Genomic DNA, 57,671 nt, shown 5'->3' on the forward strand with positions numbered 1-57,671 from the left:
ACCCACCGGCACCAGCAAGGATGCGGACAAGGACTCTGGCAAGAGTGGTGGGGATCTTCCCAAGGCCGAGGGCCCGGTCGCCAAGGGCAGCGAGGGAGTCACGGTCAAACGAGGCGGCGGGGACGACAAGCTGACCTTCGTGCTCAAAGAGGTTACCCGCCGCGGCAAGTACCTCGTCGGTGAGGTCAAGGCCACCGGCGGCCCCGGAGGCACCAAGACCGGCCCCGCCGACTGGCTGCAACCGACCCAGCTGGCCGGAAGCGCCCGTGGTGAGGAGGACACCAAGCTGCTGGGCGCGGTCACAGGGCTGAGCCTGCTGACCGCCCAGACGCGCTACTACCCGGTCGACTACACCACCGCCCAAGGGGCCCACCACCCCCTGAGCGAGATCACCGCCGACAACAAGCTCGGAGACGGCGACGCCACCACCCTGACAGTGGTGTGGCCCGACACCGGGCAGGACACCGTCACCCTCGATCTCGAACCCTCCAAACGCCCCACCCGCCCCAACAACCCCTTCCGCCTCACCGACATCCCCATCAAAGGATGAGTGAAGGCCACCGTCGATCGACTGCGGTACGTGCTCTCAACGGCTGGGACGCGGCGTTCCAGCCGGTTGCCGGATCTGGGACGGGCGGGCTGCCACGACACCTGACCAGCGCGTTCCTTCCGGATCCGGCAGCTCGACGCGCTCATCCGAGCATTGACATCAAGGCAGCTTGATATAAAATCAATTGTATGCGAAAGGTCGCAACGCCACCGGAGGCCCCCCTCGGGGACGACTCCGCCGTGGTGCAGCTGTTCAAGGCTCTCGCACACCCGATGAGAGCGAGCATCGTCCATCGCCTTATCAGCTCACCGGCGGATGTCACCGAACTGGTGACCTTCCTCGGCGTGTCACAACCACTGGTCTCCCATCATCTGCGGGTTCTGCGCAACGCCCATCTGGTCGAGTCGGTCCGCGATGGGCGCAGGCAGAGCTATTCCCTGATTGATGACCACGTCGCATCGATCTTCATCGACACCCTCGAGCACACGAAGGAACATGATCATGACTGCCACCACTGAGCACCGCCCCGCTGAAGCCCACCACCACACTCATGGCCCGGACTGCGGCCACCTTGCCGTTATCCACGGCGACCACGTGGACTACATCCACAACGGTCACGCCCACCACGAGGACAACGGCCACTACGACGAGTGCGACACCTGCTCGTGCGAGCACTGCTCGGACCCCTGCGCCGTGTGCGAGTGCACCGACTGCTCCTGCCCCACCTGCAACCACAACACCTGCTCGTGCGAGCACTGCTCGGACTCCTGCTCCTCGTGCTCCTGCGAGGACTGCTCCTGCCCCACCTGCACGCACGCCGCCTGAGCGCGCTAGCAGGACCACGAAAGGCCCGGAACCCACAGCGGGGTTCCGGGCCTTCAACGCTCGAGTTCTCACAACGACGGCGTGTCAGTCCTCATCAGTCGTCTGCGGACTGCGGGACAGCGTCGACCCCGGTCTCCTTGCGCTGCTCGGGCGTGATCGGGGCGGGTGCCTCGGTCAGCGGGTCGAAGCCACCGCCAGACTTGGGGAAGGCGATGACGTCACGGATGGAGTCGGCCCGGGTTAGCAGGGAGACGATGCGGTCCCAGCCGAAGGCGATGCCGCCGTGCGGCGGGGCGCCGAACTTGAAGGCGTCCAACAGGAAACCGAACTTCTCCTGAGCCTCCTGCTCGCCGATGCCCATGACGTTGAAGACGCGCTCCTGGACGTCGCTGCGGTGGATACGGATGGAGCCGCCACCGATCTCGTTACCGTTGCACACGATGTCGTAGGCGTAGGCCAGGGCGTTTCCCGGGTCGGTGTCGAAGGTGTCCAGGCACTCAGGCTTGGGCGAGGTGAAGGCGTGGTGGACTGCGGTCCAGGCGGACTTGCCCAGAGCAACATCGCCGTCGGCGCGCGCCTCAGCGGAGGGCTTGAACAGGGGAGCGTCCACCACCCAGACAAAGGACCATTCGTCGTCATCGATGAGCCCGCAGCGCTTGCCGATCTCCAGGCGGGCGGCACCCAGCAGGGCACGCGAGGAGTCCACGGGGCCGGCGGCGAAGAAGATGCAGTCGCCGGGATCGGCACCGGTAGCCTGGGCGAGTCCGGCCCGCTCGGTGTCGGTGATGTTCTTGGCGACGGGGCCGCCGAGGGTCCCGTCCTCGCCGACGGTGACGTAGGCCAGGCCCTTGGCGCCGCGCTGCTTGGCCCACTCCTGCCAGGCGTCGAAAGTCCGCCGCGACTGGGAGGCTCCGCCGGGCATGACGACGGCGCCCACGTAGGGGTTCTGGAAGACCCGGAAGGTGGTGTCCTTGAAGTGGTCGGTCAGGTCCACCAGCTCGCAGCCGAAGCGCAGGTCGGGCTTGTCCGATCCGTACCTCTCCATGGCGTCGCGGTAGGTCATGCGAGGAATGGGGGTCGGTAGGTCGTAGCCGATGAGCGCCCATACCTCGCGCAGCACGTCCTCGGCGACGGCAATGACATCGTCCTGCTCGACGAAGCTCATCTCCACGTCGAGCTGGGTGAACTCGGGCTGGCGGTCGGCGCGGAAGTCCTCGTCCCGGTAGCAGCGGGCGATCTGGTAGTAGCGCTCCATGCCGGCGACCATGAGGAGCTGCTTGAACAGCTGCGGGCTCTGCGGCAGGGCGTACCAGGAGCCCGGTGTCAGGCGGGCGGGGACGAGGAAGTCGCGAGCTCCCTCCGGGGTGGAGCGGGTCAGGGTCGGGGTCTCGATCTCCACGAAGTCGTGGGAGTCCAGGACCCTGCGGGCGGCCTGGCTGACCTTGGAGCGCAGGCGGATGGCGTACTGCATGGAGCTGCGTCGCAGGTCGAGGTAGCGGTAGCGCAGCCGCGCCTCCTCACCGACCTGCCCGGAGTCCTCGGCGTGGTCGGAGACCTGGAAGGGCAACGGGGCTGAGGCGTTGAGGATCTCGACGTCGGAGACGACGACCTCGATCTCGCCGGTGGGCAGGTTCGGGTTGGCGTTGCCCTCGGGACGGGCGCTCACCTCACCGGTGATGGCCAGGACGTACTCGGCGCGCAGATCGTGGGCGATCTCCTCACGGATAACGACCTGGGCGATGCCCGAGGCATCCCGCAGATCGATGAAGGCCACGCCTCCGTGGTCACGACGCCGATCCACCCATCCGGTGAGGGTGACGACCTGGCCGATGTCTGAGGCGCGCAGGGAGCCTGCGGTGCGAGTTCGCAGCACGGTGCTGGGTTCCTTCCGTGTGGGGCACTGAACCGGTACCCGTCGGGGCGCACCACGAGACGGGTGGGCGCCGGCGGCAGTTTACAAGGAGCTCGGCGCTCGGGCGTCAGGCGCAGTCTCGGTCGTGCCGCGGCCGTCGTATCCCACCATCAAACCATGGCTCGACGGCGCTGATAGGTCGCCATCCTGCGACGGTTGACCGCCACGAGTACCGACAGCACGACCAGGATCATGCTGAGCATGAGGATGGAGGTTCCGATGATCGGAAAGCCGGTCGGTTCTGCACCTGGACCGGCCGCCTGAATGCCCGAGGCTCCAGAACCATGCGATCCACCCGTTGCGGCAACCTGGTGGGGTGGCGGCGTCGGTGCCGGCGGGACAGTGGGAGGGGCGGCTCCTCCAATGACTGTGACCCCTGAGACCGTGAAGTAGGGGCTCTTGTTGGTGTAGCCCGTCGCGATGCTCTCCTGGGAGGCCGCCCCCTGCGTTCCCGAGCCCCTGAATCGCAGCCAGTGATTGCCCTGCTCGACGTACTCCGGCAGCTCGAAGGAGCCGGAGGCGGTGCCGTCCTGCTCGATCGTGATGGAAGTGACCACCTCGGGCTCGGAGGAGCGAGAGGCGACCAGCGCGCCGTCATCGATGAGGACCTGCACCGTCACACCAGCGGGAAACCCTGAGACCGTGTACATGATCGTTCCCCCGACGGCGACCGTTGACGGGCTGATGGTCGAGGCGGTTCCCGTGGTGGAGGGATCGGTCCTGGTATCGGCTCTGACTGTGGGGCTCGTGGAGACCAGTACCACCAGGGAGGCGAGTAGGACGGAGCAGACGACGATGAGCATGTGCGGCGTCCCCGCGAGGCGGTGGCCACCGATCCGACGCAGAACCGCCGGCACACGACGATCACGCCGGGCGGGCTGAGTCCGGGTCATCTGCCCCTCACCTCCTTTCGGCAGCTGCATGTCCTGGCTCCTTGACGATGTCATTGACGATCTCCTGATGCGTCCCGTCAGCGCCTGCGTGGCATTCGCGGTCGCCGCGGAACTCGCGGAGCGCGAAGCGGCATCCCTGAGTACGCAGCCACCAGCAGGCTGCCGGCGCCGACGACCAGCAGTCCCCCGGCACCTCCCAGAAGCATGTCGTTGACGCTGAGTCCCCTGGAGGTCTGCGCCTCCTTGTCGTCCGGGAGCGTCAGAAGCTGGGCCTGTGCCGGGTTCCGGGGGTCGAAGGACGCTGAGGTGATCTCCAACTTCGCCCAGCCCAGAAGGCTGTTGTCACGATCGGCCACCGCGAGCTCGTAGGACCCGGACTCCAGCGTCGAGATGTCGATGGAGACGCTGTTGGTGTCGTCAACCTGCACCCAGCCCTTGGTGGTGGCTCCGGGGAAGACGAACACCGATACCCACTCCCCCGCTGAGACCTTGGCCTTGGGGAGCACGAGGTTGACGATGTTGCCCTGCCGTGACCCCGACAGGGAGCCGGCGTTCTCCGCGCTCAGCTGCGCCGAGCTGGTCACCGGAGGAACCGGGTTCCGGTCAGGACGGACAGTCCGGTCCTCGGAGGCGGTTGTCTCATCTGAGGGCTGCGTTGAAGGCACGGACTCCTCCGAGTCAGAGGCCGTGCTGGCATTGCCCCGGCCACTGTCCTGAACCCGTTCCCGATCGGTGCCGGGCTCAGCCGGGACATCCGCAGCCGGCGAGCCGGCTCCCGATCTGCTGGAGCCCGAGGCTCCCTGGGATCCGCTGTTGGAGGCGGTATTTCCACCGGAACCGCTGCTGGTGCCATCAGGGCCGGGCGAGAGGGGGGAGCCCCAGTCGGCACCATTCCCGCGTGGACCGGCCATGATGGAGGGACCTGAGGTCGACGCCGGGCCGACGGGCTGCGCGGGCCTGGCGGCGGGAGCGTGCGAGGGCTCGACAGCCGGGACAGACGACGGCTCTGGCGTCGGCTCGATTGAAGGAGCTGGGGACGGATCTGGCGCCGGGCCGGTCGACGGCGTCGGAGACGATGTGGGCGCAGCGGTCGGTCCAGCGGTCGGAGCCGGATCATGAGCCGGGACCTCGTAGCTGAACACGTTGGTCGGCCTGGTCGGCCCCGTCCCGATGGGCGAGATCCGAAGGTAGTAGTCACTCGTCTCCAGATCGGCTCCCGCAAAGAGAGAGGAAAGGATGACCCGGGCGTCGAAAGATCCCCTGGTGAACGAGACGGGCACCGAGGCCGTTTGTGGGATGACATAGCCGCCGTAGGTGACCAGCTGAATCTCGATCGGCTTGTCGCCCTCCAGCATCGCGCCATTGTCGCACCAGTTGCTGCCGGAGAGCCTGATGCTGCTCTCAGGCTTGTAGACCGGGCGGGCGCCCCTGGGGGCCGAGCCATCGGGATTGAGGACGGTGACGGTCGGCTCCGCCTTGCAGGTTGCGTTCGTCGGAGTCGATACGGGGTCCGGCGCAACCGTTGGCGTCGGCTGCGCAGAGGGCATCACTGTCGGCGATGGGCTCGGAGCCTGCGTCGGCTCTGGAGCTGGTTCCGTGGTCGGCTCCGGCTCGGGGCCGGCAGTCGGATCTGGCGTCGGCTGCGCGGTCGGCGCAGTGGTTGGTTCGACGCTCGGTTCCTCCGACGGCTCAGCCGTGGGCTCCGGAGAAGGAGGACTGATGACGTCAGGGCTCTGCTTGACGAAGGAGAACATGCCCGTCGTAGCGCTGACCGTTCCGCTGGTGTAGGTGAGGCTGAAGAGCTTGGAACCGACGTCCCAGCTCTGGTCACCCGTTACTTCGCGCAGTCCTTTGACAAGATAGTCGGTGGGGAGGAAGGCACTCTGCTCACCACTCCCGAGCTCTGGATCGAGCTCGACCTTGAGCCCGGGAATGAGGTAGGAGGATACTGTACCCCCGTCAATGACATTCACAGTGACACTCGGGTCCGACAGGAGCCGACCACCGTCATGGCACCAGCCGGTCAGGACGGCATCGATTCCGACCCCGAAACCCGTCTCGTAAACCGGGACCACATACTCCGGCTTGGACTGCCCTTCAGGGTAGTTCACGAATGCTGCGGGGTGGCATTCGTTTGCCGCGCCGGCATCACTGACGACCTCGCTCTCTGTCAGAAGAGGCATGGCCGCAACACCCGCGGTGCTGGTCAGAACACCGCAGGCCGTCATGAAGCCAAGAATTGCGCGTGCACCGAGCCTGGTGGAGGGGCGGGCAACAAGCAGGCGCTGAGCGTAGTGCATCAAGTGGTCTCGTTCATGGGCAGGGACAGGTGGACGTACTCGTACGGCGCGCGGATAGTTTCCGTGGACGACGAGGAAAGGAACGCACCAGTCGGAGGGCACGACCGCCTTTCGCAGACGATGATAGACGGACTACTCCCCTCTAAGAATCCACTATCTCCAGAGAACATCGCCTGCGGCGTCGATTCCTGATTAAGTATACACAGCGGTAACCCGACAATCGGTCGGGTTGAGACCATTCGGAGCCGGGATCCTTGGGGAAACTCGAGCATCGGTAACGATAAGTCGGGGTACGTGACCCTTTTGTAGTCAAGATTTCTTTTAAGTCTCGGTTTTATTGTGCAGTATGTCGGGGCCGTGCAGCGCATCCGCTGCGCTGCACGGCCCCGACATACTGACGGTCCGAGCGGATTGCGGTCAATGACCGCTCCCCTCTCAGGCGCAATGTCGGACGCGCATGAGGAGGGCACCTCCGAGCAGAAGACCGGCAGCCACCACCCCCACACCGATCGAGGTACCGGTACGTGCCAGGCTTGAGCCGCGCTGATCGACTTCGGGCACACTGTTGGCCGCAGCCGCAACCGTGGCGCCCCCTGGAGCTGCTGCACCGAAGGTCACCGCAACGGGGGCACTGCTCGAGCCGTTGCTGAGGCTGCTACTCGTTGGATCGGCAGCCGCACCACTGGGATCAGTGAAGCCAGACGTGGGCGCACTGGAGCTGTCCGGGGCGGCGCCGGGCGATGCCCCGGCAACGAGAGAGAAGCGCTGGACATAGTCGTTCTTGGTGTTGCCATCGCGGCTGCCGCCCTTGTTGACGGCGTAGACGTTCCCCCGTCCGTCGAACTCGACGTGATTAGGGTTGCGTCCGGCGTCGATGGTCTGCCTGACGGCACCGTCAAGGTCGTGCACGGTTATGGTGCCGGCGTTGCGGTTGGTGACGTAGACCAACGAGTTGACCGAGTCGAGTGCCACGTTGAGTGCTCCGGAGGAGACGTCCTTGCCTTCGGCGTCCTTTACGCCTGTGGCGGTGACGACCTGGTTGACCACCGTGCCGTCCTTCTCGACGACGACGAGGTCGCCAGAGCCCTGGCTGGCGATATAGATCCGCCCGGTTGCCGGGTTGTAGGCGACTCCGGAGGCACGTGCGACACCGGCGGGCAGGGGCACCTCGGTGGCACTGCCGGAAGCGACATCGATGATGGCGGCCTTGGCGCTGGAAGCCGATACCGTCACAAGCGTCCCAGAGGCCTCATCGAAGGACAGGGACATGGCGCTGAAGTCGTCTGCGTCCTGCCCCACCGTGATATCGGCCAGCTGAGTGTTGGTCGACGTGTCGAACACGGCGATCTTGTTGGAGCGTGCACTGCTGACGTAGGCACGGTCGCGCGCCGCGTCGATGACGACGTCACGGCTGTGGGGGACGATGTCCTTGTCGAACTGCTTGATGAGCTTGAGCGTGTCAGCGTCGTAGACGGCCACGGTGTTCTGACGGGTGTTGGTCACCCATACGGTGCCGCGCTCGTCATCGACGGCCACCCCGTAGACGGCGTAGCGGGCCCCCTCGAGCGGCTTGCCCTCACGGTCGATGGCGGTGGGGTCGATCTCCGGGACCGCGTGGTTCTGGTAGGCCAGTGTGTCGGCGTCGAGCTTGATCAGCGACGACTGGCTCACAGGAGGCCGACCGACGGCGGAGGTGACATAGAGGGAGTTGCGGCTCGGTGAGTAGGCGGTCTGATAGAGACCGGGGGCGACAGACGACTCGATCCCGGAGATGCTTCCGGGCTCATTGACGGTCCCCGGCACGGCGGTGACAGCGGCATTCCTGTCAATCCCCGAAGGATCGGAGGCCGCGTCAACCACCGTGGCGGCAGGAGCGGGAGCCGGAGTCTCCTCGACGGCGTGGGCCGCCGAGGCGGCCATCCCGGCAGTGCTCAGTGCCAGAACGGACGTCAGCGCTCCTGCCCTGGCCAGAAGACCCCGGCGCGAGCGGATCGTGGACGGATTCGTGGACTCGGGTGACAGAACCTGAGTCGAGCGAGGGATCATGGCAACCTCCGTGAAAAAACCGGCGCTCAGTCCGGGATGTTCGGGGACGAGCCCGCTGAGCAGCGGGGCCGATTACCTAGGACACCAGACCGACATGAACTCAGGTACACCTAAGTAACATACGGCACGTTATCATTTCTTTTTTGTCGATCAGTGAGATGCCCGTCACCCTAGCTTGATCGGAGAGGACGTAAGGAACGCCCCGCCGCTCGGTTCTCAGCGTTGTCAGCCTCCCGCGCCTCTCTTAGAGACGGCAGCCGCGAGCGGGAGTGCCCTCAGGTAGCCCGGCCGCTAAGCCCCAGGTCCTGCTCATGAGCATCAAGCCCCCACGACAGGCCGTGACGCCACCAGGCGTAGTCGTGCCCGCCACGCTCCTCACGATACTCGAGCAGTGCCCCTTCGGCCGCGAGAAGCTCCGAGACCGCGCGAGCCCCCTGACGCAGGCCGCCCTCATGCACGCCGCACTGAACCACCAGTCGCGCCTCCAGCCCATCACCACCCTGTGAAGGCCGGCTTTTCTTCGGACGCTGCAGGCCCCGGGCCTCGGAGCGGTGGCGCAACCAGCTCACCAACTCCCCCTCACCCTCTCCTCGGCGCTCCGAGCCAAGCCAGAAGGAGCCGGACTGGACAATGGCACGGGCGGCCAGCTCGGGATGATGCAGAACGAGGTCGGCTGCGGCAACCCCTCCCAAGGACTGCCCGGCCACCACGATCCGATCCGGGCGCCACATGCAATCACCACCGTCCTCAGACGAGGCGGCAATCATGCGGCCCTGACCGCAGACCGCCCGTCGTGCCGCCTGCAGGCAACTGCGGAGCAGGTCTCTGCTGCGTCGCGGGTCCGCCAGGTCGCGTGTGCGCATCGCCAGGCTGCCGGAGTCGATGAGGAGCAGATCCCAGTGACAGGACCTGGGAGCCAGGTGGTCGACGGCGTCGTTACCGCGCCAGATGTTGCCGTCGAGCAGGATCAGCAGACCGCGCTCACACCGCCTGCCGGAGGATCCCGGGACACGATCCCCGCACCACAGCGTGACTCGGCGCCCGGCATCGCCTGGCGCATCAAAACCTCTGAGAGCCTCATCCTCCAGGTCGAACCGGATGCCGTACCCGTGCTCACCACGGCTACGTATCGATATCGGGCCTGCCAGGGTCTCCGGAGCCGTCATCCAGTCCGGGTGCAGCACGGCCCTGGGGCCCTGCCACATCGAGGAGACGAGGCCGAAGCCGTCGTGCAGACGGTCGGAGTTGAAGGGATCCGCCCGCCCCTGGGCGTGAACGCGCCTCCAGCACTCGCGCCGGGCGCCGGCGTCGTCAGGGAGCGGGTCACGGGTCACGACGGTCCGGTAGCCCAGGAGAGCATCCTGGGGCAGCAGGACGTGAAGCGCCCACCAGCTGGTTCCGGGAACCCGGGCGGCGAGCGCCGGAGCGATGTGGGTGCGATGGTTGTCCGTCAGGGTGTTGAGATGGATGAGAACGCTGGGACTGGCGCCGTGCTGCTGGTCATCGCGCCACAGGAAGGTCGCCTCCACCATGTCGACCCCATCGACGACGTACGTGTCTCCTAGGACAGGCGTACCAGAGGCTGCAACGGCCGCCAGGTCGGTATCGTCGGGAGCAGGCGGCCACCACGCCGGGGTGGTGCGAAGCGGGCCACCGTCCTGGGTCACAGGAGTTGGAACCAGCTGTCTCCACCGTGCCTGTGGCGCAGGCAGCTCGTCGCCACGCACCTCACTCACGCCGCCGACTCTACAGCGGCCCAGTATCGATTCCACAGTGATCCGGCGATGGGACGATCCCACCATGAGACGACTGGCAGGCTTGCATTGTTCCGGGGAGGGTGGCGTAGGGTAGCCGTCATGACGCACATCGTTTTTACGACCACGACCGCTCCCGGCGCACAGGCGCTCGCGGTCATGTGTGGTGCGCGGATGTGTTGTTGTCGAGCCTGTTGATTCCTTCCCCTCACCCGGTACTGGACCGGCCCGGGAGACGCGACGACGCCTCAAAACAGCTCTGACAACGGCCGAGAATAACGATCGGCCACATGACTTCCTGGGTTCCCGTGTCGCCACATTTCATTCGTCAGAGCACGGGGGCGCCTTTCTGCAAGCCCTGATGGACTGAGGTTGTTTCCTCACCTGCCCAACTCGCTCCGCTCGGGCTTCTCGTGCTCCTCCTCCACCGTTTTCAAAGGGATGCTTCAGCATCTTGCGCATCGAGGCTCGTTCCCACCACCACAGGAGAAACCATGTCCACGTCCTCGTCCTCTCAGCCGTCCCAGTCCTCAGACTCCTCGACCTCCGCTCCGTCAGATGCCGAGATCGTGGAGTCTCAGGAGGTCACGGCTGAGAACGCCGCCGCGATTCTGGCAGCCGATGACGGCATCGATGACCTTGATGCCAATGAGACGGACCGGTCGCATCGTGGCAAGCCGTCACGGCGCACGCTGCTCACGATTGGGGGGCTCGCAGCCGCTGCCGTGGTCGGTACCGGTGCGTACCTGACGATCCGGCGCGCCAACCAGGGAGTGATCGGGGCCCACGAGGCGCTCCCCCTGGTGATCGGCGGCGACATCTGCGCCGCACCGCTGTACGCCGCCTACCACCAGGGCTTTTTCGACGACGCGGGACTGAAGGTCACGCTCGCGCGCACCCAGCAGACCGAGGACACCAAGGACGGCGTGGGCGCTGGTAAGTACATTGGTGCTCCTGGAATCTTCTTCTCCTGGCTGGAGCCGATCTACAACGGCCTCAACGCCAGGCTCACCGCGGGGCTCCACGCCGGCTGCCTGCGCCTGGTGGTGGGCAAGGACTCTCCGTATCAGAGCCTGGCTGACCTGAAAGGCGCCACCATCGGCGTGCCGTCACTGTCATCATCCGCCTTCGCCTACTTCGCGATCGGACTGTCCGAGGCCGGCATCAACGTCAATCCGGATAGAGGTGACATCACGTGGCGCACAGTCGATGCGGACTCCTTGGGGACCGCTCTGGCTGACGGTCAGGTGGACGCCGTCATGGGTTCTGACCCCGGACCGCTGCTTCCCGTCTTCAACGGAACGGCCCGTGAGCTGGCCAACAACGACGCTGAGGAGTTCTGCTGTTCGGTGGCACTCAACGGGGACTTCGTACGTAAGCAGCCCAAGGAGGCGAAGGCTCTGACCGAGGCATGGTTGAAGGGCTCGGCCTACGTGCCGGACCACATCGAGGAGATCGCCAAGATCGAGGTCGACAACGACTACGTTGCCGCGGACCAGGACGTCGTCGTCCGGGTGCTCAAAACATACGGGTTCAAGGCCTCGGCCTCCAGGTTCCGGGCCGCGATCGAGCCCGGCATCGAGAAGTTCAAGGGAACCGGTTTCATCACATCGGACGTCTCCGCCCGGAAGCTGACCGACACAGTCGTCGCCGACCTCGGCATCAAGGACTGATTGACGATGCCCACCGAGGTGAGACCCACGACCACATCGACCACATCCGCCAAGCCCATCGACGACAGGCATCCGCAACCGCCCTCCTCCACAGTCAGGCAGAGTGCACCAAGCGATCGCCGTCCCGACGCAGGCTCTCTTCTGAGCACCACGGCACTGTTCCTGTGGCTGGCCTACCTGGTCATCGTCATTGCCCTGCCGGAGGCAGACCTTCTCCGCAAGGGGTCAACCACTCCGGTCACAGTCCTCGCCGGTACATGGCTGATCGCCCTGATCGCGTGGACACTCACGGCACGGGTCCGACCGGCATCCTCGGCAGCGAGGTCACTGACTCACTTCCTGCCCTGGATCAATGCCGCCGGCGTATGGTTCATCGTCTGGCAGCTGACGACATCCAAGCTCGGACTGCTCACGCCCCCGTACTTCGCCGCCCCGGAAGTACTCATCGCCTCCTTCCTGGGTGATTGGAGGCTGCTGCTCAGCTGCCTGGGCGCCTCGGCGCTGCTCTTCATCATCGGGTACACGGCTGGATCGGTGCTGGGGTTCTTCACAGGCCTGCTCATGGGCTGGTCGAGGCGCGCCGACTACTGGTTCCATCCGCTCCTTCAGACCATCGGCCCGGTTCCTGCGGCCTCGCTCCTTCCACTGGCGCTGCTGCTGATCCCGACGACGTACGCCTCAGCGGCCTTCATCGTCGGCTTCGGCGCCTGGTTCCCCATGGCGACCATGACCCGCGCGGGCGTACGCTCCGTACGCCGCGACTACATCGATATGGCCCGCACGCTGGGAGCCGATGAGCTCTTCCTCATCAGACGGGTGGCCGTGCCGTCGGCGCTACCGGACATGCTCACCGGCCTGTTCACGGGGCTGGGCACCTCGCTCGCCGCCCTCATGACCGCCGAGCTGACCGGAGTCGACAAGGGCCTGGCCTGGTACATCAACTGGGTCAAGGGCTGGGCGGACTACCCCAGGATGTACGTGGGCCTCATCACTCTGGTGACCTTCTGCCGCACGCTCATGGTCCTCCTGTTCAAGATCCGCTCCTCGCTGCTGGCATGGCAGCAGAACCTTGTGAGGTGGTGAACCGATGTCTGCCGGTTCCACGACGGCTGCTGCCACGCCGCGGGTCTCGCCCCCATCCGTCCCCCGCGGCGCACAGGTCGATCTGACTGGTGTCTCCCACAGCTACCCCTTGTCCCATGACCTGGAGCACGGATGGTTCCATCTGCTGCTGCGCCAGGTCTCCCCCGCTGCGAGGGCTCGCTATGAGGCAGAGACTGCCAAGCCGGATCAGCTCCCCGTGCTCAATGACATCGACCTGACGGTCGCCCCTGGCGAGTTCGTCTCGCTGGTGGGGCCGTCCGGGTGCGGCAAGTCAACGATCCTGAGACTGCTGGCCGGGCTGGAGCAGCCTGTCGAGGGCAGCGTCACCGTCGATTCCAAGCAGGTGACCGGGCCCTCGCCTCTGCGTGCGCTTGCGTTCCAGGACGCCACGCTGCTGCCGTGGAGGACCGTGCGGGACAATGTCGCCCTGGGCCCTGAGGCCAGAGACCGTATGGAGCGCGACCAGCGCCGGGTGGAGGCCGCCCTGCAGATCGTGGGGCTGCGAGACTTCGCCGACGCCTACCCCGCCACGCTCTCAGGCGGTATGGCTCAGCGGGCCTCGCTGGCCCGGGCCCTGGTCAACCGGCCCCGGCTCTTCCTCCTGGACGAGCCCCTGGGCAAGCTCGACGCCCTGACACGCCTCCAGCTCCAGGACGAGATCATCAAGCTGTGGGAGTCCCAGCGCTTCACGGCCGTCCTGGTCACCCACGACGTCGACGAGGCCCTGCGCCTGTCCCACCGAGTGGTCGTCCTGTCCGAGCGCCCCGCGCGCATCGTCGCCGACATCGAGGTGCCCGAGCACGACGAGTCGAGTGACGAGGTCCGTGAGCTGCGTCGAAAGATCCTCGGCCTGCTGGGCCGGTGAGTGGGACACGAGACGGACCTCACCTGTGATCCGGCTCGTGGAGGCGCAGAATACTGCCATTCTCCCGTAGCCTGGGATGCAGGAGCGATCCGTGCCCTGTTGACCCCGTTCGGGTCCTGCCACACCTGGTGTGCGGCAAGAGTGTCCCGTGAGTCTGTGCGTATTAGCCCATGAGCCATCCGGTCATGTCCGGGTGCGGGGCGAGTGTGGTGGGCCAGGTACGGCAAAGAGCGGAGGACAAAAGGTCCTCCCCCACACTCCGCCGCAGTCCCCGACCACGTCAAGGGGACAGATATGGGAAAACTTCATGACTACCTCCAGCAGCAGTGTGCCCGGCGCCTCCGACGACGCTCAGAGCACCGAGGGCAGCGGCCCCCTGAGCCTCGATGCGCTCTTCTCCGCCGAGCTCTCCGGCGGCCGACCGGCTGCCCCCGCCGACACAGACAGCGACGACGGCGCCGACCGTGCTGATGACGTCGTCGCACCGCACCACTCCGACGGCTTCTCCTCACCCGAGGACTTCGCCACTCCCGCCTCCTCCGACTCCCCGGAGGACCCAGCGGACGTCGGTCACGAGGACGAGGCGGACGACGTCGACCAAGACCGCCCAGAGGCCGACCCGGAGGACGGGGCCGACGACTCCGAGGAGGACGACGGCGTCGACATCGATGAGGACGAGGTCGACGGGCACACCCCCTTCATCGACACCGACACTGATTCCGGCGAGCGCCAGCAGGACGACGAGATCACCTTCGCGGACCTGGGCCTTCCCAGTGACCTGCTCAAGGCCGTCACCGACATGGGCTTTGTGAGCCCGACCGCCATCCAGAAGGAGGCGATCCCGGTCCTGCTGTCCGGCCGTGACGTCGTCGGTGTCGCCCAGACCGGAACCGGGAAGACGGCGGCCTTCGGGCTGCCGCTCCTGGACGCCGTCGACTCCCGTGACAGCGTGGTCCAGGCCCTCGTCCTGGCACCCACCCGCGAGCTCGCCCTCCAGAGCGCCGAGGCCATCACCGATATGGCCGCCCGCTCCCGCGGGCTGGACGTGGTCGCCGTGTACGGCGGCGCCCCCTACGGCCCCCAGATTGGCGCGCTCAAGGGTGGTGCCCAGGTCGTCGTCGGCACGCCCGGACGCGTCATCGACCTCATCGACAAGGGAGCTCTCCAGCTCGACGACGTGCGCTACTTCGTCCTGGACGAGGCCGACGAGATGCTGCGCATGGGCTTCGCCGAGGACGTTGAGACGATCGCGGAGTCGCTCCCCACCGAGCGGCGCACCGCACTGTTCTCCGCAACGATGCCTCCGGCCATCCAGGCCGTGGCGCGCCAGCACCTTCACGAGCCCGTTCAGGTTGAGGTCTCGCGGCCGGCCTCCACGGTCGCCACCGTGCACCAGACCTACGCAGTGGTGCCCTTCCGCCACAAGATCGGCGCTGTCTCCCGGGTCCTGGCCGTCACCGACGCCGAGGCTGCCATCGTGTTCGTGCGTACCAAGTCCACGGCCGAGGACGTCGCCATCGAGCTGGCTGGCCGGGGCATCCAGGCCGCTGCGATCTCCGGCGATGTTCCCCAGCGTGAGCGTGAGCGTCTGGTGGAGCGTCTGCGCGCCGGAACCCTCGACGTGCTCGTGGCCACCGACGTGGCCGCCCGAGGACTGGACGTGGACCGTATCGGACTGGTCGTCAACTTCGACGTGCCCCGTGAGGCAGAGGCCTACGTGCACCGCATCGGTCGCACTGGTCGCGCCGGCCGCCATGGTGAGGCCGTCACCTTCCTGACCCCCAAGGAGAAGGGCAAGCTCCGCCAGATCGAGCGCCTCACCGGCAGCCGCCTGGAGGAGATCACCCTTCCCTCCCCCGCCGACGTCTCCGAGCATCGGGCCCGAAAGCTGTTGTCGAAGGCCGCCGCCCGCCACGAGCGCGGCCGTCTGGACATGTACCTGCCGCTGGTGACCAGCTCTGCCCGGGATCTGGACATCGACGTCGAGGAGCTGGCGGCCACGCTGCTGGCTCTCGCCGTCGGAGACGAGGGGCCGCGTAGGCGCGAGGACCGTGACCGCGGCGAACGCCCCCATCGCGCGCGCCGGGAGGAGAACCTCGACTCCGAGGGGACCTTCCTGTCGGCCTCCTTCGAGGGCGGGCGGGAGAAGAACCGCCGCGGGGACCGGGGTGACCGCGGTGAGGGACACCGTTCGGCCATACGTTCAGGGCGCCGCGAGCACGAGGGCCCTGGGACCGTCTACCGCGTTGAGGTGGGCCACCGCGACCGGGTTCTTCCCGGCGCGATCGTGGGTGCCCTGGCCAACGAGGGCGGCATTGAAGGCTCTGACATCGGAAAGATCGACATCCTCCAGTCCTTCTCACTGGTTACCATCTACGCCGATCTCAGCCCCGAGCAGCTGAGCGTCATGGGCCGGGCCACCTTCGCCGGTCGCGAGCTGCGGATCCGTCCTGATGAGGGTCCGGGGCACGGCTGGTCCGGTCCCAACGGCGGGGAGCGTCGTCCCAAGCGACGCGACTGGGACGACCGCGGTGATCGCAGTGAGCGCGGGGATCGGTCGGACCGAGGATTCCGTCCGCGCCGTGACGACGGTGATCGTGGCTGGAAGGACCGTGACGGGCGCGGTGGTCGGGGCGGTTACGACCGCGGGGACCGCCGTGACAACCGCCGGTGGGAAGACCGTCGCGGAGACCGGGACGGCTTCCGGGGACGGCGTGACGACCGGGGTGGACGCGGCTACGACCGCGACGGCCGCCGGAATGATCGTGGCAATGGCCGTGGTTATGGCGACCGCAACCAGAACCGCTTCGGCGGCGGCCGCGGGGACCACCGAGGCGGTTTCCGCGGAGGGCGCGGCGATCGCTGAGCACCCGCTGAGTACCTGAGAGCTGACTGACACGGGCTGGGACGACGGCATGAGTTGTCGTCCCAGCCCGTGCTGCCGACGGTGATCGTCGCGCTGACGGCCGATCAGGCTCGACGGACCCGGACGGTCCCCATCTGGGCGCGAGCCCGCAGCTCGAGACGTCGTTCAAGCGACTCGGGATCGCTCTGACGAGGCAGGTCAGTGGTCACCCGGCCGAACTCGGAATGGCAGTCGGCCAGGACCGCAGTCCCCTCGGGCACTCCCACCGACACAGTCCCCAGCTGGCTGGACAGGTCCAGGAATCCTTCATACGCCTCAAGGACCTTGACGGAGCCGGCCTCCGTGTGGGCCGACACCGTGCCGGTCGTGGAGCGGATGCGCACCGAGCCGGCCTGGGCCCTCACACTTCCATCATGGAGCGTGCCGATGACGATGGAGCCGGCGTCGGCGTGCACCTGGGCACTCACGCAGTCACCCAGCCGGATCGACCCTGCCGAGGTACGCACCTGCACCTGCTCCCACCGGTGCTCCGCACTGATCGATCCGGCATCAATACTGGCGTCAAGGCGCGTGTTGTCGGGCACCGTCACACGCACACGAGATGCCTCCGGGCCCCATGGCCAGATACCAGCGAAACGCTCACGCCCCACGAGCGCGGTCTGACGGATGATCACCATGGCGCCGTCAGCAGTGACATCCAGAAGCGGTTCCAGAAGCTCATCAGCCTCGACAGTGACTGTGCACCCCACCCCCGGAGCGGTCACCACGCTCAGGGAGGACAGGTCCAGGATGAGGTTCGGCTGGGCGTCATCGGGAAGGTCGAAGGTCCAAATCGGCATAGGAGTTCTCCTCGGGTTCCGGGTATCTGCGCGCTCCGCCGCAAGAGGATCGGGCAGCGGACAAGTTGGGGAGATTGGGGGTGCGTAGGTCAGTGGCAGACGATGCGGCGGTACGGGTCAGCCGAACCACCCAGTGAGCGTCACCCCCGAGGTCTGCCGTTCTGTCGGTCCAGCGGGCCAGCCGGAGCGGCTTCCGGCGCCGTCGAACTCACTGGCACCATGAGCGGCCCCAGTGCCAGCAGTCCAGGTGCCCGCTGAGCTCCATGAGCCTGACGGCGACTCATGTCCTACCAGCGCGCTGCGAGCCGCCTCGACGAGCCAGGCGTTGACCGAGCGCCCCTGGGCCCGGGCTGCAGCGTCGATCTGCTGCTTGAGGGACTCGGGCAGGCGCAGTGTGGTGCGAACCTCGTTACCTTCCTGGGTCATAGGTTCCTGAGACGCTTGGCGAGTGTTCCGCACCGGCACACCGACGGATTCTGCGTCCTGGTTCAGCGGCGCAGCCTGATTGATCAGGAGATGAGGGGTCGAGCCGTCCATCACAACGGCGACGTGTACGCCGTCGAGCTCGCTGTTGATCTCATCGGCGGTATCCGTGAGCATCTGCAGAGTGACGAGTCGTAGAGCCGGATCGAGCGCAGCCGTCAGGGAGTGGGCCACTTCCTGAGTCCGCTCGTCGCCCAGGGACGAGGTCTCCATGAGAGTCCGGCGCAATGTCTCGGTGTAGGCATCCAAACGCATGACATCATATTGACATCATTAATCGCGTCTGTCCAGAGACTATGACGTCATGATGACATCATTCAGTGCGAGCCAATGGTGTCATTCGAGATGATTCGATCCAGAGTCCGCGCGAGCTCCGCCCAACGTTTTGTCTCCGTCATCAGTGGCTCAATGAGCTCGGTATCAACGACCTCATCGGTGGCCAGACGTAGGCGACGAGCGACCCGCCTGCCGTGGCGCCTGGCCTGGAAGCGGGCCAGGAACGTGCCCATACCGGCCAGGACCAGCCCGATCAGCAGACCGCCGATCAGCAGGACGGCAGGCCAGGGAACTCTCCCCCATCGAGGAACGTCGATGGTGATCAGAAGGAGGTAATCCTCCAGGACACGGATCGCCACCAGCCACACCCAACCGACCAGCGCGGTCAGCGCGGTCACCCACTGCAGCACGTTCGCCGCCCCCCACCAGGCCGGGCGTTTCCAGGACCCGTAATCCGCTGCGGAAACAGCCCGGTCCAGCGGTGCAGCGAGGTTCTCGGCGCGCTCATCACTGCGGAGGACGGCCTGCGTCGCCAAGTCATCAGGTAGTCCCGAACTGGCCTCCATGGCGTAGACGTGAGCGGTGCTGCGCAGCCTGCCCGTTGCCGCCGGTCCGGCGGGAGGCAGGGAGCTGAGGTCAACCACGCCCGGTCCCAGCCCACCATCGGAGTGCTGAGCATCCTCGAGCCCTGGAGAGGACAGACGTCCAGTCCCCAGGTGGAGCGCTCGCAGCGGGTCACGTCGTAGACGCTCGATCCACCGCAGCCAGAACCAGCCAACCCGGGTGCGGGCTCGGTGCCGGTCAGATGCCTCCACGGCCCGCGTGACGACATCGACCCCGGCGACGCCGGCAGCCGCCTGCCTGAGCGCGGTCAGGGACTGCTGGAGCTGCTGAGCCTGAGTGACTTCCACCCGATGTTCACTGGTGCTTGTGAGAACCGGAGCGATGAGTCCGGTCCGATCGCCCAGATCCTTGGCGGCGCGACGAGCGTGAGCGGCAAGGCTGCGGGCGCTGGCCAGGCGTTCGGAGGCCACCGAGGCCACGGTGCGGACCAAGGTCTCGACACCGTCACCGGTGTGGGCGCTGACGGACACCACCGAGGTACGTCCCAGCCCTTCGCGCTCCAGGATCCGCTTGAGGTCCGAGACCACGGCGTCACGGCTCTCAGGAGTGAGGCGATCCACCTGATTGAGGGCGACGACCATGACCTCGGCGTGAGCCGCCATGGGAATAAGGAAGTCTCGATGAACGACGCCGTCGGCGTACTTCTCCGGGTCAAGGACCCACACCAGGACGTCGACCTTGCCGGCCATGCGCTCGGCGATGGCCCGGTGCCCCGGTTCGTCGGAGTCGATGTCGGGCAGGTCGACGAGCACCGTGGCCTCACCCAGCGTCCAGGTTCGATCGACGCGCACCCGTCGGCTGATGTCGAGCCAGTCCAGCAACGCGGTGGCCTCGGCCGCGGTGTCCGGGACGACGGCGAGGGGCTGGGTGGTGGTGGGACGGGTGCGAGCGGTGCGGGAGACCTCGGAACCGGTCAGCGCGTTGGTGAGGCTGGACTTACCCGATCCGGTCGCGCCCAGGAGAGCGACCACCGTGGTCCCCGGCGCCAGCCGCCTGCGCTGAGAGGCCTGTGCGAGGACGTCCCGTGCCGGGGCGATCCCGTCCTGCACGCCGAGCTGCCCAGCCAGATCGACGGCATGTTCCAGGTCTTCGAGAACGGGGGCGAGGCCGGTGGCATCGTTGTGGTCAGCTGTCACCGGACCCTCCTACCAGCCGGCCGACGGCTTCGGGAGGACGTGGTGCGCAGCACGGTTGCCGCCTCCTGACAGGCCTGGAGCTGCTCTCGCAGCGTGCCTGCGCTGGGGGCCGGAGTCGGAAGAGCATCGGTGAAGCACTTGGACTGGTTGGCGAACAGGGCGGTAGCGCGCTTGGTGAGGTCCTCGCGGGCTCTCTTCGTCATTCCCCGCATGGCCTGGTCACCGAAGACCGCTTCCAGGACCCTCTGGGCCAGGATGGCGGTTCCTCCCGCGATACCCACCTCTCCCCCGGTCAGGCCACCGGTGTGGGCGAAGACGAGGATCATGAGGACGACACCGGCACCGTTGACCCCCAGGGACAGCAAACGAGCGGTGAGCCGTTTGTCAGCCCCCTCGGCCCGGATCAGTGCGAGTACCTCTCGCTGCCAGTCGTGGACGAGAGCCGCGGCGATGACCTCAAGACCGGTCTGGGTCGGCACCTCCGCCAGGGCACGGTTGAGGGCCTGCTGAGAGGTTCCGGCGCGCCTCCAGGAGCGTTCGGTGGCCAGGCAGGCCCGTTGGGACTCGGCGACGAGCAGCTCGACCAGCGATGAGCCGATCGCCTGCTCGACGCGCTTGGCCGGTGCCGGACGTCCTCGCAGAAGCGAGGTGATACGGTCACGCACCCGCCCCACCTGAACCTCCAGCGACCGGAACAAGTCACCGGTTCCCACGAACTCCTGCCAGCGGGCCAGCACCTCGCCGTGCAGCATGGAACCGTCCTCGGTGGCCTCGATGACGCGCTCCAGGGCGTCGTCGTGCTCGGAGGTCGCGGCGCGGCGGAGCTCAGCGTGCTCAGCCTCCTGGGAGTCGAACTCGACGGCGAGCAGCTCGCTCTGCGCCAGGACGGCACCAACGGCCCCGGTCAGGCTGCGGTGGGCGATGTCCTGGCGAGCAGCCGCGTCGGAAGCCAGCGCGCCCAGCCACTGGCGCACCGGCGAGACGCAGGACTCGGGCAGGAAACCGTCGTCGTCGAGAGCCGTCTCAGGAATCGTGAAGACCGGAGCCTCCTCCAGGCCTGCGGATACGAGCCGGCGCCGCAGGTCGGCCTCGACCTCAGTCTCCGCGCCGGCCGGCACCCGGTCCAAAACGATGGCGGCCGTGATGCGTCGTTGCGCCGCGGCCCGTAGGTGCTCCCACGGGACGGCGTCCGCGTAACGCGCTGCCGTGGTGACGAAGATCCACAGGTCCGCGCCGGCCAGGAGAGTGGCGGCCAGGTCCCGGTTGTCCTCGACCACGGAGTCGACGTCAGGGGCGTCCACGATCGCCAGCCCCTCGGGAAGTCCCTTGCAGGCTCGTAGCTCGAGCTCTCGCGGCGTGTGGTCGGTGAGGGGGCTTGCAGGAGCGTCGCTATCCACGCGCAGGCGTGACAGGGAGCCCAGGACCCGGTCGGTATCGAACCAGGCGGCATCGGCCGGCGCGTGCAGCAGTAGGGGGCGGCGCGTGGTGGGGCGGATCGCTGAGGCCCTGGCCACCTGCCGGCGCACGAGGGAGGAGACGAGGGTCGACTTGCCCGCTCCGGTGGAGCCGCCGACAACGGCCAGCAAGGGCGCGTCCAGGCTGGCCAGGCGGGGCAGGATGTAGTCACCGAGCTGGTCGCGGATCAGCGTGGCCTTGTCCGAGGCGGCGGCAGTGCCCTGCAAGACATAGGGCATGGACAGGGCGGTCAGACTGTCCCGCAACGCGGACAGTGCTCTGGTCGCCTGCTGGACCTTCTGGGTGCTGCTGGAGTCGGCCCTGCTCTCGGTCATGAGGCGGAATCAGCCTCGGCGTCAGCCACGGCTGCGCACCCCATGACCTGCGGGACGGCGTCGTCGTGGGGAGGCCGCCAGGTGGCGGCGTCGGCCTCGACCTGTTCGCCGGAGCGGATGTCCTTGACCGAGTCAGGAGCCCCGTCGGCGCCGGGAAACCACACGAAGGGGATGGAACGCTTGTCAGCGGCCTTGATCTGCTTGCCGAACTTGGCAGCGCTGGGGGCGACGTCGGCGCTGATGCCTCGGGCACGCAGCGCATCGGCGATCGCGTCGGAGGCGGAGCGGTGGGCCTCGTCGGTGACGGCCACGAGCACCGCCGTGGGGACGGGGCGGCTGACCTCCACGAGCTCCTCACCGATGACACGCGCCAGGAGCCGCGACAGGCCGATGGAGATGCCCACGCCGGGGAAGGTGCGCTTGCCGTTGGTGGCCAGGGAGTCGTAGCGGCCGCCTGAGCACACCGAGCCGAGGTCCTCGTGACCGGTCATGAAGGACTCGTAGACGGTACCGGTGTAGTAGTCCAGTCCGCGAGCGATCTTGAGGTCAGCGATGATGGCGCCCGGACGGCGTCGGCCGGCGGCCTCGAGCAGGGCGGTTATCTCAGCCAGGCCCTCCTCCAGGAGCTCAGTGGGCTCGGCCCCGGCCAGGGCCCGCAAGACCTGACCAGAGACGTCCTGACCATCAGTTCCGGCGATGGTGGCGAGCCTGAGGGCCTGCGCCGCCTGCTGCGCGCTCGCGCCGACGCTCTGAGTGAGCTCGGCGGCCACCTTCTCAGGGCCGATCTTGTCGAGCTTGTCGACGACTCGAAGAATCTCGATGAGCTGGTCGGAGTCGATGCCGATGGACTGGTAGAAGCCCTGGGCCACCTTGCGGTTGGAGACGTGGATCGTAACCGGGGGCACCGGTAGTGCGCTGAGCGCCTCGTGCATGATGAGGGGCACTTCGACGTCGTGGTAGAGGGGCAGGGAGCCGTCGCCGACGATGTCGATATCGGCCTGAATGAACTCGCGGAAGCGCCCCTCCTGGGGCCGTTCCCCTCGCCAGACCTTCTGGATCTGGTAGCGCTTGAACGGGAAGGTGAGGAGCCCGGCGTTGTCGACGACGTAGCGGGCGAAGGGGACGGTTAGGTCGAAGTGGAGCCCCAGCTGCTTGCGAGGGTCCGCCTCGGCGTCGGCCTCGGCGGGATCCGCCTGCAGGCGGTTGAGGAGGTAGACCTCCTTGGAGGTCTCTCCCTTTCTGGTCAGCTCGCTCAGTGGTTCGACGGCGCGGGTCTGGATACCGCTGAAGCCGTGGAGCTCGAAGGTACGGCGCAGGATGTCGACGAAGTGCTGCTCGACGATGTGCCCCGCGGGCAGCCACTCGGGGAAGCCGGATAGTGAGGAGAGGGCTTGTCGTACCTGTGCCATGGTCCGCATTGTGTCATGACGGGCAGCTCGACGGTGTACCGTCGTCAGGCCTTGAGGTCCCCTCCACGGATCTTGGCCTCGGCGAGGTAGGGGTTGCCGTGGTGCTCGTGCTCCATGGTGGTCACGGCGCCGTGCCCGGGCAGCAGGATCGTGGCCGGGTCGATGGCGCTGGCCAGGAACCGCAGGGTGCCGAGCATCTGCACCTGGTCACCGCCGGGCAGGTCGGTGCGTCCGACGGATCCCTTGAAGATGACGTCGCCGTCGAGGGCCATGAGGTAGGCGCGCTCCTCGTCGGCGGTGGAGGGGTCATCCTCGATGACCTCGGCCTCGTAAAGCAGGGCGTTGTCCGCCAGCCGGGCCTCGAAGAAGAACAGGGTGGATCCCTCCGAGTGGCCCGGAGCCGGGACCGCCCGCATGGCGATGCCGGGGACAAGGTCGACAGCGTGAGAGAAGCCGTCCCCAGGGAAGAGACGGATGTCCGCCGGCTGCCTCCAGGGGGTGCCGGCCATGTCGGTGAAGTTCATGCCGTTCGCACTGATGCCGGTGGTGACGTCGGGCTCCTCGAGCCGGTACCGGTCGGGTTCGGGGATGTAGACCGGCACGTCGACGGCATCGTCGCTGGCGAGCATGCCCTCACCATGGGCGGTCTCGATGAGGGCCTGGGCGTCCCACACGTGGTCGGCGTGACCGTGGGTGAGCAGGATCGCTCCCAGGGTGAGGCGGTTGGATCGAAGGAGGGCCAGGGCGCCGCCGGCGGAACCGGCCCCCGGGTCAACGACGAGGGCGGGCTCGCCCGGGCCGGCGGCCAGGACGTAGCAGTTGGCTGCGAACACGGGTGCGATGGTGCGCTCCAGGATCATGCCCCCAGCCTACTTCGGTCGCCCGGAACCCGTGTCAATACGCTTCACAACGATGAACGATGTACGAGCTCAGAGGACTCACAGCCTCTCAGTGCAGGTGGAGCCGCCGCCCCCACCAGTGCTCATTGAGCCAGCGATCATGACTGGCGACGATCAGCGTGCCCGCCCATGGCCTCAGAGAGGCCTCGAGCATCTCGAGGGCGTCCAGGTCCAGGTAGTTCGTGGGCTCGTCGACGATAAGCACCTCGGGCCCGGCAGCGGCGGCCAGGGCCAGCTGGGCACGGCGCTGGTTGCCGTCGGAGAGCCCGCTGATGGGACGGTTCCACAGGCGCGGATGCAGAGCACCTTGGCCACGGTCACCGACTCCCCCGGTCCACACGTCCTCTTCCACCCCGGGGTCGCCGAGGACCGGCAGGTGCTGGGGTATCCAGAACACCGAGCCGGATACCGTGAGACTGCCGCTGGAGTCCTCCGTGGGCGCTGACCGTCGCCCCAGCCAGGTCAGAAGCGTGGACTTGCCGCTCCCGTTGACGCCGGTGACCAGAAGGTGCTCCCCGGCCATGACGTCGACCGTGACCGGTGCAAGGCGCCCAGGCACAGCGGCCGACCGGGCCGAGACCGCCATTCCTCTTCGCGGTGCCGGTTCAGTCAGGCGCAGCTGAAGCTCGTAGGAGCGTGGCCTGCGCACCTCGGTGTCGGCGAGCGCCTCCAGCCGGCGGTCGTCCTGCGTCTGGCGCCGGGTGGAGACGCGCTGGGCGCGGTCGGCGTAGAACTTGCGGGCTATGCGGGCCTCGGTCCTGGGTGCTGCCCCTTTGTGACCAACGATCTCGGAGTCCCGCCGGTGACGCGTGAGCTTGCGCCGCTGCTCCTGCTGACGCTGGTGAAGGCTGCGGTGGAACGACCTGGCGTGCGCCTTCTCCACGAGGTAGTCGCTGTATCGCCCCGAGCACCTGTAGGCGCCGATGGGCCTCTTGTCCCCGGCGGCGGTGGCGAGTGCCTGCCACGGGGCTGTGTCGAGGTCGACGACGGCGGTGGCCACCTCGTCGATGAAGGCACGATCGTGGGTGGTGAACAGGACCGGTCCGGGCCATGACACCATCATGTGGCTCAGGTAGTCGCTGCTACCGGCATCCAGGTGGTTGGTGGGTTCGTCGAGCACCAGCGCCTGACCGGATGAAAGGAGCAGGGCGGCAAGCTCCAGCCTTCCCCGTTGCCCCGGTGACAGGGAAGAGACAAGGCGGCTTGCGTCCACCTGTCCCAGTCCCAGCCCGGCGAGCGCCTCAGCGCGCCGGGCCGGCAGGTTCCAGGCGTCAAGCACCTCAAGCCGGGCCAGTAGTGAGTCGTAGTCCTCGGCGAGAGAGCCAGTTTCGACTCCGTCCTGGGCCATGGCCTCGTTCACGCTCTCGAAGCGGCACAGGGCGTCCAAGGTCTCAGCGCAGACGGCGTCGAGGTAGCCCTTGATCGACGTCGCAATCGACTCCGACGAGCCGGCTGCGGGCAGGACGCCGTGCTCGGGGACAGTGATGCTCCCTCGATCAGGGAACAGTTCGCCGGTGGCCAGGCGCAGAAGCGTGGACTTCCCCGATCCGTTGGGACCGACGATGCAGACGCGTTCGCCGTCGGAGACCGTAAAACTGATGTTCTCCAGCAGAGGCTCAGAGCTGTAAGAGAAGCTGACACAGGAAAAGCTGATCGCGGGCATGACTCGTCCTTGGCATGAGGCGGTGGGGGTACAAGAGCAAGTCACGCGAGCATGGCGGGAGTCTATCAGTACCTATCCGCACAGGCCGTTGACGAGGCCTGAGCCGATACGGCGCAGGGTGAGCTCACAAGCAGGCGGACTATCAACGAATCAACTGAAGTCGTTGGGGCGAAGGATGGTGGTGGCCGCCCGCAGGAACGTAGACTCTCGGCACTGCCGTCCTCCGGCGGCACGTCACCACCACCCGGCCTGACGGCCGGGCGCGAACGGAACGGAGCGGTCATCCCGCTCCCTCCCCGTCAACCCATGAAGGAGCACCCCGTGACCGAGCGGATCCAGCCCGACAACCGGCCTGACAGCCAGCCCAACGCTGAGCAGACCGACCAGCCGACCAGTCCTGACGAGTCGGCAGCGCCCACCCCGACGGAGCCGGCACCCGAGGCCGGTTCCTCCCCCGTCACCGACTCAACGGCCGACGCCGAGGTTCCGAAGGAGTCCGAGTCCGGCGAGCCACCGACCCAGCCCACCGAGGAGTCCGCCTCAGTTGTGTCTGACGAGTCGGCCTCCCCGGTTTCCGCGAACGCCGCGCCGACTGAGCAGCCGGCTGGGGAGGCTCAGAGGCCTGAGACCACGGAGGCCCCCCAGGAGGACACCACACCGACTCCTGCCGAGGTTCCCGCCCCGGCAGCGGCACCTGCGGCGCCCGCCGAGCCCGCCGTCGACCCGCAGGAGGCGATGGACGCCGCCAAGTGGGGACGCGTGGACGGCGAGGGCCGGGTCTACGTCCAGGACGGTGGCGCAGAGCGTGAGGTCGGCCAGTTCCCCGATGCTCCCATCGCCGAGGCGATGGCCTTCTACGTGCGCCGCTATCTGGATCTCAAGGCCACCATCGACCTGTTCGCCACCCGGCTGCCCCAGCTCAGTGTCCGCGAGATCGACACGACCCTGTCCTCCATCTCCGAGTCCCTCACCGAGCCCGCCGCCGTCGGCGACCTGGAGGGGCTGCGAGCCCGTTTCGCCGCCCTGAAGGCCGTGGCCGCCGAGCGCCGTGAGGCCGTGGCCGCCGAGCGCGCGGCAGCCAAGGAGCAGGCGCTCAAGGAGCGTACGGCGATCGTCGAGCGCGCCGAGGCCATCGCTGAGCAGGACCCGGCACGCACGCAGTGGAAGAACTCCGGCGCCGAGCTGCGTGAGCTGCTCGAGTCCTGGAAGGCCGCGCAGCGGCGCGGCCCGCGCCTGGACCGCCCCACCGAGGACGGCCTGTGGAAGCGCTTCTCCCACGCGCGCACCACCTTCGACCGCCACCGTCGCCAGTTCTTCAGCGAGCTCGATGCCAAGCAGGCGCAGGTGCGAGCCGCCAAGGAGACGCTCATCAAGCGCGCCGAGGAGATGCAGAACTCCACCGACTGGGCCGGTACCTCGGCGAAGTACCGTGACCTGCTGGCCGAGTGGAAGAAGGCCGGCCGGGCTTCCCGCAAGGAGGATGACGCCCTGTGGGCCCGCTTCCGGGCCGCCCAGCAGGTCTTCTACGACGCCCGCCGCGCCAAGGACGAGGCCGTCGACGCCGAGTTCGCCGAGAACCTCAAGGTCAAGGAGGCGCTCGTGGCCAAGGCCGAGGCGCTCCTGCCCGTCAAGGACGTCAAGGCGGCCAAGAAGGCGCTGCGCCCGATCCAGGACGCCTGGGAGGAGGCCGGGCGGGTCCCCCGCGGTGCCGTGCGTCGCATCGAGGGCCGCATGCGCGCCGTCGAGGACGCGATCCGTGAGGCGGAGAACGCCGAGTGGCGCCGCACCGACCCGGAGACCAAGGCCCGTGCCGAGGGCTTGGCCGGTCAGCTCCAGGACGCGATCGCAGGTCTGGAGAAGGACCTGGCCGCGGCTCAGGCCGCCGGCGATGCCAAGAAGATCGCTGAGGCCGAGGCTGCGCTGACGGCTCGCCGCGCATGGCTCGAGCAGGTGCTGCGCTCGGCCAAGGCGTGACCCGAGCACGTTCTGCTCAGCTCTGAGGCTCAGGAGCACCTGAGGCGGGGCCGACACCACCCACCGGTGTCGGCCCCGCCTCACCGCCTCCGCCCAGGAGATCTACCTACTCCCAGGCAACAGTGTCAGGGTCGATGCCCTCAGACCGGGCGCCGGAGTCGATGACGTCCTTGAGCCAGGCGGCCAACCCCGGCGCACGCTTGTCGTAGTAACGTGCGAAGCGCTCATCGGCGACGTATCCGCGACCGATGAGTACCTGCTTGGAGATAGAGACCTCGAACCACCGGTTGAGGTCCTTGCGGTGCCACTGAGCCAGGACATTGGCCTCGGGGCTGCCCGGCTCGACGCCGCTGAGCATCGCCTCGACCAGCGCGGTCTCCAGGGCGACGGTCTCCTCGTGCGCCTGCTCCCAGTCGGCGCGCGACATCCGGGCCTTGCGGCGGGAGGACTCGGCCCACTCCTGGGTGTCGCCCCACTGGGCCTGGGCCTCCTCGATGTAGACAGGATCCCAGTCCGTCCCCCAGATCTCCACCATCTCAGCCACGGAGAGATGTGCCCCCAGCAGCTGTATCTCCATGACCGTGTCGATCGAGCGGAGCATGTGCTGCAAGTGGGAGACCTGTCCTTGAAGAAGGTCACGTTGGCGACGCAGATGGGCCACGGCGTCCGCCTTCGGATCGTCGAGGACCGTCTTGATGTCGGCCAGGCTCATGCCGGTCTGCCGGTAGACGAGGACCTGCTGGATGCGCATGATGTCCGTCTCGGAGTAGAGGCGATACCCGGCGTCACTGCGCTGAGAGGGGCGCACCAGACCGGTCTCGTCCCAGTGGTGCAGCGCTCTGACACTGACGCCCAGGAGCGTTGAGACCTCACCGACTGTCCGTGCGATATCCGCACCGTCTCCTGCAGCATCAACCGCTGCGTCGAGCACCTGCTCCTGCTCGCAGTCCGTCACCATGCCTCCCTACGTCAGCCCTTGCCTTGTCGAGTCCCTACTGTGGCACGTATCGAGCACCTTGGCGCCTTCCCCTACGTGAGGGTCAAGTCCTCCGCCTAATGGCGGCCAGGTTTTCCACAGGCAGTCGGCTCGCTGTAGCGTCGGATACAGGAAAAGGTCCACGATGGCGTATGGCTCGTTTCATCCCGGTACCCGGTCACGCCGCCGTGGCCCACCTGACCGCCCAGCCTCTTTCCCCGGCCCTAGGCACGCTCCCACCTCAGGACATGCAGTTGCTGCGGTGCGCCGAACTCGACTCCCACCTGCTGGTCGACGTCCTAGGCAGCCTGCAGCCGACCGACCTCCTGCGATCAGCAGAGGGACGACTACGGGCCGTCACCGCTGCCATGCCCTGCCGGGGAGTACTTCTAGCGAGTACGGCCCTGTGGGTGCACGTCGGTGGACCGCCGCCGGACATGCTCGAGGTCTGCCTGCCGGGAGGGCGCCGAAGTCGTGTGTCCTACCTGGTGACCAGACGAGGCAGGCTGCCACGTTCCGATACCACCGTGATCAACGGTGTCACCTGCGCGACCATCGCTCGAGCCGCTGTTGACGTCGCCCGCCTGGGACCGCCTGCGGCCGCCGTCCAGGCCATCATGACTGCCCGCGATCATGGGGTCAGCCGAATTCGTCTCCTGCTGACGCTCAACCACTGTCGAGGAGCGGCTAGCAGGGGCTGCCCACGGGCTCGGCACATCATCGAGTCCGTCGTATTTCATCAGTAAATCGCGACTCAATTTCAAAGAAAATAAGTTCTCATCCCCTGTGCTGAGTGCCAGACAGAGATTCGCTATACCACAGAGACTTCACTATACTGTTGGTGAACCTATTCACGACTCCCCACCAAAGGCATTAGCGTTATTGACATGAAGTATGTTCCGTCTCCTCTCGAACTTGCCATGATTCTCGGCATCATCATTAAGCTGGGATTGGACCACTTCGACCGAGTGACCGGCTCCGCCATGACAGAAGATGGCGTTGCACGATCAAAACCGCCACAATATCAGCTGCTCGGCGGCGGAGGAGTGTTATTTATCGGTCTAGTCGCCCTCTGGCTCGGCTGCAGGCGATGGATCAACCCTTCATTTTCTGACGATGACGCCGGCGTCGCTACCATGTGGCTCGTGTTCGCCATCATACTTATCACTTTAGGAGCTGGAGTAATCCTCCAAACTAACGATAACTACATCGAGGTCGGGCCAGGATACATCGAGAAGCACTCCTTCCTTGACGGGACAACTCGAATCGACTTCGAAGACATAACGTCATGCTCATATAAGTATTCAAGCAATCCGCAACAGACCAGCAACCTTGTCATACGTTCTTCCGATCGACGCAAGATTAAATTTTCGCCCAAAGATTACAAAGGAGAGCATGTGACATCCGTCATCACCTTCCGCCTCCGCGAAAGTCGTTGGCCATCCTTATTGGATGAATTCGACCAGCTTGCCGTTATGGAGGCAGCCGCAAATGGCTCCGGCGAGTCCTATTTACGAAGAGTCCGTAGTATCAGGCTAAATGCCACGTAACGATCCGTAGTCAAGTGACACCACTCGTCCTCAATCTTTTTCATCGACGACGTGTCGTGGACAGGCTCCTACGTGCCTCGAAGACGCCGTCGATGCGTCGCAGCGCCGCCAGCGTATGGTCCAGGTGGCCGACCTCAGCCAGCTCGACGACGAACCTTCCGGCGACGACCCGGTCACGACTGGTGGCGATGTTGGCACTGACGAGGTTGACGTGACTGTCCGCCAGGGCACGAGTGACGTCGGCGAGCAGGCCTCCGCGATCGAGCGCCTCGACCTCCACCTGGACCAGGTAGGCGGACTGGGCGTGATCCGCCCAGGAGACGGTGATGAGTCGCTCGGGCTCGCGCTGGAGCTGGTCGACGTTCTGGCAGTCCGCCCGGTGGACCGAGACACCCGAGCCCCTGGTGATGAAGCCGACGATGGGATCACCCGGCATGGGGGTGCAGCACCGTGCCAGCTTGACGTAGATGTCACCCTCCTCCATGCCGGCGACAACGACTCCGGCGTCGGCCGTGCGTGGACGCCGGTGCGCGGTTGCCCGGGTGGGCAGAACTCCTTCTGCCAGAGTCTCCTCTGCGCCGTCCTCCCCGCCCATGGTGGCCACCAGGGTGTCGACGACATGCTGAGCCGAGACGTGTCCCTCCCCCACAGCCGCGTAGAGGCCGTCGATGTCGACCTTGTCGAGGGTCTTGGCCACGTTCATGAGGGTCTCGTGGCTCATGAGGCGCTGGATGGGCAGGTTCTGCTTGCGCAGGGTGCGGGCGATGGCCCCTTTGCCCTCCTCGATGGCCTCCTCACGGCGCTCCTTGGAGAACCAGGAGCGGATCTTGTTGCGGGCGCGGGTGGAGCCGACGAAGGTGAGCCAGTCTCGCGAAGGGCCTGCGTTGATGGCCTTGGAGGTGAAGACTTCCACCGTGTCACCGTTCTCCAGGCGCGTATCCAGGGGAACCAGGCGGCTGTTGACCCGGGCTCCCACTGTGCGGTGGCCGACCTCGGTGTGGACGGCGTAGGCGAAGTCAACGGGGGTGGCCCCCGCGGGCAGGGCCAGGACGTCGCCCTTGGGGGTGAAGACGTAGACCTGGTCGCCGGCCATCTCGTAGCGCAGAGCGTCAAGGAACTCAGAGGGATCCTGGGTCTCCTTCTGCCAGTCGACGAGCTGGCGCAGCCAGCCCATGTCTCCTTGGTCGGAGTCTCCAAGCCGGCCCCCCACGGCGCTTGGACCCGAGGCGTTGGGGTCCTCCTTGTAGCGCCAGTGCGCGGCCACGCCGTACTCGGCCATGCGGTGCATCTCGTGGGTACGGATCTGGATCTCCACCGGCTTACCGCCCGGCCCCACAACAGTCGTGTGCAGCGACTGGTAGAGGTTGAACTTGGGGACAGCGATGTAGTCCTTGAATCGCCCGCTCATAGGAGTCCAGCGCGAGTGCAGGGAGCCGAGCACCGCGTAGCAGTCCTGGACGGTGTCGACGATGACGCGCACCGCCACCAGGTCGTAGATGTCGTCGAAGTCCTTCCCCCGCACGATCATCTTCTGGTAAATCGAGTAGTAGTGCTTGGGGCGGCCGGTGACGGCCCCCTTGATCTTGTTGACCCGCAGGTCCTCCTCGATCTGAAGGCGCACCTGGCGCAGGTACTCCTCGCGCGCCGGGGCGCGCTCAGCCACCATGTGCTCGATCTCCTCGTAGACGCCCGGGTAGAGGGCCCTGAAGGAACGATCCTCCAGCTCCCACTTGATCGTGTTCATCCCCAGCCGATGGGCCAGGGGCGCGTAGATCTCCAGGGTCTCCTTGGCCTTGCGGGCGGCGTTCTGCGCAGAGACGTACTTCCAGGTGCGGGCGTTATGGAGACGGTCGCCGAGCTTGATGAGCAGGACACGGATGTCCTTGGACATCGCGATGATCATCTTGCGCACGGTCTCGGCCTGAGCGGCCTCCCCGTACTGGAGCTTATCGAGCTTGGTGACGCCGTCGACGAGCAGCGTGATCTCGTCACCGAAATCGGCGCGCAGGCGATCGAGGGTGTAGTCGGTGTCCTCCACGGTGTCGTGCAGGACCGCGGCTGCCAGCGTCTGAGCCGTCATGCCCAGCTCGGCGAGGATGGTCGCCACCGCCACCGGGTGGGTGATGTAGGGCTCCCCGGACTTGCGACGCTGCCCGGCGTGGGCCTTCTCGGCCACCTCGTAGGCGCGCACGATGAGACTCGTGTCCGCCTTGGGGTGGTTGGCGCGTACCGCCCGCAGAAGCGGCTCGATGGCGGCCGGAGTTGAGTGCCCACGGGACCCGAACCAGGCCAGACGACTGCGCACGCGCGAGCCGGGGACAACACTGTCGCCTGACGTGTCTGGGCTGCTCTTCGTCTCCGTCATTGACGCATCATATAGCGGCATGTACGCGGAGGCCCGCCGGCACTGCCAGTACCGTCCGCGGTGTCGCGTCCGTCAGGGGCACGACACCGCGCACAGGTCAGCCGTCAGTCGCCGCCATCGGTTGAGCAGCGGCCCCTCAGGCCCGTTGTCGCCTCAGAAAATGACGATCGAGTCGATCTCCCGTCCCGGAAGCTGGCGCCGACCACCGAGGTCGGCCAGCTCCAGGAGCATGCAGATGGCCTCCACCGAGGCACCGGCCTGCTCGATGAGAGAGATGGAGGCGGCGGCGGTCCCTCCGGTGGCCAGGACGTCGTCGATCACGAGGACGCGTAACCCCGGGGTGACGGTCTCAGGACGCAGCTCCATCCGCGCGGTGCCGTACTCCAGGGAGTAGTCCACGCCGATGACCGGACCGGGCAGCTTGCCGCCCTTGCGCACGGTGATCATCCCGATCCCGAGGCTGACCGCCAGGGGAGCCGCCAGGATGAAACCGCGCGACTCCAGACCCGCTACGGCGTCGATCCTGCCGCGGTAGTGGTCGGCGAGCCCCTCGACGAGCTCCGTGAAAGCCTGCCCGTCAGCCAGCAGCGGGGTGATGTCCCGGAAGAGAACCCCGGGCTCGGGGAAGTCGGGAATCTCCCGCAGGTGGTTCATGACCAGTCTGGTCAGCGACTCAGGGACCGTCTCAGAGTGGACCACGGAGCTGGTCATCTGCGCTTCTTCTTCCTCTTGGGCTGTGCCGCCACACCGAGGTGGTGGCCAGGGGTGACGGGCGAGGCGGCCGGGGCCGCGTCAATCTTAGCCAGCTCCTCGACGTCGTCGCCGGCCTCCTCCCGACGCTGCTGACGCGCCGCTGCCACCTTGGCGTCGTGCTCCTTGATGCGCTTCTCGCGTGAGCGCATGTCCACCAGGAGCGGAGTGGCCAGGAAGATCGAGGAGAGCGTTCCGGCGATCATGCCGATGAACAGGGTCAGGGCGATGTCGCGCAGCGTTCCTGCCCCCAGGATGAAGGCGCCGACAACCAGAAGCGAGGCCACCGGCAGCACGCCGACCACGGAGGTGTTGATCGAGCGGATGAAGGTCTGGTTGACCGCGAGGTTCGCGAGTTCCGCGTACGTGGAGCGACTCTGGGACTCGAATCCCTCGGTGTTCTCACGGATCTTGTCGAAGACGACCACCGTGTCGTAGAGCGAGTACCCCAGGATCGTCAGCACACCGATGATCGTGGCCGGGGTGACCTCGAAGCCGGACAGGGCGTAGATGCCCACTGTGACGACGATGTCGTGACACAGGGCCAGCAGGGCGGCCGCCGCCATCTTCCAGGTGCGGAAGTAGGCCCAGATGAGCAGACCCACGAAGATGAAGAACAGGACCAGGCCTCGAGCGGCCTTCTTGGTGACGTCGGACGACCAGGTCGGTCCCACGGTCGTGGCAGACACGTTGGAGGCATCCGTCTTGTAGGCGGTGGCGAGCTCGCCCGCCAGCGAGTCGAGGCGATCCTTGCTCAGCTGGCTGGTCTGGACGCGCACTGAGGACGAGCCCATAGTCGTCACCGACGAGCCGGCCGTCAGGTCATCCTTGGACAGGACGTCATTGGCGGGGCGCTCCGACGGGGAGGACAGGCCCGTCACCGTGATCTCAGAACCGCCCTTGAAGTCGATTCCCGGAGTGAGTCCCACGGCGCCCAGTAGCGCGGCGGAGCCGGCGATGACGACGACGGCGATGAGGTACCAGATCCGTCGCCTTTGAACGAAGGGGATGGACGTCTTGGCCGAGTAGAGCTCGTTACCGAGCGTGGCGAGAGACTTCACTTCGTCTCACCGTCCTTTCCCTTGTCGGCCGCGGCATCGACCGCATCACCCGCCTCCTGCTCAACCGCATCATCGACGATTTCGTCCTCGGCCTCCTCCGCAGCACCATCATCCGGGTTCTCGGCGGCCTTGCGGGCCTCGGCCTTGCGGCGCGCCAGGGATCCGGCGACGCGGTCGGCCACCGCCTCGCGCCCCCTACCGTAGGTAGAGGATGCCGTGGCCCCGAGGTGCTCGGGGTCGAGGCCGGAGAGCCGGTGCCCCTCGCCGAAGAAGCGGAAGCAGACGATCCACTCCATGAACGGATGGGTGAAGAAGATGATGATGGCCAGGTCCACGCAGGTGGTAACGCCCAGGGTGAAGGCGAATCCCTGCACCCCGCCGACGGCGAGGAAGTACAGGACGATCGCGGCCACGAGGTTGACGGCGTCGGAGACGAGGATCGTGCGCCGGGCGTGCTTCCACCCCTCATCGATCGCGGTCTTGAGGGTCCGCCCCTGACGCACCTCATCACGAACGCGTTCGAAGTAGATGATGAAGGAGTCCACCGTGATACCGATGGAGATGATGAGTCCGGCCACGCCCGCCAGGGACAGACGATATCCCATGAGTGAGCTCAGTGCGGCGATGACGAGGTAGGTTCCGGCTGCGGCCACCACCAGCGAGGCCACGGCCACCACCGCCAGACCGCGGTACTGCCAGGCCAGGTAGAGAATGATGAGGCCGAAGCCGATGAGGCCGGCGATGAGGCCGTTGCGCAGCTGCTCGGTTCCCAGTGTGGCGGAGATCTGCTGCTCCGACTGGACCGTGAAGCTCAGCGGCAGCGAGCCGAAGGAGAGCTGGTTGGCCAGTGTGTTGGCCTGATTCTGGTTGAAGCTGCCGGTGATCTGGACCCGTCCGTCGGTGATCGGTGAGTGGACGTCGGAGTTGAAGCCGGAGGCCATGATGGTCAAGCCGTCCAGGACGATGGCGAACTGAGCCTTGGCCTGGCTGTCCTGGTTCTGAGCTCCTTGGGCGCCCTGGGCACCGGCGGCTGCCGCCTGGTCGCGGTAGGCCAGCAGCCGCTTGGACAGCTCGGAGAACTTCTTGGTGCCGTCGGGGTTGAAGGCCAACGAGACGACCCACTTGTTGGTGGTCTGTCCGCGCGAGTCGGTCTCCAGTCCAGAATTGGCGCTCTTGAGCTCGGTGCCGGTGATGTCGGCCGGGCCGAGGATGTAGGCGCCGTGCTGCTGGGAACCGGCGTCCTTGTCCTTGGAGCAGGAGATGACGGCGACCTTGGGATCCTGCGTCTGACCGGTGAGGTTCTTCGGGTCGGAGCAGTCGGTCATGTAGCCGTCGTAGAGGAGCTGCTCGGTGATCCAGGAGTCCGAGGAATTGTCCTGGGAGGTGGCGGGCAGCGGGTCGGAGGAGATGACACCGTCCTGGTTGACGTCCGCCAGCTGCGTGGCGATCTCCTCGGGAGTTCTGGCCTGGGTCGACGGCTGGGCGGTGGGCTCCGGGGTGGCGGCGGGTTGCTCAGCCGAAGCGCCTTCCTGACCTTCCTGGCCGGTTGCCTGCTCGCCCTCGCTGCCCGCGGCGTCCTCGGCCGGCTGAGTCGCCTCCTGGGCGGCATTCGGGTCGGGCTGGGCCTCGGCCTGGGCGGTCGGTTGATCAGTGGGCGCCTGGGTGGCCTCGCCGGAGGGGTTCTGACTGGCGATGTTCTTGGCGGCCTGCTGGGCGCTGCCCGGCAGGATACGAAGGACCGGCCGGAAGTACATGACAGCGGAGGTGCGCACCAGTTCCAGGGTCGCCTGGCTGGGCTTTCCAGGCAGGGACACTACGATATTCTGCCCGCCCTGGCGGGAGATCTGAGCCTCGGAGACGCCGGAGGCGTCCACACGTTGGCGGATCACCTCAATGGCCTGCTCGACATCGTTGTCACTGATCGCCGAGCCGTCGGAGGTCGTAGGCGTCAGGATGATCTGGGTACCGCCTTCGAGGTCAAGAGCCAGGCCCGGCGTCAGCGACGCCTTGTGCCTCATGGTTCCCGCCACGAGAGCACCGAAACCGATGACGATGACGAGGATGAACATCAGGAGGCGGCGCCCTGGCCGCTTTCGCTGCTTGCTGGACACGTGGTCCCTTCCTGGGGTGGGGTGGGTTCGGGTGCATGACCCGACGGCGGGGTGAATGTGGGGAGGGCTGCCGGGCGCCACGGGCTGAGCCGGTCGGGCACTCAGGGCGGTGAGATTGAGCTGCTCAGCAGGGCCGGGGCCCGCTCGGGGCCGCCACAAGTCGTCGATGCGAGGTCGTCAGGTCATCGGGGCACGGAGTCATGATCGATCGTGCTCCCTCAGGACTGCGGCTCGGCCGTGTCCTGCTCGGACTCACGGGCGTCGTCGGCCTGCTCGACGTCGTCCTCGCTGTCCTCACGGCTCTCCTCGTGGGCACCGGCCGAGCCGAAGGGCGGCTCCTCGATGGCGGCGATGGCCCGCTTGCTCCACAGGGTCTCGTCGCCCAGCGGTGTAGCCAGGGTCACCACGTCACCGTCAACCTCCACGACCGTGCCGTAGAAGCCGCCGATCGTGCGCACCCAGTTTCCAGGGACCAGGCCCTTCTCGGTGCGGCGCTGCTGCTCCTCCTGCATCGCGCGCTGCCTACGGCTGACGAACCACATCATCAGGAGCATCCCGATGAGCATGATCCAGAGGAAATAGGACGGCATGGAGGCTTCTCCGTTTCGACTAGGCAGTCTCGGCTGATGCGGACCCATGTCACAGGCCGGCGATGGTGAGTCTAGGACACGTGGGCAAGAGCGCGACCTGCCGCCGGCGAGTGGTCGGGCACAACTGGGTACCAACCGGTCACAAAATGATCACATTACCCGGTGACGGGTCAGGAGAACAATGCCCCGTCCGCGGGCGGTTCAAGCCCCAGGTGGCTGTAGGCCGCCGGCGTGGCTGCGCGTCCCCGCGGAGTGCGCACCACCAGGCCCTCACGCACGAGGTAGGGCTCGGCCACGGTCTCCACCGTCTCGGGCTCCTCCCCCACACTGACCGCCAGCGTCGTCAGCCCCACCGGGCCGCCCCCGAATCGGGTGCACAGTGCCTCGAGCACCTGACGGTCAAGACGATCCAGGCCCAGGGCGTCGACCTCGAAGATATCCAGGGCGCTGCGGGCCGCCGTCAGGTCGAGGCGACCGGGCCGCCCGTGGACCTCCGCCCAGTCCTGAACCCGGCGCAGCAGACGGTTGGCGATACGGGGCGTGCCGCGGGAGCGTGAAGCCAGCTCCCTGGCGGCGTCCGCATCCAGACTCACTCCCAGCAGCCCCGCACTGCGCGTGAGGATCCGGGTGAGCTCGCCCGGGCCGTAGTAGTCCAGGTGGCCGGTGAAGCCGAAGCGGTCTCGCAGCGGGGCGGGCAGCAGCCCCGCACGCGTGGTGGCACCGACAACGGTGAAGGGCGGCAAGGACAGAGGGATGGAGGTGGCGCCCGGCCCCTTTCCGACGACGATGTCGACTCGGAAGTCCTCCATCGCCAAGTAGAGCATCTCCTCGGCGGTACGTGCCAGCCGGTGGATCTCGTCGATGAATAGCACGTCGCCCTCCTCCAAGGAGGACAGGATGGCGGCAAGATCCCCGGCGTGCTGGATGGCGGGGCCCGAGGTCAGGCGCAGGGAGCCCTCCACCTCGGCGGCGATGATCATGGCCAGAGTGGTCTTACCCAGCCCGGGCGGGCCGGACAGCAGGACGTGGTCGGCCGTCACCCCGCGAGCCAGGGCCGAACGCAGGACCACCGAGAGCTGGCCGCGCACCACCTCCTGGCCGGTGAAGTCCTCCAGACGCTTGGGCCGCAGAGCGGCCTCGGCGGCCCGTTCGGTGGCATCAGCCTCACCGCCGACCAGACGCTCGTGGCCATCCTGCCCCGTATCAGCCACGGTTCCCGCCTCCCAGCCACCTCAGTGAGGCCCGCAGCAAGGCCGCCATGTCCGGGTTCTCACCGGCCTCGGCGTAGTCAGCCTCGACGGCGGTCACGGCCTGGCGGGCGCTGGCCTCGTTCCATCCGAGCTGGACCAGGGCGGCGACGACGTCGGCACTGGGCTGCGCACCCTCCGAGAAGGTTTCGACTCCCTTGTCACCGATGGCCTTCGCGGCCGGCATCGCGGTGTCGGCATCGTCCCCGGTGACGGGACCGAGTTTGTCGGCCACATCCAGGATGACGCGCTGGGCTCCCTTGGGACCGAGCCCGGGAACCCGGGTGAGGGCGGCGACGTCCTGGGAGGCGATGGCGCGCCGGAGCATGTTGGGGGTGTGGACGGCCAGCATCGCCAGCGCCAGCTTGGCTCCGACACCCTTGGCGCTCATGAGGGTGCGGAAGCTGTCCCGCTCATCGACGTCGGTGAATCCGAACAGCGTCAGTGAGTCCTCTCGGACAACCAGCTCGGTGTGAACGAGAACCTCCTCACCAATCCGCAGGCCCGACAGTGTGGTGGGCGTGGCCTGAATGCTCATGCCGACACCACCTGTCTCGATGACGGCACCGGTCAGGCCGACACTGAGAACAGTGCCGCGCAGCGAGGCGATCATGGGCAGCTTCTCCTGGAGTACTCAGTGAGTCGATGAGCCGAGCGGGCTCATACGGACACGGGTAGGATCGAACAACTGTTCGGATCCTAACAGCCCGTGGTTGTCAGCGCAGTCAGCGCCGCACCCGCCGCGGGTCGACGGCACCGGTGCGCCGGGCCGCGGCCTGGGCGGCGGCCCACTGGCGCTGGGCGGGGGTGCGGGCGGAGACGCGCACCGCTCCCCCGGCCGAAACCATCTCGGTGGCGTCATCCGTCCCCGTTCCACCACCGCGCCAGCCGTGACAGATCGCCTGGGCGAGCGCATCGGCGGCATCGGCCGGCCGGGGCGGGGCATCCAGACCGAGAACGCGGGTCACCATGGCCTGGACCTGGGTCTTGTCCGCGGTCCCTGAGCCGGTCACGGCGGCCTTGGCCTCACTGGGCGTGTGCTGAGCCACCTCCAGACCGGAGCGCGCAGCGGTGGCCATCGCAGTGCCCATGACCTGGGCGACGCCGATGACGGAGCGCAGGTTGTCCTGAGCGAAGACCCGCTCGATGGAGACCACTGAGGGGCCCAGGCGGGCGATCCAGTCCTCGATGGTCTCGGTGATGGTCAGCAGCCGCAGCTCGGGGCTCTGCGACGGTGGGGTCCGCACGACACCGACCTCCACCAGGCGGACCTGGCGACGAGGATCGATGTCCACGCACCCCAGGCCGCAACGGGTCAGCCCGGGGTCGATACCGAGGACCCGTTGCTGGGCGACGACGGCATGAGCCGAGCGCGGCCGGGGACCTGAAGCGCCCAGGAGCTCAGTCCTCGTCGGTGGCGAACTCGGCGGCCACCTCGGGGCTGAGGTCCACGGAGGTGTAGACGTTCTGGACGTCGTCGGAGTCCTCCAGGGCGTCGATGAGACGGAAGACCTTGCGCGCACCGTCAACGTCGACCTCGACCTTGGTTCCGGCGACGAACTGGACCTCGGCGGAGTCGTAGTCCATCCCGGCCTCCGTCAGAGCGGTGCGCACGGCGACGATGTCACCGGGCTCGGAGTAGATCTCGAAGGACTCCCCCATATCCTCGACCTCCTCGGCACCGGCGTCCAGAACGGCCATGAGGATGGAGTCCTCGTCCACGCCGTCGGTCTTGGCCACCTCGACGACGCCCTTGCGGGTGAAGTTGTAGGCCACCGAGCCGGGATCGGCCAGGTTGCCGCCGTTGCGGGAGAAGGCCACGCGCACGTCGGATGCGGCCCGGTTGCGGTTGTCGGTGAGGCACTCGACGAGGAAGGCGACGCCGCCGGGGCCGTAGCCCTCGTACATGATGGTCTGCCAGTCGGCGCCGCCAGCCTCCTCACCGCTGCCGCGCTTGACGGCGCGGGTGATGTTGTCCGCCGGGACGGAGTTCTTCTTGGCCTTCTGGATGGCGTCGAACAGGGTGGGGTTGCCGGTCGGGTCACCGCCACCGGTGCGAGCGGCAACCTCGATGTTCTTGATAAGGCGCGCGAAGAGCTTGCCGCGCTTGGCGTCAATGGCGGCCTTCTTGTGCTTGGTGGTGGCCCACTTGGAGTGACCCGACATATGTGCTCCTTGGGAGTCGAGGATGGGGGCGCAGCCAGGCGGTACTCAGGCCCGGCGCGTCACCATGGAGACGAAGACGTCGTGGACCCGGTGGTCGCCCCCCACCTCCGGGTGGAAGGACGTGGCGAGCAGGGCCCCATGACGAACTGCGACGATCCTACCGCCGTCGACCCCGCTGACCCCAGCCGCACGTCCTGTGCGGGTCGTGGCGAGGATCTCGACACCGGGCCCCACGGACTCCACCCAGGGAGCCCGGATGAAGACGGCGTGCAACGGCCGGTCCTTGCCCGCTCCCAGACCCGGGGCGATGAGGTCCTCCTCGTAGGAGTCCACCTGGCGGCCGAAGGCGTTGCGGCGCACGGTCATATCGATCCCACCCAGAAGGGCCTGGCCCTCCTCCGCCCCTTCGACGCGGTCGGCCAGCAAGATCATCCCGGCACACGATCCGTAGGCGGGCAGGCCTGCTGCGATGAGCTCACGCAGAGGCAGGAGCATGTCGAAGGAGGTCAGCAACGTGCTCATCGTCGTCGACTCTCCGCCGGGGATCACCAGACCGTCGAGCCGGTCACCAGGAGCATCGCCCAGGTCGGTGGCGCGGCGTACGGCGACGGGGCGTGCGCCGGCCGCCTCGAGGGCCAGGGAGTGCTCGCGTACGTCGCCCTGGAGCGCCAGGATACCGATCGTGAGGCGGGAGTCGGTCGACACGGTTGCGGGGAAGAGCGCCCGGGGGTGGCGCGCATCCATCATTTGAGCACGCTGATAGGCGGGGTTCGGGCTAGTCATGGGTGTCCTCGGAGGTCGGTGCGGGCGGCTGGTGGGCCGTGAGCTCAGCCAGGACCTCGGCATCCACTGGGTCGGTGAGGTCGAGCGGCTCGCCGCTCCAGCCGGCGGCGAGCTCCAGCGCGAGCCCCGGCAGACTTACCGGGTAGATCTCCTGGCCCCGTTCCTGGGCGACTCGCAGGTCATGGGGGCTCCACCAGGCAATGGAGTCGACGACGTCGCGTTCCAGGTCGGTCCAGCCCTCCTTCGCCACAGGACACCTGGCCGGAAGGCGCAGGAGGTAGAAGATCTCGTCCTGACGGCAGGCTACGGAGGCGAAGCGGAAGAGCGCCTCCCGGTGGGCGACGGGCCCCTCGAGGTCGGCGGGGGCGACGTCGATCCCGGACTCCTCAGCCAGTTCGCGCACGGCACCGGCACGCGGGTCCTCCCCGGGGCGGAGGCCTCCTCCTGGGGTGAAGACCCAGCTGTGATTCGGATCGGCGGCGTCGTGCCCCACCAGGAGCAGCATGTCTCCCCGCCGGGTGACGACCAGGACCCGCGCCGCCGTTCTGAAGGGCAGGCCGTCGCGGCCCAGAACCCACTCCGAGGAGTCGAGGTGCCGGTCCCAGTTCTCGGGAACCAGCACCGGGTGGCGTCCCTCGGCCGGGTAGTCCGAGGAGCCACCGCCAACGCGACCAGGACCGTCCGGGGAGCCGGTCACCAGCCGCGTTCCGCCAGGCGGTGGGGCTCGGGGATCTCGTCGACATTGATCCCGACCATGGCCTCACCCAGACCGCGTGAGACCTCGGCGATGACGTCGGGGGCATCGAACTGGGCGGTGGCACGCACGATGGCGGCGGCGCGCTTGGCGGGGTCACCGGACTTGAAGATGCCCGAGCCCACGAACACGCCCTCAGCGCCCATCTGCATCATCATGGCGGCGTCGGCCGGCGTGGCGATGCCGCCGGCGGTGAACAGGACGACGGGCAGGTGGCCGGTGCGGGCGACCTCGGCGACGAGCTCATAGGGCGCGGCGAGCTCCTTGGCGGCCACGTAGAGCTCGTCCTCGGGAAGCGAGGTCAGGCGGCGGATCTCGTCACGGATCGTGCGCATGTGGGTTACCGCGTTAGAGACGTCCCCGGTGCCCGCCTCGCCCTTGGAGCGGATCATGGCCGCGCCCTCGGTGATGCGGCGCAACGCCTCTCCCAGGTTGGTGGCTCCGCAGACGAAGGGGACCGTGAAGGACTGCTTGTCGATGTGGTGGGCATAGTCGGCCGGGGTAAGGACCTCTGATTCGTCGATGTAGTCCACGCCGAGGCTCTGGAGGACCTGGGCCTCCACGAAGTGACCGATGCGGGCCTTGGCCATGACCGGGATGGAGACCGCCTCGAGGATGCCGGTGATGAGGTCGGGGTCGCTCATACGGGCCACGCCTCCCTGGGCGCGGATGTCGGCGGGGACGCGCTCGAGGGCCATCACGGCAACGGCGCCCGCGTCCTGGGCGATGCGGGCCTGCTCGGGCGTGACGACGTCCATGATGACGCCGCCTTTGAGCATGTCCGCCATGCCACGCTTGACGGTGAGGGTACCGGTGCTGGGAGTGCTCTGCTCTGTGCTCAATGGTGGTCCTCGGTCCGTGGGCCGTCGTTCGAATCCACGCCGGGACGACGTCGACGGCACCGTGAAAAGATGCTGACAAGACGCATGCTACTCCTCAGCTCGCGGACGGCTCGACGTGCTCGCGCTGTGAGACCCGAACCGCCCGCGAGTGTCTGCGCCTGCCAACGCCCACGGGCTCCGGGAGGTTCTCACTCGGTTCCTACACGGTTCCGATGAAGGTGCGGCGCGCCGATGTGATGCGGTCGAGCAGTTCGGTCTCCCTGTCGGAGAAATCGGCCTGGGCGTGGCCGTCCACGGCCTGCTGACGCAGCTGTGCGAGCTCTGCCGCCCCCTTCTGGAAGGCAGTCATCGCGTACACCGCCTGCTGTCCCCGGGTGGCGGCCCACCGCTTGCCCGCTTTCCGTCCACCGCCGGTGGTGAGCATCTGGACCTCGGCCGGAGCGAACCAGCCGGCGCGGGCGTAGTCGTCCAGGCGGCTTCGCATCGTCATCCGCTCGGCCCAGCGCAGCCATGCCACGATCCCCATGCAGATGATGAAGACCGGAAGATCCACCAGGAGGAACATGACCAGAGGGCTTCCAGCGGAAGCGATGACGCCATTCCAGATGGCATGGAGGATGATGGCGCAGACCAGGCCGATGGGGGTCATCCAGACCCAGGCCGCCGTCGAACGACGCCGCGAGGACACGCCGATGGCCAGGCCCGTGCAGGCGGTGAATGTCACGTGCGCGAAGGGAGAGAACACGCCCCTGACGATGAAGATGCTGGTGATGGAGTCCCAGTACCTGATGAAGTAGCCGATGTTCTCGGCGAAGGCGAAGCCCGCGGCCACGACGGCGGCGTAGACGATCCCGTCGACGGCCCCGTTGAAGGTGCGTCTCCAGATGAGGAAGATGACAAGGACACCAAGCCCTTTGGTGGTCTCCTCGATCAGCGGTGCCGAGACCACTGCGGAGATCTGAAAGGCCCCCTCCAGACTGAGTGTCGACTCGGCCGCGGCATAGAGCACGGTGGTGTTGACCAGCATGGAGACGGCGGTGGCGACGCCGGCTCCCCACAGGAAGGCGATGACGAGGGTGGGCAGTGGCTCGGGCTCCCAACGGTCGATCCAGAACACGACGACGAGTACCAGCCCCAGAGGGATGAGGGCCAGAGCGATCGTTGTGAAAAGCACGGAGGAGTCCGAGGCTGACAAGGAGGCGATCCAGATGACGACGATCATGAGAGCGGCCCCGACGAACGCGAGCACCAGACGCGCGATGAGCTCACCCGTTCTTCTCCGGGAGTGGGGACCCGGCCGGGTCCAGGCCGGAGCCGCCTGCTGCGGGGCCTGTCCCGTCTGGACGAAGGGGGCGGTCTCCCGGTGAATCTGGTAACGCTGGCCCGTTCCGGGAAGCGGACTGGGGTCGGTGGCGGTCTGGGGCAGTGCGTTGGAGCGCTGGTACCCGGGGCGGGGCGCCCAGGGGCTGGGAGTCGTACTCATTGGTTCACCTCAGTTGCACCTAGTCTCTTGGGCAGGTTGCGCCTCAGGGGTGGTGTCGTCGTCGGCGTCGAAGGTCTGGGGCACAGGAGCGTGCCCGGCCAGGTGGAAGACTCTCACGAGCAGCCGTCCTCTGAGCGCCTGGGCCTCGCTGACGTGGGTGTTGTGGAACCTGCGGGCCAGCACCAGGCGGGAGCAGGCCCGATCCAGGCGGTTGAGGGCCGGAACGCTCAACGGGTCCTCGGACAGGTCGCGTCGAGCAGACTCGGAGACCACTGTACGGAGTACCCGACTGAGGTCGGACTCGATAAGCGCCCGGCTGCGGCTGGTTGGCATGGCGTCTACTGCTGCGGTGTCGAGACGAGGAGAGGTGTCCAGGCCGTCGTCGACGATGGGCCCCTCGGCGTCCAGCGCCTCACGGGCCGCCCGACTGAGCAGCAGGCTGGATGCCGGGTCCAGAGCGCGGGCAGTGGCCAGATCCGCCGCTGCCTCGGCTCGATGAGCGAGCTGGGCCTCAAGGGTGGCTCGCGATCCCAGGACCTGTCGGTGCAGCCGGTCCACCCTCACGGCCCTGGCGTACAGGGCCCACCCGATGGCCGCGGCCAGCCCGACAAGCATCACGACGACACTCCACACCGGCACCATCGTGGCAGGCGCCGCGGAGCTCTGTACCGGGAAGGACGCGGTTGCGCCTATACGGAGACCAATCGCTTCGGTCACGGCTGTCGTCATAGAAAACTCCTCGCCACTTCTGCAATCAGCTGCTAGTCGTCCAGGGCGTCGCGCAGTCGGCCCAGCATCGTGCGGGACCCGGGCGCCGGTGCCACCCGGGTATGAGCGGTGGACAGGGCCATGTCGTAGACGTCGAGCACCTCATCGGTGACCGCGGACCAGTCGTAGCGTCCCACGACCTGGGAGGCCGCCTTCTGGCGGACCTGAGCCGCAGGGACGTCCCGCAGCGTGTCGATGATGACTCGAGCCAGGTCGCCGCCGTCCTCGTTGCGGAACAGCGCTCCGTAACGTCCTTCGCCGAGCACGTCCGAGAACGCCTTGAGGTCGGAGGCGACGACCCGGGTGCCTGCGGCCATGGCCTCCACCAGGACGATGCCGAAGGACTCTCCGCCGGTCTGCGGAGCCACGTAGCAGGTGGCCGAGGCCAGCATGGAGGCCTTGTCCTCATCGCTGACGCCCCCCAGGAAGACCACGGAGTCTCCGAAGCGCGCGAGCTCGTCGCGGATATCCTGGGCCTGGCCGCGACCGGCGATGAGGAAGCGTGCCTCCGACACGGACTCCAGCACGGCGGGAATGGCGTCGGCGAGGACCCGCAGCCCCTTGCGAGGCTCATCGAGGCGTCCCAGGAAGGAGATGGTGGGTGCCTCGTCCGTTCCCCGGAAGCGGGGGTCGTCCCTGGACGCACTGGCGAAGGGAGCGACGTTGACCCCGTTGGGAATGACGACGGCGTCACCGCCGTGATACTGAATGAGAGTGCGGCGCGCCTCCTCCGAGACAGCGATACGGGCGGAGAGCTTCTCCATGAGCGGCACCGTCGCCGGGCTCAGCAGCTCACGTGCCAGTGAACGGTCCATGGCGGCGTGGAAGGTGCCCACCACCGGGCCGGTGGCGGCCTGGAGGGTCAGCATCCCCACGCTGGGGGTGATGGGCTCGTGGATGTGAAGGATGTCGAAGTCCCCGGCCTCCAGCCAGCGCCGGGCCCGCCGAGCCACGAGCGCACCAAAGTTCAGCCGCGCCACCGAGCCGTTGTAGGGGATGGCGATGGAGTCCCCGGCGCTGGTCACCCAGTCCGGCAGCACAGTGCCCTGGGAGGCCGGTGCGAGGACCTGAACCTCGTGTCCGCGCCGGAAGAGCTCATCGGCCAGGTCCATGACGTGGACCTGGACGCCTCCGTGCGCGTCGAAGGAGTACGGGCAGACGATGCCGACCCTCATGCGTCCTCCTTCTGCGTGTGACCGTTCTGCTGCTCGCGGGCGTGGCTACGGGCCAGGCGCTCCCGATCCAGGTCTGCATCGAAGACCGGCTGGAGCATGTGCCAGTCCTGGGCGTGCTCGGCGATCAACGGCTCCAGCTCGGCGACCCAGGCGCGAGTGTGCGCGACGACCCGCTCGTGTCCCTCCAGGTTCTGCGGCTGCGGAACCTTGCGTGCGGTCAGGACCAGTCCCCACGGTGATCCTGCCCGACGACGTCGCTCGCCCGTGAGAGGTTCATAGTGGATCGACGCAGCGTAAAGAGGACGGCCCAGACGCTGGGCGATCGCAGCGGGCCCGGCAGCCACCCGTGCGGTGGCGCTGCCCAGCGTGACGGTGATCCCGGCCGAGGACAGGTCCCGGTCGGCCAGAAGGGCGACGACGTAGTGCCCCCGGCTCGCCGTCTCCAGCAGGCGGTCGAAGACCTTCTCCCCGTGGGCCTGGCCGATGATTCGCATGCCCAACCCCTCACGGAAGGAGACGAACTGCTCGAAGAGGTCATCGGGCTTGAGACGCTCGGCCACAGTCAGGACGGTGGCGAGCTCACGGCAGGCCCAGGCTCCGATGAGGTCCCAGTTGCCCATGTGCGGCAACGCCATGACAACGCTGCCTACGCGCACGTCCTCGTGCAGCCGTGGGTCGACGTCGGCACGCACACGCGCAAGGACCTGGTCCGGCGTGATGCCGGGCAGGGCGAAGGCCTCGTAGAAGTAGCGCATGTAGGAGCGCATCCCTGCCCGTGCGCTCCGGCGCAGTGCTCGCAGCGGCGTACCCGAAGGAAGGAGGCGGGACAGGTTACGCTCGAGCTGTCCTACACCGGTGGTGGCGCGTCTCAGGCGGTGCCAGGCCCACAGGACGTCAGCGACGGTGTGCGCCAGGCCGTAGCCCACGGAGGTGGGCAGATGACGTGTGCCGTGCCAGGCCACACGGTAGGCGTCGGATACCCGGGGCAGTCGCAGTCTCATGCAGTCGCTCCTTCCGACCGAGTCTGCCGGTAGGTCTGCTGGTAGACGGTCCACACACGTTGAACCACGGTGATGAAGGAGGCAATCGCCACATAGACCAGTGCGATGGTGAGCACCCACTGGGACGCTCCCAGGCCCACGATGAAGGTGGCGCCGAGCGCCACGATGAGCCGGTCGGTGCGCTCGGCGATCCCTACATTGGCGGTGGCGCCGATGGACTCGGCCCGGGCGCGGGCGTAAGGGACGGTGGCGGCGAGAATCATGCCCGCCAGAGCGGCCACGACCGTCACCGTCCGGAGCGCGCCAACGGACATGGACAGTGCGGCCCACGCAGCCAATGATCCCAGGACGGCGCCGTCGGCCAGACGGTCCATCGTGGAGTCCAGGAAAGCCCCGAAGACCGAGCTCGTACCGGTGGCTCGGGCCAGGATGCCGTCGAAGGAGTCCGCTACGAGCACTACGAGGAGAACGAGAGGCCCGGCCACGAAGTGCCCCTGCGGCAGCAGGGTGACTGCCGCTGTCACCGTCAGAACCGTCCCGGCGACGGTGAGCATGTTGGGACTCACCCCGAGCCGCCCCAGCGCCAGGGCGGGGCGGGTGAACAGGGCCCTGGTCAGACCGCGACCGTGGTTTCCGAGCACGGGGTATCAGTCCCCAGGCTCCTGGAGATGGTCCGCCCAGGCCGAGGCGAGCATGTCGCGCTGCTCACCAAGCAGCTGGGGCACGGGCTTGGTGCGCCCGATGATCGGCATGAAGTTCGCGTCCCCCTTCCAGCGCGGCACGATGTGCTGGTGGAGGTGGGCGGCGATCCCTGCGCCGGCGACCTCACCCTGGTTCATACCCAGGTTGAAGCCGTGCGGGTGACTCACCGAACGTACGACGCTCATGGCCGTGGCCGTCAGCTCACTGATCTCCACCCGCTCGGCCGCTGTGGCCTCGGTCAAGTCGGAGATGTGGCGGTAGGGGCACACGAGCAGGTGGCCGGTGTTGTAGGGGTAGAGGTTCATGATGACGTAGCTGGTCTCACCCCGATAGACGATGAGCGACTCCTCGTCGCTGCGAGCCGGCCCCGTGCAGAAGGGGCACTGGGCGGGGGTGTCGTCAGAGGGCTTGTTCTGCCCCCCGATGTAGGCCATGCGGTGCGGGGTCCACAGGCGCTGGAAGGCCTGCGGAGCGCCCTCGTGGTAGAAGGGCGCCTCCACCGTAACCCCCTCACCAGCGGTGCCGCCGCCAGGAAGGTCATTGTTCGTCTCCGCAGTCACATCCTCAGTCACTGTGCAGCTTCTCCCCCGCCGGGTCGTTGATACGGGCGTCGATGACGCTGACGATATGCGCCACCGCCTCCTTGACGGCAACACCGTTGGTCTGCTCGCCGTCACGGAAGCGGAAGGAGACGGCTCCGGCCTCGGCGTCCTCCCCACCGGCGATGAGGGTGAAGGGGATCTTGTCCTTGGAGGCGTTGCGGATCTTCTTGCCGAAGCGGTCGTCGGAGTGGTCCACCTCGACGCGCACCCCTTGAGCGCGCAGCTGGGCGGCGACGTCGTCGACGTAGTCGTCGAAGGCCTCGGCCACGGGAATGAGCCGGACCTGCACCGGGGAGAGCCAGGTGGGGAAGGCGCCTGCGTAGTGCTCAGTGAGTACCCCGATGAAGCGCTCCACGCTGCCCAGCTTGGCCGAGTGGATCATGATGGGGCGCTGGTGGGTGCCGTCAGCGGCCGTGTACTCCAGGTCGAAGCGCTCGGGCTGGTTGAAGTCGTACTGGATGGTGGACATCTGCCAGGTTCGGCCGATGGCGTCCTTGACCTGAACGGAGACCTTGGGGCCGTAGAAGGCCGCGCCGCCGGGGTCCGGGACGACCTCGAGCCCGGAGGCGTCGCAGGCGTCCTGAAGGGCCCGGGTGGCGGCGGCCCAGTCCGCGTCGGAGCCGATGAACTTGTCCTTCTTGGCTCCGTCCTCGTCGCGGGTGGACAGCTCGAGGTAGAAGTCGGTCAGTCCGAAGGCCTTGAGGATGGACAGGAAGAAGTCGATCTGGGCGCGGATCTCCTCACCAGCCTGCTCAGGGGTGCAGTAGGTGTGGGAGTCGTCCTGGGTGAAGCCGCGCATACGGGTCAGTCCGTGGACGACGCCGGACTTCTCGTAACGGTAATCGTGGCCCATCTCGAAGAAGCGCAACGGCAGCTCGCGGTAGGAACGGCCCCGGGAGCGGAAGATGAGGTTGTGCATCGGACAGTTCATGGCCTTGAGGTAGTACTCCTGGCCTGCCTTGGTGATGTTGCCCTGTCCGTCGCGCTCCTCGTCGGCGAGCATGGGTGGGAACATGGTGTCGGCGTAGTAGGGCAGATGGCCCGAGGTGTGGAACAGTCCGCCCTTGGAGATCTCGGGGGTGTGGACGAAGTCGAAGCCGTAGTCCTGGTGGCGGTCGACGACGTACTGCTCGATCTGGTGGCGCAGCATGGCCCCCTTGGGGTGGAAGACCACCAGGCCGGGGCCGATCTCCTCGGGGAAGGAGTAGAGGTCGAGCTCGGCGCCGAGCTTGCGGTGGTCGCGCTTGGCGGCCTCAGCCAGACGGGTCTGATAGGCCTTGAGGTCGTCCTTGCTGGCCCAGGCGGTGCCGTAGATGCGCTGGAGGGAGTCGCCGGACTGGTCTCCCTTCCAGTAGGCCGACGACGACTTGGTCAGCGCGAAGCCCTGTCCGATGAGACGGGTGGAGGGCAGGTGGGGGCCGCGGCACAGGTCGGTCCAGGCGACGCTGCCGTCGCGTCGGACGTTGTCGTACATGGTCAGCCCGCCGGCGCCGACCTCCACCGAGGCGCCCTCGGCGCCCGCGCCCTTGGTGGTGATGAGCTCGAGCTTGTAGGGCTGGTCCGCCAGCTCCTCACGCCCCTGGGCCTCGGTGATGTCGCGGCGCACAAAGCGCTGCCCCTCCTTGACGATGTGCTTCATGCGCTTCTCGATCTCGCGCAGCATCTCGGGGGTGACGGCGTCGATGGCGCCGAAGTCGTAGTAGAAGCCGTCGGTGATGAAGGGGCCGATGCCGAGGTTGACCTGCGGGAACATCTCCTGAACGGCCTGCGCCATGACGTGGGTGGCGCTGTGGCGCAGGATGTTGAGGCCGTCCTCGCTGGCCAGGGTGATGGGCTCGACGACGGCGCCCGCCGGGACCTGGCGGTCCAGGTCCCAGGGCTCACCGTTGACGCGCATCGCGACGACACCGCCCTTCTTGACGGAGTCCTGCAGCAGGAGCGTTCCCGTGGTGCCCGTCTCGATGGTGCGCGGTACGCCATCGAGGGTGATGTTGATCGTGGGCTGGTCTGACACGGGCTCGTCTCCTCTGCATCGGTGTGGGGCGCTGCACTGGTGCACCCCGGTTCGGCCGCGAGTCTACGTCCTGACCCCGCGAGCTCAGTCCTGCCGTGAGCCACGCCGCGCGCGCAGTGCGTCACGCAGGCGCTTGGCGGTGGACATCCCGGAGTAGATGAACCGGGAGACCGGGACGTCCCAGGCTCCGTCGACCTCGGTAACGTGCTGGGCGTAGCGCTTCTTGTACTGCCCTACGGTGTAGAGCGAGGGGACTCTGGTGGAGCCGGCCCCCATGAGGTCCAGACCGCGGTAGCCCTCCTGGGCCAGAGTGCAGGCGGCCCACCAGTCCAGGGCCTCGGCCCCGCGGAAGGTGCGCGACTCATTGGAGGAGGCGCCGTAGTAGGCCACGGAGTCCTTGCCCGAGGTGAGGATGAGGTCCCAGGCATGGGGGACACCGTCCTTGCGCAGGACGAACAGGCGGGCGTTCTTCTCCCCCAGGGCCGTCAGCATGGTCCAGTAGACCTCGGCGTCGTGGGGCTTGAAGCCGTCGCGCTCGGCGGTCTCGCGCAGGACCTCGTAGACCTTGTCGAACTCCTCGCGGCTCAGACCGGTCTCGTCGCTGATGGTGCAGCCGGCCTCCCGGGCCACGCGCTCGGCGCGCTTGACCGCGCGGCGGCCGTCCTTGGGCATGACCGCGGCCATCTTCTCCGGCGTCCTGGGCACCAGGTCGATGACGTAGGTGCGGTCGTAGGTGATGGTGGACAGCAGCTCGCGCAGGTCGGTGTCGCGGTAGCGGGCGTGCATGCGGATGAAGCGCACGGAGCGGTCTCGCTCCTTGACCACTGAGCGCAGCAGGCGGCGCAGGTGGGCCTCACGCTCGGGCGACTGCTCCTTGAGCCAGACCGGGCCGTGCTTGGCCCACAGGAAGGTCTGGCCGCCCATCTCGTAGCGGTACAGGGCGATGGCGGCCACCGGCTTGCCCTCGTCCTCGTAGAGGTAGCGCCCCCACAGCGGACGCCCCATGGCCTCCTCGAAGCGCTCCCAGGCCTCGGTCTGCTCGACCGGGAAGGGGCTGTTACCCACCGCCAGGCGCATCTCGCGCCCATCGACACGGCGTAGGGTCTCGGAGCGGTCCGAGGTGGAGTGCACCGGCTCGGGGTGCGTGGGCCGAGAGGCCTGAGGCCTGTCAGTTTCGGCGGTCTTGGCAACCTTGTCGGTCTTCTCGACCTTCTGTCCCTTCTCCTTCGGCCGAGTCGCCTGAGCCTTCTCGGCGTCCTCAACCGCCTCAGCTTTCTGGGGCCTGTCGGCGGTGGCCTCGGAAGCGGTATCCGTGGCGCCGTCCGTCGCGGTCTGAGGGGCCTCGGGGGTCTGTGCGGCAGTATCGGTCGTGGCGTCGGGGGTGGTGCTGTCGGGCATGTTCTCGTTCTCGGGCATTCAGCGGGACCTGTCGACTCGTTGCGGATAGTTGCGGGCGAACTTGCGGTAGTGGTTGAGGCGCTGGAGCTCGATCGTGACGCGCCGGCGAAGCGAGTGCTCAGCAGGGTCGCGCAGCGGGTCGATGCCCCGCCCCAGGGTCTTGGCCCTGCGGCGCAGCACCTCATCGGACACATAGCGTGCGATGACGCCGTCGGGAACCAGGGAGTAGAGGACCTGCCGGGTCACCTCGGTGGGCTCGTCGCGCTGGTCCAGGACCAGGTCCTTGAGCATGACGGCCATGGGATTGGCGCCGGCGGCGGTCAGGTAGAAGGAATTGCGACCGATACGGGGATTGACCTCGAAGAAGAGCTCACGTCCGTCACGGGGATCCACCTTGATGTCGAGGTTGGCGAATCCGCGGTATCCGGCGTGGCGCAGCAGACGGCTCGTGGCGTCCCACAGGTCGGGGAAGGCCTCGGTGATCATGGCGACCGGGTTGCCGATCATGGTGGGTGCATGGTCCTGAAGAAGGACGCGCGCCGAGCCGATAAGACGCAGCTCGCCGGTGGAGTCCATGTAGGCGGTCACCGAGCGCATGGCGGTGTCGTCACCGGGGATGCACTCCTGAACCAGGAAGGTGGAGCGGTAGCCGGCGTCCTTCAGGCTCCTCCACATGCCTGCCAGCTCGGCGGCGTCGTCGATAAACCAGATCTTGCGCTTGCCAGGGAAGGAGATGCGGTCGTAGTCGGCGCCGATGGCGGCCTTGGCCACGAGCGGGAACTCCATGCCGAGTTCGGAGGCGGAGGTCGGAGGCTCGCAGTCGGGGTCAGCCAGGTCGACGACGACCTCCCGGGGCGTAAGGACCCCCACCTCGGCGCACAGGCGGGAGAAGGAGGCCTTGTCGCTGACGGCGTCGAGCACGTCGATGTCCGGGAAGGGCAGGACATAGGCGGGTTCGAGCTCGTCCCGGTGAGCGGAGACCATGGCCGCAGCGGCGTCGGTGTTGGCCATGAGCACGGCGCTGCGGGGCTCGCGCCCCTCGGCCAGACGCTGCAGCAGCGCGATCGTCCTCTCCGGCGGCGCACCGGCCGCCTGGTGGACGACGGTGATGTAGGAGGACTCGGAGATCGCCACAATCGGGTCCGAGGCCACGATCGTCACCGGGGTTCCGGTGACCTCGTGGAGCTGCCGCGCCAGGGCGTAGGCGCCGATATCGCCACCGAGGACCACGGGCAGCAGGTGCCTGAAGCGTTCCGTCATAACCATCCGTTTCTTGCCGCAGGGACCGACTCCTCCCCAGATGGTAGAGCACGCTGGAACGCCTCGTTCCCGACCATCGTGGAAACATCACGACCCGAACACACGGCCGACCCCGACCACTGCCGCCACACTCCTGGAATCCAGCAGGATTCCAGGCAATTCCCCCATGGCTCAGCGATGAGATCGCAGTTCTCGGTGACACATACCACCCGGCACTCCCCTCGACGACGAGCCGTCGGAACACACGATCCACCAGCATGAAAAAAGCCCGGAGCGCTGAGCTCCGAGCCGGTCTCTTCTCGATTCTGGTGGGCGATACTGGGATCGAACCAGTGACCTCTTCCGTGTCAGGGAAGCGCGCTCCCGCTGCGCCAATCGCCCGAGCGGATGACGGGACTCGAACCCGCGACCCTCACCTTGGCAAGGTGATGCTCTACCAACTGAGCCACATCCGCGTGACACCCTTGTGGGGTGCGGGAAGAAAGTTAGCAGAGGTATCCGTCGGAGGCAAAACTGGTCCGACCTCGATCCTTCATGAGGTGTCTCACGCTCCAGCCAGCTCCTCTCACGACCATAGGAGGCGCAGAGGACATGGGGCGACGCGAGGTGACATGAGGATGGCTCGGCAGGGGCGGGGCGGGCCCTGTGCGGCGGTTCGACGTGACATGTCTTTCTCCCACACGCCTGTCTTCACACTTCAGTCGTGGCAGGGTAGTCCCCATGACCACGCCGACGACACCGATGCCTCAGGACACTCAGGAATCTCAGGAAGCCCCGCAGCGCCAGATCTGGCCCGGCCACCCCTATCCGCTCGGGGCGACCTACGACGGCTCAGGAACCAACTTCGCTCTCTACTCCTCGGCGGCCAGCGGCGTCGACCTGTGCCTGTTCGACGAGGAGGGCCACGAGGAGCGGGTGACTCTCAAGGAGGTCGACGGCGACGTCTGGCACGCCTATCTTCCCGGGATCTCGCCGGGCCAGAAGTACGGCTACCGGGTGGCCGGCCCCTACGACCCGGCCTCTGGCCATCGTTGCGACCCCTCCAAGCTGCTGCTGGACCCCTACGCCAAGGCGATATCCGGCGAGGTGACGCCCTCCCAGACCCTGTACTCCTACTCCTTCGACAACCCGGAGGTACGCAACGAGGAGGACTCGGCAGGGCACACGATGCGCTCCGTGGTCATCAACCCCTACTTCGACTGGGGCCACGACCGCCCCCCGGCGCACGAGTACCACGAGACGATCATCTACGAGGCCCACGTCAAGGGCATGACCCAGCTGCACCCGCTGGTTCCCGAGAACCTGCGAGGCACCTACGCCGGCCTGTCTCAGCCCGCCGTCATTGATCATCTCAAGAGCCTGGGCGTCACCGCCATCGAGCTCATGCCGGTCCACCAGTTCGTCAATGACACCCACCTGCAGGAGAAGGGGCTGTCGAACTACTGGGGCTACAACACGATCGGCTTCTTCGCCCCGCACAACACCTACGCCGCCTACGGGGCCGAGGGCGAGCAGGTCCAGGAGTTCAAGTCCATGGTCAAGGCCTTCCACGAGGCAGGCATCGAGGTCATCCTGGACGTCGTCTACAACCACACGGCCGAGGGCAACCACCTGGGCCCCACCCTGTCCTTCCGCGGTATCGACAACAGCTCCTACTACCGGCTCGTCGACGGCTCGGCCACCCACTACTTCGACACCACCGGCACCGGTAACTCGCTGCTCATGCGGTCCCCGGCGGTCCTCCAGCTCATCATGGACTCGCTGCGCTACTGGGTCACCGAGATGCATGTCGACGGGTTCCGCTTCGACCTGGCCTCCACGCTGGCCCGTCAGTTCCACGAGGTCGACAAGCTCAGCGCCTTCTTCGACATCATCCACCAGGACCCGGTGCTCTCCCAGGTCAAGCTCATCGCCGAGCCCTGGGACGTGGGTGACGGCGGCTACAACGTCGGCGGATTCCCGGCGCTGTGGAGTGAGTGGAACGGGAAGTACCGAGACACCGTGCGCGACTTCTGGCGCGGAGAGCCCTCCACGCTGGGCGAGTTCGCCTCCCGTATCACTGGCTCCTCCGACCTCTACCAGCACGCCGGGCGCACGCCGGTGGCCAGCATTAACTTCGTCACCGCCCACGACGGCTTCACGATGCACGACCTGGTCTCCTACAACGAGAAGCACAACGAGGCCAACCTCGAGGGCAACGCCGACGGCGACAACAACAACCGCTCCTGGAACTGCGGCGCCGAGGGGCCCACCGAGGACCCGACGATCATCGAGCTGCGCCACCGCCAGACCCGCAACTTCCTAGCCACCATCCTGTTCAGTCAGGGCGTCCCCATGATCTGTCACGGCGACGAGCTGGGACGGACCCAGGGAGGCAACAACAACGCCTACTGCCAGGACAACGAGATCTCCTGGATCAACTGGGACCTCGATGAGCAGGACAAGGACCTGCTGGAGTTCACCCGTACCATCATGTGGCTACGTCGCGATCACCCGGTGCTGCGGCGTCGGCGCTTCTTCACCGGCGACGCCGGTCACGGCGGCGAGAGTGAGCTCGGCGAGATCGAGTGGCTCACTCCTGCCGGAGAGTCCATGACCGATCAGGACTGGACCACCTGGTACGCCCGAGCCATGATGGTCTTCCTCAACGGGGAGGCCATCGCCGAGCCTGATGAGCGGGGCCAGAGGATCGTGGACAGCTCCTTCCTCGTGCTCATCAACGCCTCTGACGAGGACATCACCTTCACCCTCCCGGGCGAGGGCTACTCCCCCACCTGGAAGGTCGCCCTGGACACGGCACCCGCGGTGGACGGCGACTCCGACCCAGTTCTCGCCGCGGACGAGACCGTCGTGGTCGAGGCCCGCTCGATGCTCTTCCTTACCGACGCTCCCGAGTCAGACGCCACAACGGAGCGGCTCCAGCGGTAGGAACCCGAGGCAGGCCGACGCACAACCGAACACGCACAGGCAACAGCGCACCGCCCGACGTAGACCAGACGAGCTCAGGAAGTCACATGACCGACGCAGTGGACGCAGCAGTGGATAAGGCCGGTTCGGCGGATTCTGCGGAGATACCCGCATATGCCCCCTGGTCGGGGCACGTGCCGGCGCCCGAGCACCGCACGCCAGTGACCACCTACCGCCTCCAGCTGGGAGCAGGCCTCACCTTCGCCGACGCCAAGGCCCTGGTTCCATACCTGGCCGATCTCGGGGTCACCGACCTCTACCTCTCCCCGGTGCTGACGGCCGCGCCGGGCTCTACACACGGCTACGACGTCGTCGACCACCGCCGGATCTCCGCCGTCATGGGCGGACGCGACCAGCTGGAGTCCCTGTCCGCCGAGGCTCGGACTCATGGAATGGGCATCGTGGTGGACATCGTCCCCAACCATATGGCGGTCCCGACCCCAGGCTGGCACAACCTGCCCCTGTGGTCGGTACTGCGCGAGGGCCCGGACTCCCCCTACGCCGCCTGGTTCGACCTCTCCCTGGACGAGCCCATCCTCATGCCGATCCTGGGCAAGCGCATCGGCGCGGTCCTGGCCGACGAGGAGCTCACCCTGGAGCAGACGGTGGTTCCGGGGCAGGAGGACCTGGGTGAGCAGTGGGTACTGCGCTACTACGACCATGCCTTTCCCGTCGCGCAGGGGACCGAGTCCCTGCCGATGCACGTCCTCGTCGAGCGCCAGCACTACCGGCTGGCCTACTGGAAGGTCGGCGACGAGGAGATCAACTACCGGCGGTTCTTCGACGTGGGCACCCTGGCCGCGATCCGGGTGGAGGATCCCGATGTCTTCGCCGGCAGCCACTCCCTCATCCTGGAGCTCATGCAGGCCGGGGTCATCGGCGCCCTGCGGGTCGATCATCCCGACGGTCTGGCCGACCCCGGTGGCTACCTCACTCAGCTGGCCGACGCCACCGACGGAGCGTGGATCGCTGCGGAGAAGATCCTGGCGCCCGATGAGTCCCTGCCCACCTCATGGCCGGTGGCCGGAACCACCGGGTACGACGCCGCCTGGAGGATCGACCAGCTCCAGGTCGACCCCGCCGGCGCCGCCAGGCTGGGCGGGCTCATGCAAGAGCTCACCGGGGACGCGCCGGTGGACTACGACCGCATCGTGGAGGAGGCCAAGCGCGAGGTGATCGCCGGGTCGCTGGCCTCGGAGGTCGATCGTCTGGCCCGTGTTCTGGA

The 57,671-nt window shown here is 67.2% G+C and carries 45 protein-coding genes, 2 tRNA genes and 1 pseudogene (1 of these 48 cut by a window edge); 12 read left to right on the plus strand and 36 right to left on the minus strand.

Annotated elements, in window-relative coordinates:
* The 3 genes and pseudogenes from HMPREF9056_RS13095 to HMPREF9056_RS13490 all read left to right on the plus strand — a co-directional run.
* Window positions 1-550 (plus strand): annotated as a pseudogene (locus HMPREF9056_RS13095) (OmpA family protein); the annotation flags it as partial.
* Window positions 551-789: 239 nt separating this feature from the next.
* On the plus strand, window positions 790-1,068 hold the full coding sequence (locus HMPREF9056_RS05015) for a metalloregulator ArsR/SmtB family transcription factor (protein ID WP_253269942.1): 279 nt from the start codon (window positions 790-792) through the stop codon (window positions 1,066-1,068).
* Window positions 1,052-1,375 (plus strand): hypothetical protein, encoded by a 324-nt coding sequence (locus HMPREF9056_RS13490; RefSeq protein ID WP_009403419.1) that lies wholly within the window; start codon window positions 1,052-1,054, stop codon window positions 1,373-1,375. The genes HMPREF9056_RS05015 and HMPREF9056_RS13490 overlap by 17 nt, the downstream gene beginning before the upstream one ends.
* Before the next feature lie 94 nt (window positions 1,376-1,469).
* On the opposite strand, the gene aspS is transcribed toward HMPREF9056_RS13490, so the two are convergent.
* The 5 genes from aspS to HMPREF9056_RS05040 all read right to left on the minus strand — a co-directional run bounded on the left by aspS (window position 1,470) and on the right by HMPREF9056_RS05040 (window position 10,262).
* Window positions 1,470-3,248 carry an aspartate--tRNA ligase gene (aspS, locus tag HMPREF9056_RS05020; protein WP_034513902.1) on the minus strand — a complete coding sequence of 593 codons (1,779 nt, stop codon included), beginning with the start codon at window positions 3,246-3,248 and terminating at the stop codon, window positions 1,470-1,472.
* 149 nt (window positions 3,249-3,397) lie between these two features.
* Window positions 3,398-4,210, minus strand: a complete 813-nt coding sequence (locus HMPREF9056_RS05025; protein WP_253269943.1) for a DNA-directed RNA polymerase II — start codon at window positions 4,208-4,210, stop codon at window positions 3,398-3,400.
* Window positions 4,211-4,257: 47 nt separating this feature from the next.
* On the minus strand, window positions 4,258-6,480 hold the full coding sequence (locus HMPREF9056_RS14330; protein WP_009403425.1) for a hypothetical protein: 2,223 nt from the start codon (window positions 6,478-6,480) through the stop codon (window positions 4,258-4,260).
* Window positions 6,481-6,915: 435 nt separating this feature from the next.
* Window positions 6,916-8,526 (minus strand): hypothetical protein, encoded by a 1,611-nt coding sequence (locus tag HMPREF9056_RS13100; protein WP_050793000.1) that lies wholly within the window; start codon window positions 8,524-8,526, stop codon window positions 6,916-6,918.
* A 275-nt stretch (window positions 8,527-8,801) separates the two neighbouring features.
* Entirely contained in the window at window positions 8,802-10,262 is a 1,461-nt protein-coding gene (locus HMPREF9056_RS05040) for an enterochelin esterase domain-containing protein (RefSeq protein WP_253269944.1), read from the minus strand.
* Window positions 10,263-10,774: 512 nt separating this feature from the next.
* Between HMPREF9056_RS05040 and HMPREF9056_RS05045 the strand changes: the two genes are divergently transcribed.
* From HMPREF9056_RS05045 to HMPREF9056_RS05060, 4 genes are all read left to right on the plus strand, one after another.
* The gene (locus tag HMPREF9056_RS05045; RefSeq protein ID WP_009403430.1) at window positions 10,775-11,953 is read left to right on the plus strand and encodes an ABC transporter substrate-binding protein; all 1,179 of its coding nucleotides are present in this window, start codon (window positions 10,775-10,777) and stop codon (window positions 11,951-11,953) included.
* Window positions 11,954-11,959: 6 nt separating this feature from the next.
* Window positions 11,960-13,036: an ABC transporter permease gene (locus HMPREF9056_RS05050; RefSeq protein WP_034513905.1), complete on the plus strand. Its 1,077-nt coding sequence runs from the start codon at window positions 11,960-11,962 to the stop codon at window positions 13,034-13,036.
* A 4-nt stretch (window positions 13,037-13,040) separates the two neighbouring features.
* Window positions 13,041-13,922 carry an ABC transporter ATP-binding protein gene (locus HMPREF9056_RS05055; protein ID WP_009403434.1) on the plus strand — a complete coding sequence of 294 codons (882 nt, stop codon included), beginning with the start codon at window positions 13,041-13,043 and terminating at the stop codon, window positions 13,920-13,922.
* Window positions 13,923-14,229: 307 nt separating this feature from the next.
* The gene (locus HMPREF9056_RS05060; protein WP_009403445.1) at window positions 14,230-16,788 is read left to right on the plus strand and encodes a DEAD/DEAH box helicase; all 2,559 of its coding nucleotides are present in this window, start codon (window positions 14,230-14,232) and stop codon (window positions 16,786-16,788) included.
* 104 nt (window positions 16,789-16,892) lie between these two features.
* Here the strand turns inward: HMPREF9056_RS05060 and HMPREF9056_RS05065 are convergent, their stop codons facing one another.
* From HMPREF9056_RS05065 to HMPREF9056_RS05095, 7 genes are all read right to left on the minus strand, one after another.
* Window positions 16,893-17,627, minus strand: a complete 735-nt coding sequence (locus tag HMPREF9056_RS05065) for a DUF4097 family beta strand repeat-containing protein (RefSeq protein WP_009403446.1) — start codon at window positions 17,625-17,627, stop codon at window positions 16,893-16,895.
* A 117-nt stretch (window positions 17,628-17,744) separates the two neighbouring features.
* Window positions 17,745-18,365 (minus strand): Arc family DNA-binding protein, encoded by a 621-nt coding sequence (locus tag HMPREF9056_RS05070; RefSeq protein WP_009403447.1) that lies wholly within the window; start codon window positions 18,363-18,365, stop codon window positions 17,745-17,747.
* A 62-nt stretch (window positions 18,366-18,427) separates the two neighbouring features.
* On the minus strand, window positions 18,428-20,146 hold the full coding sequence (locus tag HMPREF9056_RS05075) for a GTPase family protein (protein ID WP_009403448.1): 1,719 nt from the start codon (window positions 20,144-20,146) through the stop codon (window positions 18,428-18,430).
* A complete protein-coding gene (locus HMPREF9056_RS05080) occupies window positions 20,143-21,936 on the minus strand; it encodes a dynamin family protein (RefSeq protein ID WP_009403449.1) in 1,794 nt (597 codons plus the stop codon). The genes HMPREF9056_RS05075 and HMPREF9056_RS05080 overlap by 4 nt, the downstream gene beginning before the upstream one ends.
* On the minus strand, window positions 21,933-23,354 hold the full coding sequence (hisS, locus tag HMPREF9056_RS05085; protein ID WP_009403450.1) for a histidine--tRNA ligase: 1,422 nt from the start codon (window positions 23,352-23,354) through the stop codon (window positions 21,933-21,935). Before hisS ends, HMPREF9056_RS05080 begins: the two co-directional genes overlap by 4 nt.
* A 35-nt stretch (window positions 23,355-23,389) precedes the next feature.
* Window positions 23,390-24,205: an MBL fold metallo-hydrolase gene (locus HMPREF9056_RS05090; protein WP_009403451.1), complete on the minus strand. Its 816-nt coding sequence runs from the start codon at window positions 24,203-24,205 to the stop codon at window positions 23,390-23,392.
* 88 nt (window positions 24,206-24,293) lie between these two features.
* On the minus strand, window positions 24,294-25,907 hold the full coding sequence (locus HMPREF9056_RS05095; RefSeq protein ID WP_009403452.1) for an ATP-binding cassette domain-containing protein: 1,614 nt from the start codon (window positions 25,905-25,907) through the stop codon (window positions 24,294-24,296).
* A 306-nt stretch (window positions 25,908-26,213) separates the two neighbouring features.
* On the opposite strand from HMPREF9056_RS05095, the gene HMPREF9056_RS05100 reads away from it, so the two are divergent.
* The gene (locus HMPREF9056_RS05100) at window positions 26,214-27,881 is read left to right on the plus strand and encodes a DUF349 domain-containing protein (RefSeq protein ID WP_009403453.1); all 1,668 of its coding nucleotides are present in this window, start codon (window positions 26,214-26,216) and stop codon (window positions 27,879-27,881) included.
* Window positions 27,882-27,987: 106 nt separating this feature from the next.
* Here HMPREF9056_RS05100 and HMPREF9056_RS05105 read toward each other — a convergent pair whose 3' ends face one another.
* Window positions 27,988-28,839, minus strand: a complete 852-nt coding sequence (locus HMPREF9056_RS05105) for a MerR family transcriptional regulator (protein WP_009403454.1) — start codon at window positions 28,837-28,839, stop codon at window positions 27,988-27,990.
* 170 nt (window positions 28,840-29,009) lie between these two features.
* Between HMPREF9056_RS05105 and HMPREF9056_RS05110 the strand changes: the two genes are divergently transcribed.
* Together HMPREF9056_RS05110 and HMPREF9056_RS14070 are read left to right on the plus strand one after the other, a co-directional pair.
* The gene (locus tag HMPREF9056_RS05110; RefSeq protein WP_034513908.1) at window positions 29,010-29,603 is read left to right on the plus strand and encodes a hypothetical protein; all 594 of its coding nucleotides are present in this window, start codon (window positions 29,010-29,012) and stop codon (window positions 29,601-29,603) included.
* Window positions 29,604-29,744: 141 nt separating this feature from the next.
* Window positions 29,745-30,407 carry a hypothetical protein gene (locus tag HMPREF9056_RS14070; protein ID WP_157185012.1) on the plus strand — a complete coding sequence of 221 codons (663 nt, stop codon included), beginning with the start codon at window positions 29,745-29,747 and terminating at the stop codon, window positions 30,405-30,407.
* 40 nt (window positions 30,408-30,447) lie between these two features.
* On the opposite strand, the gene HMPREF9056_RS05115 is transcribed toward HMPREF9056_RS14070, so the two are convergent.
* The 23 genes from HMPREF9056_RS05115 to HMPREF9056_RS05225 all read right to left on the minus strand — a co-directional run bounded on the left by HMPREF9056_RS05115 (window position 30,448) and on the right by HMPREF9056_RS05225 (window position 53,934).
* Complete coding sequence (locus tag HMPREF9056_RS05115; RefSeq protein ID WP_009403458.1) at window positions 30,448-32,772, minus strand: bifunctional (p)ppGpp synthetase/guanosine-3',5'-bis(diphosphate) 3'-pyrophosphohydrolase; 2,325 nt, start codon at window positions 32,770-32,772, stop codon at window positions 30,448-30,450.
* A 153-nt stretch (window positions 32,773-32,925) separates the two neighbouring features.
* Entirely contained in the window at window positions 32,926-33,483 is a 558-nt protein-coding gene (locus HMPREF9056_RS05120; RefSeq protein ID WP_009403460.1) for an adenine phosphoribosyltransferase, read from the minus strand.
* Complete coding sequence (gene secF / locus HMPREF9056_RS05125) at window positions 33,480-34,583, minus strand: protein translocase subunit SecF (protein ID WP_009403461.1); 1,104 nt, start codon at window positions 34,581-34,583, stop codon at window positions 33,480-33,482. The genes HMPREF9056_RS05120 and secF overlap by 4 nt, the downstream gene beginning before the upstream one ends.
* A complete protein-coding gene (secD, locus tag HMPREF9056_RS05130) occupies window positions 34,580-36,694 on the minus strand; it encodes a protein translocase subunit SecD (RefSeq protein ID WP_034513910.1) in 2,115 nt (704 codons plus the stop codon). Before secD ends, secF begins: the two co-directional genes overlap by 4 nt.
* A 218-nt stretch (window positions 36,695-36,912) precedes the next feature.
* On the minus strand, window positions 36,913-37,284 hold the full coding sequence (gene yajC, locus HMPREF9056_RS05135) for a preprotein translocase subunit YajC (protein WP_009403464.1): 372 nt from the start codon (window positions 37,282-37,284) through the stop codon (window positions 36,913-36,915).
* Between the two features lie 170 nt (window positions 37,285-37,454).
* A complete protein-coding gene (ruvB, locus tag HMPREF9056_RS05140) occupies window positions 37,455-38,495 on the minus strand; it encodes a Holliday junction branch migration DNA helicase RuvB (RefSeq protein ID WP_009403465.1) in 1,041 nt (346 codons plus the stop codon).
* Window positions 38,488-39,144, minus strand: a complete 657-nt coding sequence (ruvA, locus tag HMPREF9056_RS05145) for a Holliday junction branch migration protein RuvA (RefSeq protein WP_009403466.1) — start codon at window positions 39,142-39,144, stop codon at window positions 38,488-38,490. Before ruvA ends, ruvB begins: the two co-directional genes overlap by 8 nt.
* A 112-nt stretch (window positions 39,145-39,256) precedes the next feature.
* Entirely contained in the window at window positions 39,257-39,862 is a 606-nt protein-coding gene (locus HMPREF9056_RS05150) for a crossover junction endodeoxyribonuclease RuvC (RefSeq protein WP_087942194.1), read from the minus strand.
* 70 nt (window positions 39,863-39,932) lie between these two features.
* Window positions 39,933-40,697, minus strand: a complete 765-nt coding sequence (locus HMPREF9056_RS05155) for a YebC/PmpR family DNA-binding transcriptional regulator (RefSeq protein ID WP_009403468.1) — start codon at window positions 40,695-40,697, stop codon at window positions 39,933-39,935.
* A gap of 45 nt (window positions 40,698-40,742) precedes the next feature.
* Window positions 40,743-41,441 carry a pyridoxal 5'-phosphate synthase glutaminase subunit PdxT gene (gene pdxT / locus HMPREF9056_RS05160; RefSeq protein WP_253269946.1) on the minus strand — a complete coding sequence of 233 codons (699 nt, stop codon included), beginning with the start codon at window positions 41,439-41,441 and terminating at the stop codon, window positions 40,743-40,745.
* 31 nt (window positions 41,442-41,472) lie between these two features.
* Window positions 41,473-42,177, minus strand: coding sequence for an NUDIX hydrolase (locus HMPREF9056_RS05165; protein WP_253269945.1), 705 nt, complete (start codon window positions 42,175-42,177; stop codon window positions 41,473-41,475).
* Entirely contained in the window at window positions 42,174-43,076 is a 903-nt protein-coding gene (gene pdxS, locus HMPREF9056_RS05170; RefSeq protein WP_034513914.1) for a pyridoxal 5'-phosphate synthase lyase subunit PdxS, read from the minus strand. The genes HMPREF9056_RS05165 and pdxS overlap by 4 nt, the downstream gene beginning before the upstream one ends.
* 199 nt (window positions 43,077-43,275) lie before the next feature.
* Window positions 43,276-44,559 (minus strand): PrsW family intramembrane metalloprotease, encoded by a 1,284-nt coding sequence (locus HMPREF9056_RS05175; protein ID WP_009403472.1) that lies wholly within the window; start codon window positions 44,557-44,559, stop codon window positions 43,276-43,278.
* Between the two features lie 9 nt (window positions 44,560-44,568).
* A complete protein-coding gene (locus HMPREF9056_RS05180; protein WP_009403474.1) occupies window positions 44,569-45,288 on the minus strand; it encodes a hypothetical protein in 720 nt (239 codons plus the stop codon).
* Between the two features lie 32 nt (window positions 45,289-45,320).
* Complete coding sequence (locus HMPREF9056_RS05185) at window positions 45,321-46,502, minus strand: glycosyltransferase family 4 protein (RefSeq protein WP_009403475.1); 1,182 nt, start codon at window positions 46,500-46,502, stop codon at window positions 45,321-45,323.
* On the minus strand, window positions 46,499-47,503 hold the full coding sequence (locus HMPREF9056_RS05190; protein WP_034513916.1) for a phosphatidylinositol mannoside acyltransferase: 1,005 nt from the start codon (window positions 47,501-47,503) through the stop codon (window positions 46,499-46,501). The genes HMPREF9056_RS05185 and HMPREF9056_RS05190 overlap by 4 nt, the downstream gene beginning before the upstream one ends.
* Window positions 47,500-48,144 carry a phosphatidylinositol phosphate synthase gene (gene pgsA, locus HMPREF9056_RS05195; protein ID WP_009403479.1) on the minus strand — a complete coding sequence of 215 codons (645 nt, stop codon included), beginning with the start codon at window positions 48,142-48,144 and terminating at the stop codon, window positions 47,500-47,502. Before pgsA ends, HMPREF9056_RS05190 begins: the two co-directional genes overlap by 4 nt.
* 6 nt (window positions 48,145-48,150) lie before the next feature.
* Window positions 48,151-48,777, minus strand: a complete 627-nt coding sequence (locus tag HMPREF9056_RS05200; protein WP_009403481.1) for an HIT domain-containing protein — start codon at window positions 48,775-48,777, stop codon at window positions 48,151-48,153.
* Window positions 48,770-50,821: a threonine--tRNA ligase gene (thrS, locus tag HMPREF9056_RS05205; protein WP_009403483.1), complete on the minus strand. Its 2,052-nt coding sequence runs from the start codon at window positions 50,819-50,821 to the stop codon at window positions 48,770-48,772. Before thrS ends, HMPREF9056_RS05200 begins: the two co-directional genes overlap by 8 nt.
* 84 nt (window positions 50,822-50,905) lie before the next feature.
* Window positions 50,906-52,237: a GNAT family N-acetyltransferase gene (locus HMPREF9056_RS05210; RefSeq protein ID WP_009403484.1), complete on the minus strand. Its 1,332-nt coding sequence runs from the start codon at window positions 52,235-52,237 to the stop codon at window positions 50,906-50,908.
* The gene (locus HMPREF9056_RS05215; RefSeq protein ID WP_034513918.1) at window positions 52,238-53,479 is read right to left on the minus strand and encodes a carboxylate--amine ligase; all 1,242 of its coding nucleotides are present in this window, start codon (window positions 53,477-53,479) and stop codon (window positions 52,238-52,240) included.
* 306 nt (window positions 53,480-53,785) lie between these two features.
* Window positions 53,786-53,860 (minus strand) — tRNA-Val (locus HMPREF9056_RS05220).
* 1 nt (window position 53,861) lies between these two features.
* Window positions 53,862-53,934: transfer RNA gene (locus HMPREF9056_RS05225), tRNA-Gly, on the minus strand.
* Window positions 53,935-54,199: 265 nt separating this feature from the next.
* On the opposite strand from HMPREF9056_RS05225, the gene glgX reads away from it, so the two are divergent.
* Both glgX and treY read left to right on the plus strand, forming a co-directional pair.
* Window positions 54,200-56,407, plus strand: a complete 2,208-nt coding sequence (glgX, locus tag HMPREF9056_RS05230; protein WP_009403491.1) for a glycogen debranching protein GlgX — start codon at window positions 54,200-54,202, stop codon at window positions 56,405-56,407.
* An 86-nt stretch (window positions 56,408-56,493) separates the two neighbouring features.
* Window positions 56,494-57,671: the start of a malto-oligosyltrehalose synthase gene (gene treY / locus HMPREF9056_RS05235; RefSeq protein ID WP_009403493.1), read on the plus strand. Its footprint extends 1,459 nt past the window's final position; 1,178 of the gene's 2,637 nt are visible here — the first part of the coding sequence; the start codon lies at window positions 56,494-56,496; its stop codon lies beyond the right edge, outside the window.

The sequence above is a fragment of the Actinomyces sp. oral taxon 170 str. F0386 genome (assembly GCF_000195595.1).
Taxonomy (GTDB): Bacteria; Actinomycetota; Actinomycetes; order Actinomycetales; family Actinomycetaceae; genus Actinomyces.

Excerpts from the sequence above, each read along its gene's own strand:
- HMPREF9056_RS13490 (WP_009403419.1), top strand. The coding sequence starts at position 1,052 with ATGACTGCCACCACTGAGCACCGCCCCGCTGAAGCCCACCACCACACT.
- HMPREF9056_RS05025 (WP_253269943.1), bottom strand. The coding sequence starts at position 4,210 with ATGCAGCTGCCGAAAGGAGGTGAGGGGCAGATGACCCGGACTCAGCCC.
- HMPREF9056_RS14330 (WP_009403425.1), bottom strand. The coding sequence starts at position 6,480 with ATGCACTACGCTCAGCGCCTGCTTGTTGCCCGCCCCTCCACCAGGCTC.
- HMPREF9056_RS13100 (WP_050793000.1), bottom strand. The coding sequence starts at position 8,526 with ATGATCCCTCGCTCGACTCAGGTTCTGTCACCCGAGTCCACGAATCCG.
- HMPREF9056_RS05045 (WP_009403430.1), top strand. The coding sequence starts at position 10,775 with ATGTCCACGTCCTCGTCCTCTCAGCCGTCCCAGTCCTCAGACTCCTCG.
- HMPREF9056_RS05050 (WP_034513905.1), top strand. The coding sequence starts at position 11,960 with ATGCCCACCGAGGTGAGACCCACGACCACATCGACCACATCCGCCAAG.
- HMPREF9056_RS05055 (WP_009403434.1), top strand. The coding sequence starts at position 13,041 with ATGTCTGCCGGTTCCACGACGGCTGCTGCCACGCCGCGGGTCTCGCCC.
- HMPREF9056_RS05060 (WP_009403445.1), top strand. The coding sequence starts at position 14,230 with ATGACTACCTCCAGCAGCAGTGTGCCCGGCGCCTCCGACGACGCTCAG.
- HMPREF9056_RS05065 (WP_009403446.1), bottom strand. The coding sequence starts at position 17,627 with ATGCCGATTTGGACCTTCGACCTTCCCGATGACGCCCAGCCGAACCTC.
- HMPREF9056_RS05070 (WP_009403447.1), bottom strand. The coding sequence starts at position 18,365 with ATGCGTTTGGATGCCTACACCGAGACATTGCGCCGGACTCTCATGGAG.
- HMPREF9056_RS05080 (WP_009403449.1), bottom strand. The coding sequence starts at position 21,936 with ATGACCGAGAGCAGGGCCGACTCCAGCAGCACCCAGAAGGTCCAGCAG.
- hisS (WP_009403450.1), bottom strand. The coding sequence starts at position 23,354 with ATGCGGACCATGGCACAGGTACGACAAGCCCTCTCCTCACTATCCGGC.
- HMPREF9056_RS05090 (WP_009403451.1), bottom strand. The coding sequence starts at position 24,205 with ATGATCCTGGAGCGCACCATCGCACCCGTGTTCGCAGCCAACTGCTAC.
- HMPREF9056_RS05095 (WP_009403452.1), bottom strand. The coding sequence starts at position 25,907 with ATGCCCGCGATCAGCTTTTCCTGTGTCAGCTTCTCTTACAGCTCTGAG.
- HMPREF9056_RS05100 (WP_009403453.1), top strand. The coding sequence starts at position 26,214 with ATGAAGGAGCACCCCGTGACCGAGCGGATCCAGCCCGACAACCGGCCT.
- HMPREF9056_RS05105 (WP_009403454.1), bottom strand. The coding sequence starts at position 28,839 with ATGGTGACGGACTGCGAGCAGGAGCAGGTGCTCGACGCAGCGGTTGAT.
- HMPREF9056_RS05110 (WP_034513908.1), top strand. The coding sequence starts at position 29,010 with ATGGCTCGTTTCATCCCGGTACCCGGTCACGCCGCCGTGGCCCACCTG.
- HMPREF9056_RS14070 (WP_157185012.1), top strand. The coding sequence starts at position 29,745 with ATGAAGTATGTTCCGTCTCCTCTCGAACTTGCCATGATTCTCGGCATC.
- HMPREF9056_RS05115 (WP_009403458.1), bottom strand. The coding sequence starts at position 32,772 with ATGACGGAGACGAAGAGCAGCCCAGACACGTCAGGCGACAGTGTTGTC.
- HMPREF9056_RS05120 (WP_009403460.1), bottom strand. The coding sequence starts at position 33,483 with ATGACCAGCTCCGTGGTCCACTCTGAGACGGTCCCTGAGTCGCTGACC.
- yajC (WP_009403464.1), bottom strand. The coding sequence starts at position 37,284 with ATGCCGTCCTATTTCCTCTGGATCATGCTCATCGGGATGCTCCTGATG.
- ruvA (WP_009403466.1), bottom strand. The coding sequence starts at position 39,144 with ATGATCGCCTCGCTGCGCGGCACTGTTCTCAGTGTCGGCCTGACCGGT.
- HMPREF9056_RS05155 (WP_009403468.1), bottom strand. The coding sequence starts at position 40,697 with ATGTCGGGTCACTCCAAGTGGGCCACCACCAAGCACAAGAAGGCCGCC.
- pdxT (WP_253269946.1), bottom strand. The coding sequence starts at position 41,441 with ATGGATGCGCGCCACCCCCGGGCGCTCTTCCCCGCAACCGTGTCGACC.
- HMPREF9056_RS05175 (WP_009403472.1), bottom strand. The coding sequence starts at position 44,559 with ATGAGTACGACTCCCAGCCCCTGGGCGCCCCGCCCCGGGTACCAGCGC.
- HMPREF9056_RS05180 (WP_009403474.1), bottom strand. The coding sequence starts at position 45,288 with ATGACGACAGCCGTGACCGAAGCGATTGGTCTCCGTATAGGCGCAACC.
- HMPREF9056_RS05185 (WP_009403475.1), bottom strand. The coding sequence starts at position 46,502 with ATGAGGGTCGGCATCGTCTGCCCGTACTCCTTCGACGCGCACGGAGGC.
- HMPREF9056_RS05190 (WP_034513916.1), bottom strand. The coding sequence starts at position 47,503 with ATGAGACTGCGACTGCCCCGGGTATCCGACGCCTACCGTGTGGCCTGG.
- HMPREF9056_RS05210 (WP_009403484.1), bottom strand. The coding sequence starts at position 52,237 with ATGCCCGAGAACGAGAACATGCCCGACAGCACCACCCCCGACGCCACG.
- HMPREF9056_RS05215 (WP_034513918.1), bottom strand. The coding sequence starts at position 53,479 with ATGACGGAACGCTTCAGGCACCTGCTGCCCGTGGTCCTCGGTGGCGAT.
- glgX (WP_009403491.1), top strand. The coding sequence starts at position 54,200 with ATGACCACGCCGACGACACCGATGCCTCAGGACACTCAGGAATCTCAG.